The sequence below is a fragment of the Enterovibrio qingdaonensis genome, assembly GCF_028683135.1.
GTDB lineage: Bacteria > Pseudomonadota > Gammaproteobacteria > Enterobacterales > Vibrionaceae > Enterovibrio > Enterovibrio qingdaonensis.
The window spans coordinates 1-57,671 of sequence record NZ_JAJUBB010000025.1 but is presented as its reverse complement, the minus strand read 5'-3'; the positions used below and the strand labels follow the sequence as shown (position 1 = coordinate 57,671).

At 47.7% G+C, this 57,671-nt stretch carries 53 protein-coding genes and 2 tRNA genes (1 of these 55 running past the window's edge); 13 read left to right on the top strand and 42 right to left on the bottom strand.

Annotated features, from left to right (window positions below; genetic code table 11):
• Nucleotides 1–1,048, top strand: the 3' portion of a protein-coding gene (locus tag LRP49_RS22350; protein WP_274145162.1) for an EAL domain-containing protein. Its footprint begins 884 nt before the window's first position; 1,048 of the gene's 1,932 nt are visible here — the last part of the coding sequence; its start codon lies off the left edge, out of view; its stop codon occupies nucleotides 1,046–1,048.
• Nucleotides 1,049–1,097: 49 nt separating this feature from the next.
• Here the strand turns inward: LRP49_RS22350 and rimI are convergent, their stop codons facing one another.
• The 4 genes from rimI to ubiT form a co-directional block, all read right to left on the bottom strand.
• The gene (gene rimI, locus LRP49_RS22345) at nucleotides 1,098–1,544 is read right to left on the bottom strand and encodes a ribosomal protein S18-alanine N-acetyltransferase (RefSeq protein WP_274145160.1); all 447 of its coding nucleotides are present in this window, start codon (nucleotides 1,542–1,544) and stop codon (nucleotides 1,098–1,100) included.
• Nucleotides 1,541–1,930: a DNA polymerase III subunit psi gene (locus tag LRP49_RS22340; RefSeq protein ID WP_274145158.1), complete on the bottom strand. Its 390-nt coding sequence runs from the start codon at nucleotides 1,928–1,930 to the stop codon at nucleotides 1,541–1,543. Before LRP49_RS22340 ends, rimI begins: the two co-directional genes overlap by 4 nt.
• Before the next feature lie 146 nt (nucleotides 1,931–2,076).
• Complete coding sequence (locus LRP49_RS22335) at nucleotides 2,077–2,580, bottom strand: GNAT family N-acetyltransferase (protein ID WP_274145155.1); 504 nt, start codon at nucleotides 2,578–2,580, stop codon at nucleotides 2,077–2,079.
• Nucleotides 2,564–3,091, bottom strand: coding sequence for a ubiquinone anaerobic biosynthesis accessory factor UbiT (gene ubiT, locus LRP49_RS22330; protein WP_274145153.1), 528 nt, complete (start codon nucleotides 3,089–3,091; stop codon nucleotides 2,564–2,566). The genes LRP49_RS22335 and ubiT overlap by 17 nt, the downstream gene beginning before the upstream one ends.
• A 202-nt stretch (nucleotides 3,092–3,293) precedes the next feature.
• On the opposite strand from ubiT, the gene LRP49_RS22325 reads away from it, so the two are divergent.
• The 3 genes from LRP49_RS22325 to LRP49_RS22315 all read left to right on the top strand — a co-directional run bounded on the left by LRP49_RS22325 (nucleotide 3,294) and on the right by LRP49_RS22315 (nucleotide 7,406).
• Nucleotides 3,294–5,351, top strand: a complete 2,058-nt coding sequence (locus LRP49_RS22325; RefSeq protein ID WP_274145151.1) for a sensor domain-containing protein — start codon at nucleotides 3,294–3,296, stop codon at nucleotides 5,349–5,351.
• Nucleotides 5,352–5,532: 181 nt separating this feature from the next.
• Complete coding sequence (gene ubiU / locus LRP49_RS22320; protein ID WP_274145149.1) at nucleotides 5,533–6,528, top strand: ubiquinone anaerobic biosynthesis protein UbiU; 996 nt, start codon at nucleotides 5,533–5,535, stop codon at nucleotides 6,526–6,528.
• Between the two features lie 11 nt (nucleotides 6,529–6,539).
• Nucleotides 6,540–7,406, top strand: a complete 867-nt coding sequence (locus LRP49_RS22315; protein WP_274145147.1) for a U32 family peptidase — start codon at nucleotides 6,540–6,542, stop codon at nucleotides 7,404–7,406.
• A gap of 77 nt (nucleotides 7,407–7,483) precedes the next feature.
• Here the strand turns inward: LRP49_RS22315 and nlpI are convergent, their stop codons facing one another.
• From nlpI to rlmE, 15 genes are all read right to left on the bottom strand, one after another.
• Entirely contained in the window at nucleotides 7,484–8,395 is a 912-nt protein-coding gene (nlpI, locus tag LRP49_RS22310; protein WP_274145145.1) for a lipoprotein NlpI, read from the bottom strand.
• Nucleotides 8,396–8,474: 79 nt separating this feature from the next.
• Nucleotides 8,475–10,604: a polyribonucleotide nucleotidyltransferase gene (pnp, locus tag LRP49_RS22305; RefSeq protein WP_274145144.1), complete on the bottom strand. Its 2,130-nt coding sequence runs from the start codon at nucleotides 10,602–10,604 to the stop codon at nucleotides 8,475–8,477.
• A 394-nt stretch (nucleotides 10,605–10,998) separates the two neighbouring features.
• Nucleotides 10,999–11,268 carry a 30S ribosomal protein S15 gene (rpsO, locus tag LRP49_RS22300; RefSeq protein ID WP_274145142.1) on the bottom strand — a complete coding sequence of 90 codons (270 nt, stop codon included), beginning with the start codon at nucleotides 11,266–11,268 and terminating at the stop codon, nucleotides 10,999–11,001.
• A 131-nt stretch (nucleotides 11,269–11,399) separates the two neighbouring features.
• A complete protein-coding gene (truB, locus tag LRP49_RS22295; protein ID WP_274145141.1) occupies nucleotides 11,400–12,350 on the bottom strand; it encodes a tRNA pseudouridine(55) synthase TruB in 951 nt (316 codons plus the stop codon).
• Nucleotides 12,350–12,742, bottom strand: a complete 393-nt coding sequence (rbfA, locus tag LRP49_RS22290; protein ID WP_274145139.1) for a 30S ribosome-binding factor RbfA — start codon at nucleotides 12,740–12,742, stop codon at nucleotides 12,350–12,352. The genes truB and rbfA overlap by 1 nt, the downstream gene beginning before the upstream one ends.
• 85 nt (nucleotides 12,743–12,827) lie before the next feature.
• A complete protein-coding gene (gene infB / locus LRP49_RS22285; RefSeq protein WP_274145137.1) occupies nucleotides 12,828–15,524 on the bottom strand; it encodes a translation initiation factor IF-2 in 2,697 nt (898 codons plus the stop codon).
• A gap of 21 nt (nucleotides 15,525–15,545) precedes the next feature.
• Entirely contained in the window at nucleotides 15,546–17,033 is a 1,488-nt protein-coding gene (gene nusA / locus LRP49_RS22280; RefSeq protein ID WP_274145136.1) for a transcription termination factor NusA, read from the bottom strand.
• A gap of 21 nt (nucleotides 17,034–17,054) precedes the next feature.
• Nucleotides 17,055–17,510: a ribosome maturation factor RimP gene (gene rimP / locus LRP49_RS22275; RefSeq protein ID WP_274145134.1), complete on the bottom strand. Its 456-nt coding sequence runs from the start codon at nucleotides 17,508–17,510 to the stop codon at nucleotides 17,055–17,057.
• A 169-nt stretch (nucleotides 17,511–17,679) separates the two neighbouring features.
• Nucleotides 17,680–17,756 (bottom strand) — tRNA-Met (locus LRP49_RS22270).
• 74 nt (nucleotides 17,757–17,830) lie between these two features.
• Nucleotides 17,831–17,917 (bottom strand) — tRNA-Leu (locus LRP49_RS22265).
• 9 nt (nucleotides 17,918–17,926) lie between these two features.
• A complete protein-coding gene (gene secG / locus LRP49_RS22260; protein WP_274145132.1) occupies nucleotides 17,927–18,256 on the bottom strand; it encodes a preprotein translocase subunit SecG in 330 nt (109 codons plus the stop codon).
• Between the two features lie 210 nt (nucleotides 18,257–18,466).
• Nucleotides 18,467–19,804 (bottom strand): phosphoglucosamine mutase, encoded by a 1,338-nt coding sequence (gene glmM, locus LRP49_RS22255; RefSeq protein WP_274145130.1) that lies wholly within the window; start codon nucleotides 19,802–19,804, stop codon nucleotides 18,467–18,469.
• Entirely contained in the window at nucleotides 19,804–20,652 is an 849-nt protein-coding gene (folP, locus tag LRP49_RS22250; RefSeq protein WP_274145127.1) for a dihydropteroate synthase, read from the bottom strand. The genes glmM and folP overlap by 1 nt, the downstream gene beginning before the upstream one ends.
• Before the next feature lie 86 nt (nucleotides 20,653–20,738).
• Complete coding sequence (gene ftsH, locus LRP49_RS22245; protein ID WP_274145125.1) at nucleotides 20,739–22,691, bottom strand: ATP-dependent zinc metalloprotease FtsH; 1,953 nt, start codon at nucleotides 22,689–22,691, stop codon at nucleotides 20,739–20,741.
• A 50-nt stretch (nucleotides 22,692–22,741) separates the two neighbouring features.
• On the bottom strand, nucleotides 22,742–23,371 hold the full coding sequence (gene rlmE, locus LRP49_RS22240; RefSeq protein ID WP_274145123.1) for a 23S rRNA (uridine(2552)-2'-O)-methyltransferase RlmE: 630 nt from the start codon (nucleotides 23,369–23,371) through the stop codon (nucleotides 22,742–22,744).
• Between the two features lie 131 nt (nucleotides 23,372–23,502).
• On the opposite strand from rlmE, the gene yhbY reads away from it, so the two are divergent.
• Nucleotides 23,503–23,799, top strand: a complete 297-nt coding sequence (gene yhbY / locus LRP49_RS22235; protein ID WP_067420166.1) for a ribosome assembly RNA-binding protein YhbY — start codon at nucleotides 23,503–23,505, stop codon at nucleotides 23,797–23,799.
• 64 nt (nucleotides 23,800–23,863) lie between these two features.
• On the opposite strand, the gene greA is transcribed toward yhbY, so the two are convergent.
• A complete protein-coding gene (gene greA, locus LRP49_RS22230) occupies nucleotides 23,864–24,337 on the bottom strand; it encodes a transcription elongation factor GreA (protein WP_274145121.1) in 474 nt (157 codons plus the stop codon).
• A 491-nt stretch (nucleotides 24,338–24,828) separates the two neighbouring features.
• Here greA and LRP49_RS22225 point away from each other — a divergent pair, with 491 nt between their 5' ends.
• Entirely contained in the window at nucleotides 24,829–25,725 is an 897-nt protein-coding gene (locus LRP49_RS22225) for a porin (protein WP_274145119.1), read from the top strand.
• A gap of 100 nt (nucleotides 25,726–25,825) precedes the next feature.
• Complete coding sequence (dacB, locus tag LRP49_RS22220) at nucleotides 25,826–27,241, top strand: serine-type D-Ala-D-Ala carboxypeptidase (RefSeq protein ID WP_274145116.1); 1,416 nt, start codon at nucleotides 25,826–25,828, stop codon at nucleotides 27,239–27,241.
• Here dacB and LRP49_RS22215 read toward each other — a convergent pair.
• The 11 genes from LRP49_RS22215 to murJ form a co-directional block, all read right to left on the bottom strand.
• Nucleotides 27,216–28,067 carry a magnesium transporter gene (locus tag LRP49_RS22215; protein ID WP_274145114.1) on the bottom strand — a complete coding sequence of 284 codons (852 nt, stop codon included), beginning with the start codon at nucleotides 28,065–28,067 and terminating at the stop codon, nucleotides 27,216–27,218. The two genes, dacB and LRP49_RS22215, sit on opposite strands and share 26 nt — an antisense overlap.
• 399 nt (nucleotides 28,068–28,466) lie before the next feature.
• Nucleotides 28,467–28,637: a hypothetical protein gene (locus LRP49_RS22210; protein ID WP_274145112.1), complete on the bottom strand. Its 171-nt coding sequence runs from the start codon at nucleotides 28,635–28,637 to the stop codon at nucleotides 28,467–28,469.
• Between the two features lie 135 nt (nucleotides 28,638–28,772).
• Nucleotides 28,773–32,006 carry a carbamoyl-phosphate synthase large subunit gene (carB, locus tag LRP49_RS22205; RefSeq protein WP_274145110.1) on the bottom strand — a complete coding sequence of 1,078 codons (3,234 nt, stop codon included), beginning with the start codon at nucleotides 32,004–32,006 and terminating at the stop codon, nucleotides 28,773–28,775.
• A 15-nt stretch (nucleotides 32,007–32,021) separates the two neighbouring features.
• Nucleotides 32,022–33,161, bottom strand: a complete 1,140-nt coding sequence (gene carA / locus LRP49_RS22200; RefSeq protein ID WP_274145109.1) for a glutamine-hydrolyzing carbamoyl-phosphate synthase small subunit — start codon at nucleotides 33,159–33,161, stop codon at nucleotides 32,022–32,024.
• A 485-nt stretch (nucleotides 33,162–33,646) separates the two neighbouring features.
• Nucleotides 33,647–34,453: a 4-hydroxy-tetrahydrodipicolinate reductase gene (gene dapB / locus LRP49_RS22195; protein WP_274145107.1), complete on the bottom strand. Its 807-nt coding sequence runs from the start codon at nucleotides 34,451–34,453 to the stop codon at nucleotides 33,647–33,649.
• A gap of 152 nt (nucleotides 34,454–34,605) precedes the next feature.
• A complete protein-coding gene (gene ispH / locus LRP49_RS22190; RefSeq protein WP_274145105.1) occupies nucleotides 34,606–35,550 on the bottom strand; it encodes a 4-hydroxy-3-methylbut-2-enyl diphosphate reductase in 945 nt (314 codons plus the stop codon).
• 25 nt (nucleotides 35,551–35,575) lie between these two features.
• Entirely contained in the window at nucleotides 35,576–36,007 is a 432-nt protein-coding gene (gene fkpB / locus LRP49_RS22185; protein ID WP_274145104.1) for an FKBP-type peptidyl-prolyl cis-trans isomerase, read from the bottom strand.
• Nucleotides 36,008–36,191: 184 nt separating this feature from the next.
• The gene (gene lspA / locus LRP49_RS22180; protein WP_274145102.1) at nucleotides 36,192–36,704 is read right to left on the bottom strand and encodes a signal peptidase II; all 513 of its coding nucleotides are present in this window, start codon (nucleotides 36,702–36,704) and stop codon (nucleotides 36,192–36,194) included.
• A 27-nt stretch (nucleotides 36,705–36,731) separates the two neighbouring features.
• Nucleotides 36,732–39,560 (bottom strand): isoleucine--tRNA ligase, encoded by a 2,829-nt coding sequence (gene ileS / locus LRP49_RS22175; protein WP_274145100.1) that lies wholly within the window; start codon nucleotides 39,558–39,560, stop codon nucleotides 36,732–36,734.
• A 25-nt stretch (nucleotides 39,561–39,585) separates the two neighbouring features.
• Nucleotides 39,586–40,527 (bottom strand): bifunctional riboflavin kinase/FAD synthetase, encoded by a 942-nt coding sequence (gene ribF / locus LRP49_RS22170; protein WP_274145098.1) that lies wholly within the window; start codon nucleotides 40,525–40,527, stop codon nucleotides 39,586–39,588.
• A gap of 62 nt (nucleotides 40,528–40,589) precedes the next feature.
• Nucleotides 40,590–42,149 carry a murein biosynthesis integral membrane protein MurJ gene (murJ, locus tag LRP49_RS22165; protein ID WP_274145096.1) on the bottom strand — a complete coding sequence of 520 codons (1,560 nt, stop codon included), beginning with the start codon at nucleotides 42,147–42,149 and terminating at the stop codon, nucleotides 40,590–40,592.
• 297 nt (nucleotides 42,150–42,446) lie between these two features.
• On the opposite strand from murJ, the gene rpsT reads away from it, so the two are divergent.
• The gene (gene rpsT, locus LRP49_RS22160) at nucleotides 42,447–42,707 is read left to right on the top strand and encodes a 30S ribosomal protein S20 (RefSeq protein ID WP_274145094.1); all 261 of its coding nucleotides are present in this window, start codon (nucleotides 42,447–42,449) and stop codon (nucleotides 42,705–42,707) included.
• A 63-nt stretch (nucleotides 42,708–42,770) separates the two neighbouring features.
• Here the strand turns inward: rpsT and LRP49_RS22155 are convergent, their stop codons facing one another.
• The 4 genes from LRP49_RS22155 to nhaA all read right to left on the bottom strand — a co-directional run bounded on the left by LRP49_RS22155 (nucleotide 42,771) and on the right by nhaA (nucleotide 45,567).
• Complete coding sequence (locus tag LRP49_RS22155; RefSeq protein ID WP_274145093.1) at nucleotides 42,771–43,064, bottom strand: ArsR/SmtB family transcription factor; 294 nt, start codon at nucleotides 43,062–43,064, stop codon at nucleotides 42,771–42,773.
• Between the two features lie 115 nt (nucleotides 43,065–43,179).
• On the bottom strand, nucleotides 43,180–44,067 hold the full coding sequence (gene nhaR, locus LRP49_RS22150; protein WP_274145091.1) for a transcriptional activator NhaR: 888 nt from the start codon (nucleotides 44,065–44,067) through the stop codon (nucleotides 43,180–43,182).
• Between the two features lie 65 nt (nucleotides 44,068–44,132).
• Complete coding sequence (locus tag LRP49_RS22145; RefSeq protein WP_274145089.1) at nucleotides 44,133–44,405, bottom strand: hypothetical protein; 273 nt, start codon at nucleotides 44,403–44,405, stop codon at nucleotides 44,133–44,135.
• Nucleotides 44,377–45,567 (bottom strand): Na+/H+ antiporter NhaA, encoded by a 1,191-nt coding sequence (gene nhaA, locus LRP49_RS22140; protein ID WP_274145088.1) that lies wholly within the window; start codon nucleotides 45,565–45,567, stop codon nucleotides 44,377–44,379. Before nhaA ends, LRP49_RS22145 begins: the two co-directional genes overlap by 29 nt.
• 425 nt (nucleotides 45,568–45,992) lie before the next feature.
• On the opposite strand from nhaA, the gene LRP49_RS22135 reads away from it, so the two are divergent.
• Nucleotides 45,993–47,138: a Na/Pi symporter gene (locus tag LRP49_RS22135; RefSeq protein WP_274145087.1), complete on the top strand. Its 1,146-nt coding sequence runs from the start codon at nucleotides 45,993–45,995 to the stop codon at nucleotides 47,136–47,138.
• 277 nt (nucleotides 47,139–47,415) lie between these two features.
• On the opposite strand, the gene LRP49_RS22130 is transcribed toward LRP49_RS22135, so the two are convergent.
• The 5 genes from LRP49_RS22130 to rppH all read right to left on the bottom strand — a co-directional run bounded on the left by LRP49_RS22130 (nucleotide 47,416) and on the right by rppH (nucleotide 52,787).
• Nucleotides 47,416–48,255: a thymidylate synthase gene (locus tag LRP49_RS22130; RefSeq protein WP_274145085.1), complete on the bottom strand. Its 840-nt coding sequence runs from the start codon at nucleotides 48,253–48,255 to the stop codon at nucleotides 47,416–47,418.
• 82 nt (nucleotides 48,256–48,337) lie between these two features.
• Entirely contained in the window at nucleotides 48,338–49,138 is an 801-nt protein-coding gene (gene lgt / locus LRP49_RS22125; protein WP_274145083.1) for a prolipoprotein diacylglyceryl transferase, read from the bottom strand.
• Between the two features lie 16 nt (nucleotides 49,139–49,154).
• Entirely contained in the window at nucleotides 49,155–49,958 is an 804-nt protein-coding gene (locus tag LRP49_RS22120) for a sulfite exporter TauE/SafE family protein (protein ID WP_274145081.1), read from the bottom strand.
• A 10-nt stretch (nucleotides 49,959–49,968) separates the two neighbouring features.
• On the bottom strand, nucleotides 49,969–52,227 hold the full coding sequence (gene ptsP / locus LRP49_RS22115) for a phosphoenolpyruvate--protein phosphotransferase (protein ID WP_274145079.1): 2,259 nt from the start codon (nucleotides 52,225–52,227) through the stop codon (nucleotides 49,969–49,971).
• A gap of 35 nt (nucleotides 52,228–52,262) precedes the next feature.
• Nucleotides 52,263–52,787: an RNA pyrophosphohydrolase gene (rppH, locus tag LRP49_RS22110; RefSeq protein WP_067420147.1), complete on the bottom strand. Its 525-nt coding sequence runs from the start codon at nucleotides 52,785–52,787 to the stop codon at nucleotides 52,263–52,265.
• A gap of 639 nt (nucleotides 52,788–53,426) precedes the next feature.
• Between rppH and mutH the strand changes: the two genes are divergently transcribed.
• The gene (gene mutH, locus LRP49_RS22105) at nucleotides 53,427–54,107 is read left to right on the top strand and encodes a DNA mismatch repair endonuclease MutH (protein ID WP_274145075.1); all 681 of its coding nucleotides are present in this window, start codon (nucleotides 53,427–53,429) and stop codon (nucleotides 54,105–54,107) included.
• Between the two features lie 25 nt (nucleotides 54,108–54,132).
• Here mutH and LRP49_RS22100 read toward each other — a convergent pair whose 3' ends face one another.
• Nucleotides 54,133–54,432, bottom strand: a complete 300-nt coding sequence (locus LRP49_RS22100) for a DUF6482 family protein (protein ID WP_274145074.1) — start codon at nucleotides 54,430–54,432, stop codon at nucleotides 54,133–54,135.
• A 216-nt stretch (nucleotides 54,433–54,648) separates the two neighbouring features.
• On the opposite strand from LRP49_RS22100, the gene LRP49_RS22095 reads away from it, so the two are divergent.
• Nucleotides 54,649–55,683, top strand: a complete 1,035-nt coding sequence (locus tag LRP49_RS22095) for an NADP(H)-dependent aldo-keto reductase (RefSeq protein WP_274145072.1) — start codon at nucleotides 54,649–54,651, stop codon at nucleotides 55,681–55,683.
• Nucleotides 55,684–55,848: 165 nt separating this feature from the next.
• Nucleotides 55,849–56,325: an outer membrane lipoprotein gene (locus LRP49_RS22090; protein WP_274145071.1), complete on the top strand. Its 477-nt coding sequence runs from the start codon at nucleotides 55,849–55,851 to the stop codon at nucleotides 56,323–56,325.
• A gap of 43 nt (nucleotides 56,326–56,368) precedes the next feature.
• Here LRP49_RS22090 and LRP49_RS22085 read toward each other — a convergent pair whose 3' ends face one another.
• Nucleotides 56,369–56,620 (bottom strand): DUF1127 domain-containing protein, encoded by a 252-nt coding sequence (locus LRP49_RS22085; protein WP_274145069.1) that lies wholly within the window; start codon nucleotides 56,618–56,620, stop codon nucleotides 56,369–56,371.
• A 581-nt stretch (nucleotides 56,621–57,201) separates the two neighbouring features.
• Here LRP49_RS22085 and LRP49_RS22080 point away from each other — a divergent pair.
• The gene (locus LRP49_RS22080) at nucleotides 57,202–57,630 is read left to right on the top strand and encodes a PACE efflux transporter (protein WP_274145067.1); all 429 of its coding nucleotides are present in this window, start codon (nucleotides 57,202–57,204) and stop codon (nucleotides 57,628–57,630) included.
• Nucleotides 57,631–57,671: the final 41 nt, after the last annotated feature.

The window sequence follows — 57,671 nt, the reverse complement described above, 5'->3', positions numbered from 1 at the left end:
CTCTTTAATGTCGGCATTTAGTGCAACCCAGAACTGCACAATCGCGCGCATCAATGATAACGAAGTGGCCATATTGCTCCCTGAAGTGAGTGAAGAGCAGTCTCATCAAACGTTGCATACCCTGATCAGTACGTTTAACAATGAAGTTTCTATGGCAGGTGGTGATACCAACACTGGCTTTCATATCGGCATGGTTCATGCCCAAGGCTTGCCTGGCTCACAAATGTTGTCACTGGCAGATAACGCACTGCAAAGAGCCAAGTCTCAAAATGACGTTTTTGTCTTTAATCGCGGCTCTGAAGAACAAATCATCGACAGAGAAACGTGGCGAGAACGACTACAAACAACCATCAAGAAAAGAGAGTTACGCCTTCAATGGCAACCGATTAAGCTTCTCAATGGGGACGCTGTTTTTCATCAAGAGCTATTTACACAAGCACTGATTGAAAACCAATGGCAATCTGCCAAGCGACTGATGCCTTACATCCAGCTGTTCCAAAAAGGCGTGGAATTCGACATGGCAGTCATTGAAACATTGGCTTTACTACACAAAGAAAAAGCACTGACTCAACCTGTCGCGCTGAACCTTACCGATGAAAGTTTATCAACACCTGGCTTTGTGGTCTGGCTAACTAAAAAATTGAAAACGAGTGAACTCCCTGCTGAACATTTGTTTTTTGAAATCAATGAAGCAAGTGCGCGAAACAATCTCAGTGCGTGTATCTACTTCAGCCAAAAAATCAGAAATGCGGGGGCACAGGTAGGTATTGACCACTTTGGAAGGCACTTGCAAAGCGTTGAATACATTTCGCAAATTAAGCCTGCATATGTGAAGTTAGATCAGGCACTCAATCACGGTCACTCAAGTGAAAACCGCGTGTTCACTGAAACGCTGGTTAACATTGTTGAATCTATGGACATCACGATTATTGCAACGGGTATCAACGACAATGAAGGCAAATCTTTACTAGATACCCAGATAATTGATGCCTACCAAGGGTTCGTAAATCCGCCACAGCTTATTGTCGACACCATCAGTGCACAATAACAAACAAAAACCCGCCAGCTGGCGGGTTTTCTTTCATCGGACACTCTCGTCACTCAAACCAATGGCTCATGATCAGTGCATCTTCACGGCCTGAGGCCGTCGGGTAGTAATTTACTCGCCGATCAAATTCGTTAAACTCAAACTTTTCGTAAAGCTTGATCGCCGCTTTGTTACTCTCTCGGACTTCAAGCCACGCTTCTTCTGCACCGGCTTCACGCATACAGGTGAGAAAACCTTTTAGTAGCGTCGCCCCAACACCTTGGCCTTGGAACTCTGGCGATACCGCAATATTGAGCAAGGTCGCCTCTCCCGCCACACATTGCGCAAAGAAGTAGCCTTTTATCGTGCCATCAGTGACTATCACCCTGTGGCAGTCAAATTTATTTTCAGGCTTGCGAAGCATGCTTTCCGCCCACGGATGTGTATGCGCTGCACGCTCGATACGCACAACATCATCAAGCCACTGCGTATCCATAGGTAACAATTCAAAATTCATAATGTTTTTATCTGATGCCAAAGTGCTTTTTTGGCATTTTGGTCATGTTGAAGCAAAGATAACGACGGCGACGTAAGCTTTTTAGTGCCGTGTGGTGCATCACCATCACAGCCCGCAAACCAGCACCATTCCAAATTGTGGTCTGTTATTGCCAAGAGAGCGTCGGCAGGCAATCTCAATGCGTCTTCAGGCGTTAATTTCATGCTGGAGAGAATTTTCCCAAACAACCACGCATCTTGCTCTTCAGGCTGATTGTCACAAATCAGCAGCAATTTACAGCCAACTGGAAGCGTGATTGTCTGCTGCGGTTGATTCGGAAAAACATCGGCGCGCCTTACCTCCCACACAGATATCCCCATTTCTTTGAGGCGTTGTAAGTCATTCATGGTGCTGATGGCCTTAGTTTGGTGAACTTGGTTTGATGAGCTTGGTTTGGTGACGTTAACGTATGGATCCTAACAAAACTTTTTGATTTACAAAAACGAAAGAGAGCAGCGAAAGCTGCTCTCTGATGTTACTCAAAAAGAGAAGGTCACAACGCATCAAACTCAAACGAGTACTCGACCAAACCTTGGCAATCACGAAATGCGTTCTCATACAGTTCTATACCCATAAAGGCCTCCGCTGGTACATCCCACTTACAGTGGAGATTGAATGAAGACGCTGGTTGAAATGCAAAGCGAGAATAATAGTTAGGGTCACCTAGCACGACACACGCGGGGTACCCAAACTCCGCCAAGATCTCAAACCCTTCGCGCACCAATTGAGCCGCAATACCCTGCTGGCGATAATCAGGATGAACGGACACAGGTGCCAACCCTTGCACACCAATGTCCTGCCCACCGACCATAACCGGACTAAACATGGCATGACCAATCAACTTGCCTTCGTCGTTACAGGCCACTAGAGACAGCGTGTTATGCCCATTCTCACGTAGCGTCATGACCAGATTCGCCTCAGCATCTGTCGGAAACGTTTTTTTCAACAAACGGTCAATCGCCAACAAATCAGCGGGTGCTTCAGATCTTATGAGCATGCTCAACCCCTTTTACATCGATTGGCATTTGTAGGCCTTTTTGAACAAAATCCGCCAAAGAGAATAACCCTTGACGAAGAATTGGTGGTAACGAGTCTAGGTCGACACTGTCCATCAAGTTTTTCACTTCCAAACCCAACTCGGTATCACCTTCAATAAGTAAGCGACGTTGGAAAAAGAGTGTGTCTGGGTCTTCTTTACGTGCCGCAATCAGAACAAGATCGTTAAGGTTACCGCTGAAACGCACATCCGCCTCAGCGACATCGCTACTGACTACCAGTTTATCGTCAACAAAACTGATATAGCTTTTGAAATCCACGTCTCTAACATGCACTTCCAGCCAACGATTTTCGAGGAACTCAAACTCCCCATCGTCTAAAGCTTCACGAAACACGCGCTTTAGCGTTTCAAGCATGAGCGTCTGTTGAATCGACGCAGGCATGATTTTTACCGGTAAGCGGAATAGCGATGGCGCTTGGTGAACAAGCGTTGAGTGAAATTTGTTAAGCAAGAGAGCCATCCAAGTTTGATTGATGCGATATTGCGTGACATTGTATGCCAGTGTGTTGCGTCAATATTATGCCTTATGTCAAAAAAACAAAGCTCTTTATCATAAAGGTTTATCCTCCCCCCTCTCCCGTTATATAGTGTTGTCTCAAAAATGGAGTAACTATAGGAACGCGCTCCAAAAAAATAGGATATGTGGTGCCTCAATGCCAATCGAGCAGTTAACGTATTGGTTTTCCCGTCTAACTCTTAACAGCCCTTTTTTATTTGCCGTATTAGATAACGATCATCGCTATCTTTGGGCAAGCCAACGCTATTGCGAAATCAGCGGGTTAGAACAAACAGAGTTAACAGGAAAACACGACAAGGAAATATTAGGTTCAGCTTTCTACGACGCGCTAAAGCCTCATTATGAGCGCGCGATATCCGGTGAAAGCTCTGAAGGGGAAGTCGTGCTTAATGATGGCATTCACGATTCCAGCTTTCATTTCAGCGTGTCGCCTTTCGAGAATCATCAACACGGTGAATGGCCTTCTGAACTCATCATTTTTCATGCCGCTGATACCTCTGAAAGACAAGTACTGACCAGCGCGTTGGAGTCATCTGAAAGCCGTTTTGACAGCTTATGCAAGCTAATTGGTGATGGGTGCTGCGTTCTGGACAACGGCATTGTGATGTCCGCCAATCCCCAAGCTGTGAGCATGCTTGGATTTAACGACCCAAATGAAATCTTGGGCGAAGACATTGAAAAGCTTCTAGCAAGCCCAAAACCGGGCAAGCACCTGTTAGAACTCATAGCCCTGCTTAAACCCGGCCAGCAACTCACCTGCCTGCCTGTTCATACTGAGCATGAGAATGCATCCGTAAACTTGTCTTACAGTCCGATAAGCTTATTGGGCGGCAAGGGTGGCATGTTGACGATGACAAAAGCAGGGGTGGCACTCGAACATAAACAAACGATTGAAAAACTCGCGCAATTTGATGCGCTGACGGGCCTATATAACCGACACGGTTTTTCGAGACGTTTAGAACAGCTTATTGCAGCCAATACACCTCTCGTCATGTTCTACCTTGATGTCGACAACTTTAAAAATATCAACGACTCGCTGGGCCATCACATTGGCGACCGCGTATTACAAGATATTGCCCAACGTCTTCGTCGACAACTACCGTCAGAAACGATTCTCGGCCACTTAGGCGGAGATGAATTCGCGGTACTGCTGCCCGAGCAAAGCAGTGAAGAGGTTGCGGAGGAATTGGCGAAACGCATTGTCGATGTGATCAGTCAACCTTTCGACCTTTACCATTTCAGTAAGTTTTTGGCATGTTCAATCGGGTTAGTGAAATTCCCTGGCGACGGTAAAGACGCGCGAAGCCTGCTGCAAAATGCGGATACCGCCATGTACGAAGCCAAAGAGCAAGGCAGAAACCGTGTTGTTTCGTATAGCCAGCACATGAACAAAGAAGCACGCATGCGACTTTGGCTGGAGATCGAACTTCAAAAAGCCCTGCAGAACAACGGGCTAGAAGTGTGGTACCAACCAAAAGTAAACGCGAAAGATCACACCATTAACGGTGCAGAAGCATTGGTTCGTTGGAAACATCCCGTTGAAGGCTATATCAGTCCTGCGCGTTTTATACCCGTTGCAGAGCGCTCAGGCATGATTGAGTTGCTGGGTCGAAACGTCATGCGCGAAGTCTTCCAAGCAGTGCGCCGCTGGCAAAGCATGAAAGTGCTTCCTGGGCGTGTTGCTATTAACCTGTCGCCGCAGCAATTTCGTAATCCCAATTTAACGTCCCACATGAAGAAGCTGCAGGTAGCAACGCAAACCGATCCATCGCTCATCACCTTCGAGCTGACGGAAAGTGCGGTCATGAACGACGGTGAACATGCCATTCAAATGCTGAATGCGATTAAAGACTTGGGCTTTGCACTCTCGATTGATGATTTTGGAACGGGGTACTCTTCATTGTCTTACCTCGCCAAATTCCCGCTCGACGAGCTTAAGATTGACCGCGCTTTTATCATGGACATGGAAACCGTGCCCAAGCAGGTTACCTTGATAGAAAACATCATCAATTTGGGACGTTCATTGAACATGTCTGTCGTTGCCGAAGGCGTCGAGTCAGGGAAACAAGCAAGCGTACTCGCAAACTTGAAATGTGACACGATTCAGGGCTTTCATTTCTACAAACCTATGCCTCGTGCAGAGTTTGAAGCTCTCTTGGTTGGACATTACAAAGCCCGTAAAGCCGCGTCTTAATTCATTGATGCAAAAACAATCAAAGCCACAACAAACCGCAATTGTTGTGGCTTTTTGTTACCCTTGCGCCGCAATTTATTAACCAAACCTGCCTTACATCAAAACCTGCCTCTTGCAGGCTGCATAAAATCTCACGTTTAGATTCACAATCTACAGCCAGATACTACGGCGTGGGATATTTATGGAATTGCTTTGCCCTGCAGGTAACCTTCCTGCTCTGAAAACAGCCATTGATAATGGCGCAGATGCCGTATATATCGGCTTTAAAGATGGTACCAACGCTCGCCACTTCGCAGGTCTGAACTTTGACGGTAAAAAGCTCGAGAAAGCCGTTCAGTATGTCCACGACAAGAACAAACACATCCATGTTGCGCTAAATACCTTCGCACACCCTGACGGATTCAACCGCTGGACAGATGCAGTAGATGCAGCCGTTGACCTGGGTGTTGATGCACTCATCATTGCTGACCTTGCGGTGCTTGATTACGCGGCCAGCAAACATCCTGATATGGAAATACACTTGTCCGTTCAGGCGTCCGCGACAAACAGTGCCGCCATCCAGTTTTATAAAGACCACTTCAACGTCAAACGCGTTGTGTTGCCTCGCGTGCTATCTATGCATCAAGTAAAGCAGCTGGCGAGAACAACCGATGTTGATCTTGAGGTCTTTGCGTTTGGTAGCCTTTGTATCATGTCAGAAGGCCGTTGTTACCTTTCGTCTTACCTAACAGGTGAATCGCCCAATACGGTAGGTGCATGTTCGCCAGCAAAATACGTTCGCTGGCAGGAAACACCACAAGGGCTCGAGTCCCGCCTGAACGACATCCTTATCGACCGTTATAAAGCGGGAGAAAACGCAGGCTACCCAACGCTATGTAAAGGCCGTTTTGTCACTGATGGTCCTGCATTCCATGCCTTGGAAGAACCAACGAGCCTGAATACCCTTTCTATTTTGCCTGAGCTGTTTGAAGCCAACATAGCGTCGGTGAAAATTGAAGGTCGCCAACGCAGCCCAGCTTACGTCGAGCAAGTGACGCGCACTTGGCGTCAAGCCATCGACAGCTATAAAGCCAATCCAGAAGGTTACCAAGTCCTTCCACAATGGAATCAGTGTCTGGATAGCGTTTCTGAAGGGGCACAAACAACACTCGGTGCATACCACCGCAAATGGCAGTAATGGAGCAAACCATGAAATACTCTCTCGGCCCCCTACTCTATTTCTGGCCCAAAAACGACGTCGAAACGTTTTATCAACGTGCCGTAAACAGCGATGCTGACATTGTATACCTTGGTGAGACAGTCTGTTCCAAGCGCAGGGAGATGCGCAGTAGCGATTGGCTGGAACTGGGCAGAGCACTAGCCGCCAGTGGCAAACAGGTCGTGATCTCGACCATGGCATTGCTTGAAGCCCCAAGTGAAGTCAATGTAATGCAACGCTACATCGACAATGGTGAATTTACCGTCGAAGCGAACGATGTATCGGCCATCCAATTGGCGCATGAAAAAGGCGTCCCTTTCGTCGCGGGTCCCGCGCTTAATCTGTATAACGCGCAAGCATTGCAGGTAATGGTGAAAAAAGGGATGACGCGCTGGTGCATGCCAGTTGAATTGTCGCGCGAGTGGCTTCAAAAAGTGCTGGCTCAGGCTGAGACTCTCGGCATCCGTGATCAGTTTGAAGTAGAAGTGTTCTCTTACGGCCATTTACCACTGGCTTATTCAGCTCGCTGCTTTAGTGCACGAGCGGAAGACCGTCCAAAGGACAAATGCGAAACCTGCTGTATTAACTATCCACAAGGTTTGGAAGTGAAAAGCCAGGAAGGTCAGCCCGTGTTTACGCTAAACGGCATTCAAACTCAGTCTGGCTATTGCTATGACCTAAGTGCTGATTTGGCGTCGATGCAGGGGTTGGTGGATGTCGTGCGTATCAGTCCTCAGCATATCGACACGCTTGACGTGCTTGCCGGCTTTAAACGCGGTGAAGGTGGCTTTGCTCCTAAAAGCCATTTCTGCAACGGCTATTGGCATAATATCGAAGGTATGGCAGTACACCCGTAATTGACTGCTAGCTAAATGTGTAAAAAAAGAAGCCGCTAATGCGGCTTCTTTTTTATGGTTACACATCGCACTACTTGTTAAGACTTAGACAGCGACTGTTGTGCAACTTGCTGAGCTATCCTGCTGAGCTCTAGCATCGCATAACGATGCTCAACATAGTCATACACATTGCCTGACATGGCGAGCTTATACAGTGCCACTGCAGAGCTAATATCACCGAGTGCTTGATAACGCTTGGCTAAATAGAAATACCCCTCGCACAAGCGTTGTGCGAGCTGTGCATTATTCTGACTGGTTAGCATGATGTCGCGGAAGAACTGTTCTTCACTTACTTCATTGATATAAAGTTTTGCAATCTCCCAGCCCCAATCTTGCTTGTCAGAGTTTGCATAGCGAGTAGTAAGTTGTGCCTTGGCAGCTTCTAGCCCGTCTTTTTCCACTTCGACGAGGTAAAGCCACAACGCGCGGTAAGCATCATTTACGTTGTCATTGTAATGCTTGATTAAGTCTCTTTCCGCCAGCATGTAGCGGCCACCATAGTAAAGCGCAATACCACGGTTTCGCTCTGCAAATTGGTGTGACTCATCTAACTCTAGCGTCGAATCAAACGCTTCATACGCCGCATCATAAAGGCCATTTTGCGTGAAATACACGCCTAGGATATTAAACACATCGGGCTGCGCGGGGTTAAATGAGAGAGAACGATTGAAGTCGAGTCGCGCGAGATCTCGCAACCCCAAATTGTCATTCACCAGTCCACGTTCATAATAAATCTGCGCTTTGTCTTGGTCAGTAAGATCATCGCGTAGCAATATCTGATCGATTCTTGCTAATTGCACTTCCTGTTGCGTGGTCGGCTGAAGAGGAACAGCCATCGGAAGCAGATGCCATGGCTGAGTGACTTCGATCGTCTGGGACGTTGTCTGGCAACCTGACAAGAGTAACAGGCTGCAGGCAACCGTCAGCGGAAGCCATCTATTTTTTAGCATTTGCAAACAATCTCCATATAGCAAAAAAGGGGGCAAAGCCCCCTTTTTATACCTTGTTTACACGCTCGGCGTAAACCTATTAAGCGTCAGCGTCTGGCTGTGCAGCATTTTCTTCAGCAGCAGGGGCTTGCTCTACTGCTTCTTTCATGCTCAAACGGATACGACCTTGACGGTCGATTTCCAGAACCTTAACTTTAACTTCTTGGCCTTGCTCAACGTAGTCAGACACTTTCTCGATGCGCTGATCAGCAACTTGAGAAATGTGTACCAGACCTTCTTTGGTGCCGATAACTGACACGAAGCAACCGAAGTCTACGATGCGCGTAACTTTACCTGTGTAGATACGACCAACTTCAACTTCTGCGGTCAACGCTTCAATGCGCGCAATCGCTGCTTTCGCTTTGTCGCCGTCAGTTGCTGCGATCTTCACTGTACCGTCATCTTCGATTTCGATAGTGGTTTCAGTTTCTTCAGTCAGTGCACGGATAACCGCACCGCCTTTACCGATAACATCTTTGATCTTCTCTGGGTTGATCTTGATGGTATGGATACGTGGCGCGAACTGAGAGATATCTTCACGAGCAGAAGAGATTGCTGAATCCATTACGCTCAGGATGTGCAGACGCGCACCTTTTGCTTGGTTCAGAGCAATTTGCATGATCTCTTTGGTGATACCTTCGATCTTGATGTCCATCTGCAGTGCAGTAACACCATCATCAGTACCCGCTACTTTAAAGTCCATGTCGCCCAGGTGGTCTTCGTCACCCAGAATGTCAGACAGAACAACAAACTCTTCGCCTTCTTTCACAAGACCCATCGCGATACCCGCAACAGATTTCTTGATTGGCACGCCTGCATCCATCAGCGCTAGCGATGAACCACACACAGAAGCCATTGAAGAAGAACCGTTAGATTCAGTGATTTCAGATACAACGCGAACGGTGTATGGGAATTCTTCCTGAGATGGCATCACTGATTGGATACCACGCTTCGCCAGTTTACCGTGGCCGATTTCACGACGCTTAGGAGAGCCAACAAAGCCAGTCTCACCTACACAGTATGGAGGGAAGTTGTAGTGGAACAGGAAGTTATCCGTAGACTCACCAGTGATGGAATCGATGATTTGCGCATCACGCTGAGTACCCAGAGTTGCAGTAACCAGTGCCTGAGTTTCACCACGAGTGAACAGTGATGAACCGTGAGTACGTGGCAGAACACCAGTACGAACGTCCAGCGCACGAACCATGTCTTTCTCACGGCCGTCGATACGTGGTTCGCCCGCGATGATGCGGCTACGTACTACGTTCTTCTCAAGGCTGTACAGCATGCCTTGGATTTCACGCGCGTCCAGCGTCTCGTCTTGCTCAAGCAGTTGCTCTTTCACGCTTGACTTGATTTCGCCAACACGGTCGTAACGCGCCATTTTCTCAGTGATTTGGTACGCTTCGGTGAATTGCGCTTCAGCCAGTTCAGCAACACGCGCTTTCAGCTCAGTGTTTACTACTGGCGCAGTCCAATCCCAAGCTGGAGTAGCAACTTCTGCTGCGAACTCTTTGATAGCCTGAATAACCACTTGTTGTTGATCGTGACCGTATACAACCGCTTGCAGCATTTGCTCTTCTGACAGACGGTCAGCTTCTGATTCAACCATCAGAACTGCGCCTTCAGTACCTGCTACAACCAGATCCAGACGGCTGTTTTCTAGCTCAGTGTTGCTTGGGTTCAGTACCAACTCATCGTTGATGAAACCAACGCGCGCAGCACCGATTGGGCCATTGAATGGAATACCAGAGATAGCCAGTGCCGCAGACGTACCAATCATGGTAACGATGTCAGGGCTAACGTTCGGGTTTACCGAAACCACAGTCGCGATAACCTGCACTTCGTTTTTGAAGTTATCTGGGAACAGTGGACGGATTGGGCGGTCGATAAGACGCGCAGTCAGGGTTTCGCCTTCAGAAGGACGACCTTCACGCTTGAAGAAACCACCTGGGATTTTACCCGCTGCGTAAGTACGCTCTTGGTAGTTAACCGTCAGAGGGAAGAAGTCTTGACCTTCAACGGCTTCTTTCTTTCCAACAACACTTACGAATACAGACGTATCGTCCATGCTTACCATTACAGCAGCAGTTGCCTGACGTGCCATTACGCCAGTTTCCAGTGTCACAGTATGGTTACCATACTGGAATGTTTTTACGATTGGATTCACGTGAAATTCCTTGTTGTTTTGCGCTTTTTGCGCCGATTGCAGTTCTTTCAGGGCCTCACCAATCGCGACTAATGACAAAACTTTTAGTCATAAAGCTCTCTCAATAGTCGCGACCTGATGGTCGACTTCGTTGACTGTGAGACCAGTGAAAGCGCCAATATTATACACGCCAGAACCATTAACGGTAACTTACAGAGATAAGTTTCGTGCGTTAATCCCAGATAATTCGTTTGGCCAGTAAGGTTTACACTCAATCCACACAAAGTGATTGAAGAGAAGAGCATCATCGAACGCTAATGCTAGTCGATAGGAGCATTTTTAGGAGAGCAAAAACGAGAAAAGGAGCCACGAATGGCTCCTTTTCGGAATGCGATGCTTAAAAGCCAAAGGCTTATTAGCGACGCAGACCCAGACGCTTGATCAGCTCAAGGTAACGGTCGGCGTTTTTGCCCTTCAGGTAATCCAGAAGTTTACGACGACGAGAAACCATGCGCAGCAGACCGCGACGGCTGTGGTGATCACCTTTGTGCTCAGCGAAGTGGCCTTGCAGGTGGTTGATAGAAGCAGTCAGCAGAGCTACTTGTACTTCTGGAGAACCAGTGTCGTTTGCGCCTTGCGCGTATTCAGCAACGATTGCTGCTTTAGTTTCTGCATTCAGAGACATAGTCTTTTCCTAAATGTAAAAGGTTTTAATTTGTGTCAGCCAATCTCTGATTCAGCCGACACCCGAGGCGGCGAATTCTACAGCGATTCCTTGAATAAGGCAACTGCTGTTCAATGAACTCAGCCTATTAATTATTGATCGTGAGTGCGAACCAGACGGCGTGGTTTCAAACGACCATCCGCATCGGTTTCACCTACGCCAATAAAGGTACGATCTTCACCGACAGTCATGCGCACCACTTCACCTTCTGCTGGCGCATTTGGGATCTGTACTGCCTGACCTTGCAGTGCATAACTTGCTACCGCAGGGATTAAATTCACTTCACGCAAATCTTGAACCGCCGTGTCCAATGGAAGCAAAAGCGGATCCAGCAATTCACGAGGTTGAATATCTTGCTCACGCGCTTGCTCAAGCAAGGCTTCCAGTTGCTCCAGTGTCACCATTCTTTCATAAGGATAACCAGAAACACCTGTACGACGTAGCATGGTTACGTGCGCACCACAGCCTAGCATCTCACCAAGATCGTCAACGATAGTACGAATATACGTACCTTTTGAGCAATGCACTTCCATCTCTACTTCATGGCCTTCAAAGCGCAGAAGCGAAATTTCGTAAACGGTGATCTTGCGAGCTTCACGTGGGATTTCAATGCCCGCACGCGCATATTCGTAAAGTGGCTTACCCTCATACTTCAATGCAGAGAACATTGAAGGTACCTGCATCGTGTCGCCACGGAATGACGCAATACTGCGCTCAAGGTCACCAAGGTTCACTTTCACTTCACGCGTTTCCACCACTTCACCGTCAGAGTCTGACGTATTCGTGCGCTCACCTAACTTGGCAATAACACGGTAACGCTTGTCAGAATCCAGCAGGAACTGAGAAAACTTGGTCGCTTCACCAAAGCAGATTGGCAACATGCCCGTTGCCAGCGGATCCAGTGCACCGGTATGGCCCGCTTTCTCCGCAAAGTAGATATTCTTTACTTTTTGCAGTGCTGCATTAGACGTAATGCCAGTCGGTTTATCCAGAAGGATAATCCCATCAACAGGACGTCCGCGGCGACGTGGACGGCGACCCATTACTCTTCCTCTCCATCTTGGTCAACGCGACGATCTTCATCAGATTTTACCGCTTGAGTAACCAAGTTCGAAATACGCATACCTTCGGTCAGCGACTCATCGAAGAAGAAAGTAATCTCAGGGGTTACGCGAAGACGAATCGCTTTACCCAAAAGGCTACGGATATAACCTGTTGCTTCCTGAAGTGCTTCCAAACCACCTTGAGGTGTTTGATCACCCATGGTCAGGAAGGTCACGAATACTTTTGCATAAGCCAAGTCACGAGACACCTCAACATCCGATACAGTTACCATACCGATGCGTGGGTCTTTGATTTCGCGTTGCAGGATCAGTGCGATTTCTTTTTGCACTTGCTGCGACACGCGTTGTGTGCGGCTATATTCTTTTGCCATAACGCTATTCTCTTATACGAAATGGGGGGAAAGCGCAAAGCACTTCCCCCCATGGTGTTTATAAACAACCTGTTACAGGCAGCTATTAATCGATGGTACGTTTTACTTCGACAATTTCGAATACTTCGATTTGGTCGCCTACACGTACATCGTTGTAGTTCTTAACGCCGATACCACACTCGTAACCTTTCGCCACTTCGTTAACGTCGTCTTTAAAGCGACGCAGTGACTCAAGCTCACCTTCATAGATAACAACGTTATCGCGCAGTACGCGGATTGGGTTGTTACGCTTGATGGTGCCTTCAGAAACGATACAGCCTGCAATTGCACCAATCTTAGGTGATTTGAAGACTTCACGTACTTCAGCAAGACCCATGATTTGTTGTTTGAACTCAGGCGCAAGCATACCGCTCATCGCTTGTTTCACTTCATCAATCAGGGCGTAGATTACTGAGTAGTAACGTAGATCCAGGCTTTCTGCTTCGATAGTCTTACGTGCAGATGCATCAGCACGTACGTTAAAGCCAACCAGAATCGCGTTAGACGCTGCAGCCAGAACCGCATCAGTTTCGGTGATTGCACCAACACCTGAACCAACGATTTTAACTTTAACTTCGTCAGTAGACAGTTTAACCAGTGAGTCTGCAATCGCTTCAACAGAACCTTGTACGTCTGCTTTCAGAACAACGTTCAGTTCAGACACTTCACCTTCAGCCATGTTAGAGAACATGTTTTCCAGTTTAGATTTCTGCTGACGTGCCAGTTTCACATCACGGAACTTGCCTTGACGGTAAAGCGCAACTTCACGAGCTTTACGCTCATCACGCACTACAGTCGCTTCGTCACCCGCTTGAGGAACACCAGACAGACCCAAGATTTCTACTGGGATAGATGGACCAGCAGTCTCTACTTCTTGACCGTTTTCGTCACGCATCGCACGAACACGACCGTACTCCAGACCACATAGAACGATATCGCCTTTTTTCAGCGTACCTTCTTGTACCAGAACGGTTGCTACCGGACCACGACCTTTATCTAGGCGAGATTCGATAACCACACCACTCGCCATACCATCGCGAACAGCTTCCAACTCTAGAACTTCTGATTGCAGCAGGATAGCTTCAAGCAGTGCATCAATGTTGATACCTTGCTTAGCAGAAACATGAACAAACATGTTCTCGCCGCCCCACTCTTCTGGGATTACGTTGTGCTGAGCCAGTTCGTTTTTAACTTGATCTGGGTTAGCCGCTTCTTTATCGATCTTGTTCACAGCAACAATCAGAGGCACTTCTGCCGCTTTTGCGTGCTGGATTGCTTCGATAGTTTGTGGCATTACACCATCATCAGCAGCAACAACAAGAACAACAAGGTCAGTCGCTTTTGCACCACGAGCACGCATAGATGTAAACGCTGCGTGTCCTGGAGTATCCAGGAAGGTGATCATGCCGTTGTCAGTTTCAACGTGGTATGCACCAATGTGCTGGGTAATACCACCCGCTTCGCCTGATGCAACGTGCGCTTTACGGATGTAATCCAGTAGCGACGTTTTACCGTGGTCAACGTGACCCATGATGGTAACAACTGGCGCACGAGGTTCGCGCTTAGAGTTGTCATCACGATCTGACATGATTGCTTCTTCAAGTTCGTTTTCACGACGAAGAACCACTTTATGACCCATCTCTTCAGCGACCAGTTGAGCAGTTTCCTGATCAATCACTTGGTTGATGGTTGCCATCGCACCCATTTTCATCATGGCTTTGATAACTTCAGTGGCTTTAACCGCCATCTTGTTCGCTAGCTCGGCAACCGTTACAGTTTCGCCGATCTCTACATCACGGTTAACTTTCTGCGCAGGTTTTTGGAAACCATGCTGCATAGATGTAGGCTTAGACATGCGACCTTTCAGTTTGCCGCCTTTACCACCGCGAGCACGAGAAGATGTTGCGTCTTCTTTTTCTTGCGCCGATTTTTTCTTCTTACGACGACGAGGTGCTGCTTCTTGGCGGCGATCCGCTTCGTCTTCTGCTTCACGTGCGTACTTTGAGGTCGTGGTGTGGTGATCTGCCTTTTCCATAACCTCTACCGCTGCGTCTTGTTGACTCCAGCGCTCTTCATTCAATTCTGCCATTTTGCGTGCCTCTTCTAGCTGGCGCTGACTTTCTTCTTCAGCTTTACGCTTGGCTTCCTCTTCCTGGCGACGCTTGAGTTCATCAGCTTCTTTCTTTGCTTGCACTTCGGCAGCTTCACGAGCCGCAGTTTCTTCTGCAGTTTCGTTCATCGCTTTAGCTTTCTCTGCAGCAATTCGTGCTTTTTCTTCAGCTTCGCGCTTAGCTTTCTCTTCAGCTTCGCGCTTTGCTTTCTCTTCGGCTTCTCGTTTGGCTGCTTCTTCAGCTTCGCGGCGGGCCTTTTCCTCTGCCTCGCGCTGTACTGCTTCTTCAGCTTCACGTTGTGCAGCTTCCTGCGCTACACGTTGTTCTTCTAGTTCGCTGCGCTTCACGTAGGTGCGCTTTTTGCGCACTTCTACTTGAACATCCTTACTCTTTCCGCCAGCACTTGAAACACTCAAAGTGCTGCGTTTTTTGCGCTGTAACGTCAGTCGAGTTGGAGCGCTACCATCGTCGCCATGCTCACGTTTTAGGTGAGCCAGCAAGGTTTGTTTCTCATCTTGGCTTACGTTGTCGTCTGCCGATTTCTGAATGCCTGCATCTTGTAATTGCTTCAGCAAACGTTCTACCGGCGTATCAATCTCGCTCGCCAGTGCCTTAACTGTAACCTCTGACATTCTGCTCCTCCTTTGCTGCGCTTAAGCTTCGTCGCTGAACCAGCAAATATTGCGTGCTGCCATGATAAGCTCGCCCGCTTTAACTTCATCCATTCCCTCGATATCCAGAAGATCGTCTGTGCCTTGGTCGGCGAGATCTTCCAGAGTACAAATGCCTTTCGCTGCTAGGCGGAACGCAAAATCACGCTCCAAGCCTTCTAGACCAAGAAGGTCTTCAGCTGGCTCAGCACCATCAAGGATTTCTTCTTTTGCCAACGCGATGGTGGTCAGTGCTTCTTTCGCACGGTTGCGCAGCTCTTCAACAGTGTCTTCGTCAAGACCGTTGATTTCCAGAAGCTCAGCTGCTGGAACATAAGCGACTTCTTCCAAAGAAGTGAAGCCTTCTTCTACAAGAACTGCTGCGAAATCTTCATCAATATCCAGGTGCTTGCTGAACAGTTCAATAGACTGGCCTGCTTCTTCCTGGTGTTTCTTCTGAAGGTCTTGAACTGTCATTACGTTCAGTTCCCAACCGGTCAGTTGAGAAGCCAGACGAACGTTCTGACCATTACGGCCGATTGCTTGAGCCAGGTTGTCTGCCTCTACAGCAATGTCCATAGTGTGTGAATCTTCATCTACGATGATCGATGCAACGTCAGCAGGAGCCATTGCATTGATAACGAATTGCGCTGGGTTATCATCCCAAAGCACGATATCAATACGCTCGCCGCCCAGTTCACCGGAAACAGCTTGTACACGTGCACCACGCATACCAACACACGCACCCACAGGGTCGATACGTTTGTCGTTCGTTTTCACTGCGATTTTCGCACGTGAACCTGGATCACGAGCCGCGCCCATCACTTCGATCATCTCTTCGCCAATTTCTGGCACTTCAATGCGGAACAGTTCGATCAGCATTTCAGACTTAGAGCGAGTCATGAACAATTGGAAACCACGCGCTTCAGGACGTACAGCATACAGCAAACCACGTACGCGGTCGCCTGGGCGGAAGTTTTCACGTGGCAATTGGTCGTCACGTTGAATTGCCGCTTCAGCATTGTTACCTAGGTCAACAATAACAACATCGCGGTTAACTTTCTTAACAACACCAGTGATCAGCTCACCTTCGTTGTCCATAAACTGCTCAACCACTTGTGCGCGCTCAGCTTCACGTACTTTCTGTACGATAACTTGCTTCGCAGTTTGCGTGGTGATGCGGTCAAACGTCACAGATTCGATTTCGTCTTCAACAAAACCGCCTAGACCCAGAGACTCATCTTCATATTGCGCTGCTTCCAGCGTAATTTCGCGTGTAGGAAGAGCAACCTCTTCAACAACCAACCAACGGCGGAATGTATCGAATTCACCAGTTTTGCGGTCGATTGCAACACGTACGTCGATGTCTGCTTCGTATTTTTTCTTTGTTGCCGTAGCCAGTGCGGTTTCCAACGCTTCAAAAATACGCTCGCGAGGAACTGCTTTTTCATTGGATACCGCTTCTACGACAGCCAAGATTTCTTTGTTCATGAACTAATGCCTCATTTAGCCTTAAAATGAAGGAACCAGGTTGGCCTTGGCGATATTGCTCAGGGCGAACGCTTCTTCGTTGCCATCGACGCTGATGGTCACGGTCTCGCCTTCAATAGAAAGGATGTCACCTTTCCACTTACGACGGTTTTGCATAGCCATTTTCAGTACAATCGTTACTTCATGGCCGATAAAACGCTGATAATGTTCAGCTTTAAACAGTGGTCGCTCCAAACCTGGAGAAGAAACTTCCAGATTGTAAGCTACAGTGATTGGATCTTCTACGTCCATCACTGCACTAACTTGACGGCTAACTTCAGCACAGTCTTCAACTGTAATACCGTTTTCGTGATCAATGAAGATACGAAGGGTCGAGTGCTGGCCAGCGCGAACGAACTCGAGCCCAACAAGCTCGTAGTCCAAAGCCTCTACAGGTGCTTCAAGCAAGGCGTGAAGCTGTTTTTCTAGTCCTGTCATACAAACCCCAGAAATAAAAAAAGGGCCTAAAGCCCAGTATTCATCCGAATGGTCATCTTCAGATAACAAAAAACCCCGAATGTCGGGGTTTTATGCAACTGGACCCTGATGCTATGGTTTCCCATAGCCAGTGACTGTCGTGGTCTCTATATGACAATCACTGATAAAGTGGTTGCGGGGGCCGGATTTGAACCGACGACCTTCGGGTTATGAGCCCGACGAGCTACCAAGCTGCTCCACCCCGCGTCCGAACGGCGCACATTATATCGCCGTACCGCTCACTTTTACAAGTGAAACGAACCTCAATGAGGATTTTTATTTGGTGCTGAGAGCGGGACTTGAACCCGCACGCCTCGAAAGGCACTGCCCCCTCAAGACAGCGTGTCTACCAATTCCACCACCTCAGCAGTATTTCTTTATTGTGGGATGTCGCTATTGTTCTTAGCTGGCACGTCCACTGACTGAGTTTGTTCCACTGGAACACTCAAGTCTTCATACTCACCCACTACTTGGGTCTGCTTAGCAGTCATGTTACCCAAGACAAGGCTGAGAATGAAAAATATTGTCGCGAAAATCGCAGTCATTCGGGTCAGAAAGTTTCCAGAGCCGCTAGAGCCAAACACTGTGTTTGATGCCCCAGCCCCAAATGAGGCTCCCATATCTGCGCCTTTACCTTGTTGAACCAGTACCAGGCCAATTACACCAAGAGCGGCCAACAGATAAATCACAAGTAGAATTTCGTACATGGGTTCCACCTATGTTCCAAATTGTTGAGCCAGCTGACCAAGTCGTTCACTAGCGCAACTCCCTTCAATTGGGAGCGGGAGAATACTATCTAATGCCAGCAGGTGAGACAAGAGAAAAATGCAAAAAAACATGACATTTCATTCTGTTTGCACATCTTGTAACCAAACTGGCGTTCCCGCTCCACCTCTATTCCTGAGACAAACCGCCTTTTAGCAGTTTGCTTTTACTGCATCTGCAATTTCAAGTGCGTATTCTTGCACTTTAACCGCATCTTCGCCTTCAACCATAACGCGGATGAGTGGTTCAGTGCCCGATTTGCGTAATAAAACGCGTCCGGTATCACCCAGTTTCTGTTCTACGGCTGCTTTTGCAGATAAAACAGCGTCTGATTCCAATGGATCGCTGCTCCCCGCAAAACGCACGTTTTCCAGAACTTGTGGGAACATACTCATGCCGTCACACAAGTCTTTTAGGCTCATGCCCGTGCCAATCACACTCGCAAGCACTTGCAGTGCCGCAACGATTGCATCACCCGTGGTCACTTTGTCCAACAAGATGACGTGGCCTGAGTTTTCCGCACCAATACTCCAACCGTTTTCCAACAGTTTTTCCATAACATAGCGATCGCCCACTTTGGCGCGCGTAAATGGAATGCCCAGGTTTTTCAGTGCAACTTCCATCCCCATATTGGTCATCAAGGTACCAACAACACCGCCTTTCAGTTCACCACGACGTAATGATTCACGGGCAATGATATAGGCAATCTGATCGCCATCGACCTTGTTGCCTTCATGGTCAACCATGATGACACGGTCACCGTCACCGTCGAATGCAATGCCCAATGCTGCGCCTTCTTCAACCACACGCTTTTGCAGCGCACGGACGTCAGTTGCACCCACTTCGTCGTTAATGTTTGTGCCGTTTGGCTCAACACCCATGGCGATAACGTCGGCACCCAACTCAGAGAACACAGAAGGTGCGATGTGATACGTTGCGCCGTGTGCACAGTCAATCACCACCTTCAAGCCCTTCAGGCTCATCTCTGACGGGAAAGTACCTTTACAAAACTCGATGTAACGGCCCGCGGCATCAACGATACGCTTCGCTTTACCCAGCTCTGCCGATTCCACACAGGTCAATGGTTTTTCCAGCTCAGCTTCAATCGCCAATTCAATATCATCCGGCAGCTTTGTACCTTCAGAAGAAAAGAATTTGATACCGTTGTCATAGAACGGGTTATGGGAAGCCGAAATTACAATACCCGCTTCAGCACGGAAAGTTTGTGTTAAATACGCAATCGCCGGTGTTGGCATAGGGCCAGTAAAAGCAGCCTGAAGACCCGCTGCTGAAAGACCCGCTTCCAATGCCGATTCCAGCATGTAACCAGAGATACGCGTATCTTTACCAATCAGTACTTTTTTTGTGCCTTGCTGGCTAAGTACTCGTCCTGCTGCCCAGCCGAGCTTCAGGATAAAATCGGGCGTAATAGGAAATTGACCCACTTTACCGCGTACACCATCAGTGCCGAAGTATTTGCGTTCTGTCATTATGATTCTCCAAGTAGAGCTGCTGCTTCTTTCATCGTGTGAACAACACGAACAACATCAACGGTCTCTTTCACATCGTGAACACGAATGATCTGAGCCCCTTTCATCGCAGCAATGGTGGCGCAAGCTAAACTGCCCCCTAGAATATCTGAAGGGGCTTTATCCAAAAGTTTAAATATCATCGACTTTCTCGACATGCCCGCTAAGACTGGCAAACCGTGACGATGGAAGTGCTCCAAATTGGCAAGGAGCTGGTAATTATGTGTTTGGGTTTTACCAAAGCCAAAACCGGGATCTAATATGAGCTGGCTCTTATGTATTCCCGCGCTTTCGCAAGCCGCAATTCTCTTTTCAAAAAACGTGTCAATATCGGCAAACAAGTCGCTATAAGAGGGATTGGCTTGCATTGTTCTCGGTTGACCTTGCATATGCATTAAGCACACAGGCACTCCAGCTTCTGCAGCCGCGTCTAACGCCCCGTTCTCTTGCAGTGCACGCACATCATTAATGACATCTGCACCCGCTTTGACAGCGTCGCGCATCACACCCGCTTTACTGGTATCAATCGATATCCAGCAATCGAAACGAGAGCGAATAGCTTCAATGGCAGGAATTACACGATCCAACTCATCTTGCTCTGACACATCCGCTGCCCCAGGTCTGGTAGATTCACCACCAATATCTAGAATCGTTGCCCCTGCATTTAGCATAGTTTCCGCATGATGAAGTGCGGCATCTAAGTGGTTGAATTTGCCACCATCAGAGAAGGAATCGGGCGTAACGTTAAGAATACCCATTACTTGAGGCGAGGATAAGTCGAGCACTTTTGTGTTGGCGGTCAGTTTCATTAGAGAACTTTGTTTGAAAAGAAAATTTACTGCAGATAAAAGAAAAACCCCGAGTTCCCTCGGGGTTTTGCGATATCAGAACTCAATTACGCTTCCGATTTATTGTCTGGGTCAACAGGCTTATTGCCTGCTTCCAGCTCATCGGTAGAAGGCGGAACATCAGAGTTTTGCGCTTCTACATCAGGTTTCTTCGGCGTGTTGTTAGAGCTGTCCGAGTCTGTCGTCCACCCTGCTGGCTCGCGCACTGGTCGACGTGCCATCAGGTCGTCAATTTGCGCAGCATCGATCGTTTCGTATTTCATCAATGCATCTTTCATCGCATGCATGATATCCATATTTTCTTCGATGATCTTGCGAGCACGAGAGTAGTTACGGTCAATCAACTCACGGATTTCACCGTCAATCAAACGTGCGGTTTCGTCCGACATGTGCTTACTCTGTGTCACTGAACGGCCAAGGAATACCTCACCCTCATCTTCTGCATACAGAAGTGGACCCAGTTTGTTAGAGAAGCCCCATTGAGTAACCATTTTACGCGCAATATCTGTTGCACGTTCGATATCGTTAGACGCACCCGTAGATACCTTGTCGACACCGTAAATAATTTCCTCTGCCAAACGACCGCCATACAGACTAGAAATCATCGATTCCAAGTGTTGGCGTGACATGCTGACACGGTCTTGCTCTGGCAGGTACATAGTCACACCCAGCGCACGTCCGCGTGGAATGATTGACACTTTGTACACTGGGTCATGTTCAGGCACCAAGCGACCAACAACAGCGTGACCCGCTTCGTGGTATGCCGTCGACTCTTTGATCTCTTCAGACATCACCATCGATTTGCGCTCTGCGCCCATCATGATTTTGTCTTTCGCCAGTTCAAACTCAACCATAGAGACCACACGCTTGTTACCACGCGCTGCAAACAATGCCGCTTCGTTAACAAGGTTTGCTAGGTCTGCACCAGAGAAACCTGGTGTACCACGCGCAATCAGTGATGCTTCAACATCGCTGCCCAGTGGGACTTTGCGCATGTGAACTTTCAGAATTTGTTCACGACCACGTACGTCTGGCAAGCCAACAACCACTTGACGGTCGAAACGGCCAGGACGCAGAAGTGCCGGGTCAAGTACATCTGGACGGTTCGTTGCTGCGATAACGATGATACCTTCGTTACCTTCAAAGCCATCCATCTCTACCAGCATTTGGTTCAGTGTTTGTTCACGTTCGTCGTGACCACCACCAAGACCCGCACCACGCTGACGACCTACCGCATCAATTTCATCGATGAAAATGATACAAGGAGAGGCTTTCTTCGCCTGTTCAAACATGTCACGGACACGTGATGCACCCACACCCACGAACATTTCAACGAAGTCAGAACCAGAAATGGTAAAGAATGGTACTTTTGCTTCGCCAGCAATCGCTTTAGCAAGCAAGGTTTTACCGGTACCCGGAGGACCAACCATCAACACACCTGTTGGGATCTTACCGCCCAGTTTCTGGAAACGGCTAGGATCGCGCAGGTAGTCCACCAATTCTTTTACGTCTTCTTTTGCTTCATCACAGCCAGCAACATCAGCGAATGTCGTTTTAATTTGTTCTTCGCTCATCATACGAGCTTTTGATTTACCAAACGACATGGCACCTTTGCCGCCACCGCCTTGCATCTGACGCATGAAGAAAATCCACACACCGATAAGCAGTAGCATTGGGAACCAAGAAATGAAGATTGAAGCAAGAATGCTTGGCTCTTCCGGTGGTGTACCACGAACCTGAACTTTGTGGTTGATCAGATCATCCAAAAGCTTAGGGTCTTGCAGCACAGGCATGTAGGTGACATAGCTCGTGCCATCACGACGTGTCACCTTCAGTTCGCGATTATCGAACTGTACATCCTGTAATTTGTCTTGTCCTATTTCTTGGACGAACGACGTGTAGTCAACTGAACGGCCCGCGTTGTCGCCTGGTCCAAAGCTCTGGAACACAGACATTAACACAACAGCGATAACCAGCCATAGAATCAGGTTTTTTGCCATGTCACTCAAGGTGTTAGCCCCGCGAAAACTAGTTAGATATAAGTAGATTACTACAGTTTGTAACCTGTAGCCACAATGTAGACTTCTCGTGAGCGCGCACGGGAAGAATCGGGTTTACGAATTTTAACTGCTTTGAACATGTTACGCACTTCTGCCAAGTACTGATCAAAACCTTCGCCTTGAAATACTTTGACAACAAAAGCGCCATTAGGTGCCAATACTTCTCGACACATATCAAGAGCCAGTTCAACAAGATACATTGCTCTTGGCTGATCTGACGCCAAATTACCGCTCATGTTTGGTGCCATGTCAGACATCACCACATCCACCATGTCTGGTTGGATACGATCTAACAATGCATTAAGAACAGCCTCTTCACGAAAATCCCCCTGCAGGAAGCTAACGCCCGGCAGAGAGTCCATTGGAAGAATATCACACGCAATAACTTGTCCTGAGTCACCCACTTGCTCCGCCGCATACTGCGACCAACCGCCAGGGGCTGCACCAAGGTCGACAATTGTCATACCCGGCTTCAGCAACTTGTCTTTGCCTTGGATTTCTTCAATCTTAAAAATTGCGCGAGATCGATAGCCTTTTTTCTGGGCTTCCTGAACATATTTATCATCAAAATGTTCTTTCAACCAGCGACCAGAACTCGCTGAGTGTTTATTTTTACTCATCTTTTACTCAACCCATACAACTGTCACAGTCAACCTGTGAACGATTCAGGGGGGATATTTGTTCAGTTTGGATAGATATGGCGGTAGAATGTCACGTTTTCAACCCCGATAAAACAACAAATCGAGTCAACATGAATCTAAGCACAAAACAAAAACAGTATCTGAAAGGTCTGGCACACAATCTGAAACCAGTTGTTCTGATGGGTGCAAACGGTCTAACAGAAGCTGTGCTTGCTGAGATTGAAATCGCTCTCGATCATCACGAACTGATCAAGGTTAAAGTCGTATCAGAAGACCGCGACACTAAGAACCTGATTGTAGATGCAATTGTTCGTGAAACTAAGGCAGAAAAAGTTCAGGTTATCGGCAAGACCCTGGTGCTTTACCGCCAAAGCCAAGAGCGCAAAATCGAACTACCACGCAAATAAAAGAAGGCCGCAATGCGGCCTTTTTTATATTAACGATAGAAACAATCGCTAACATTTTTTCGACTTAGACGTACTTCACGCTATCGATTTCAAACTCTTTCACGCCGCCCGGTACAGTGATTGATACTTCATCACCTTCTTCTTTACCGATAAGACCACGTGCAATTGGTGAGTTGATAGAAATCAGATTCTTTTTGATATCCGCTTCATCATCACCCACGATTTGATACGTCACTTCATCATCTGTGTTGCAGTCAATCAGTGCGACAGTCGAACCAAAAATGACTTTGCCGTTATTTGGCATTTTTGCAATATCAATAACCTGAGCAACCGATAGCTTGTATTCAATATCGCGAATCTGAGCTTCACAGATACCTTGCTCTTCACGAGCAGCGTGGTATTCCGCATTCTCTTTCAAGTCACCCAGTTCACGTGCCTCTGCAATTGCTTGAGTAATAATAGGGCGACGCTTCATTAGACGCTCAAGCTCTTGGCGCAGCTGTTGTTCGCCGCGCACAGTCATTGGTACTTTATCCATAAATGACATTACCTCTATAGCCAAACCCAACGGGATTTGGCAAAAACAAAGCCACGCCCAAACAAAAGTGTGGGCGCGGCAAACGAATCTTTGTCATTTCAGTGTAAACAAGTTAAACGAAGAGGTCATCAAAGAATTTATTGAGGCCAAATAAGAACCAACCGAATGCGCAAAATCTCAACAGGTTAAACATGTTTTAGATTTGAAATCCAAGATCGAAATCACGTAAACACAAAGAAATACAGAGATTTACATCGCAATAAAATATAAAAAAACATAAATGCGAGACACTTCACGGAACTTTTACTCAACCACCTAACCCACTGTTTTAGAAGCATTTGGTTATTAGATTGCAATGCAAGCCCCTAGATTTACATCAGTTTTTTGAATGTTTTACTAACAGTCCTTTTTAGTGAGCGGTTACAAACAGTTCATCGCGACGTTGGGAGATAACGTCCCGAAAAATAAAAACGTTTTAAAAGGACAACGTAATGAACAAAAAGTTTATCGCTATTGCTGTAGCCGCTCTGGCTTCTACCTCTGTTTCTGCTGCTGAAATTTTCAACGACGGCACTTCTTCAATGGCTATTGGCGGTCGCGCAGAAGCTCGCGCTTCAATCGTTGACGGCGACATGACTGATAAAAGCCGTGTACGTCTGAACGTAGGCGGCACGACTGAAATCGCTGAAGGCGTGTACGGTTTTGGTTTCTTCGAGCGTGAGTTTACTTCTAACGAAGCTACCGACGAAAACCGTTACGTTAACGCAGGTATCAGCACTCAGTACGGCGCAATCGCTTACGGTCTGACCGACGGTTCTCTGGGCATGATCACTGACTTCACTGATATCATGTCTTACGCTGGCGCAGTAGCTAGTGGCAAAATCAAAGCTGCTGACCGTACTAGCAACAACATCCTATACGTAGGTGAGTTCGGCGGCCTGACCGTTAAAGCTAACTACGTTGGCACTAACGACGAAATCGACAGCGGTTACTCTGCAGCAGCGACTTACGCGCTGGAAAACGGCCTGTCTATGGGTCTGGGTTACGCAGCTCAAGACAACCTGAACAAGACTGATTCAGAGCAACTGGAAGCAGCTGTTTCTTACGCATTCGGTGATTTCTACGTAGCAGCTCTTTACAACACTGGTGAAGTAGCTAAAGCAGACGTTGACGGTTACGAGTTCGCAGCAGCTTACACCATGGGTCAAACCAAGTTCACTACTACTTACGGCAACAAAGAAGTAGCGGACAAAGAAGCAGCAGATGCGCTGTCTATCGACGCAACTCACTTCTTCAACGACAACTTCCGCGCATACGCGTCTTACACTTTCGACATGATGAAAGATGCTCAAGACGAAATCGCACTGGGTCTGCGTTACGATTTCTAATCTGAGTTAAGTTAATTACTTACTTCAGATGACAAAACGCCTACCTCACGGTAGGCGTTTTTTGTACCATACTGGTTCTACGCTTTCAGTCGGAGCCATCATGGTGCGAAATTGCCTTCTTTTTATCGTTATTTTCCTCTCTTTCAACGTTCGTGCTGTACCCGTCGATGCCGTAGAAGCCATGTTGCCACCCGGTAGCCAATTGGCGTTGTTGGCCATTGATGCAAAAACCCAAAAACAAGTTATCAATATTGATAGCGATACCCTACTTCCTCCTGCGAGCACTCAGAAAGTCGTTACTGCACTGGCATCATCACTCTATTTACCTGAAGACTTCCGGTTTGAGACGACAGTTTTACGATCAGGGAAAGACATCGTTTTTCGATTTGGTGGTGACCCAACGCTCAAACGCAAAGATCTCCAATTGCTGATCAGTGCGCTAAAAGCGAGAGGTATTAGACAGATCACAGGGGATGTCTGGTTAGATGATTCAATATTTACCGGATACCAACGAGCGATTGGGTGGCCGTGGGATATTCTTGGTGTGTGTTACAGCGCGCCATCATCGGCGATTACCCTCGAGAGAAACTGTGTTCAAGGCTCAATATACAGCGAAGAAGGTAAGCGACTAACGCGCGTCTTTGTCCCTGAACACCAGCCGGTCTCAGTCAGCACTGATGCCCTTGCAGTGAACAAAGAAACGCAAAAGAGTCTACATTGCGATTTGGAGCTTCATTATGACAATAACAACCACTACCAACTTAGCGGTTGCTTGCCCTATAGAAAAAATCCGCTCCCATTAAAGTTTGCCGTTCAGAACCCGGAATTGTACGTTGCGGATGTATTGGAAGAAGAGCTAAAACGTGCAGCAATTGTCGTTAAAGGAAAGATTCGCATTGGTTCGCCAGCGGGCACTGAAGTTTTCATTGCCAAACATACGTCTGCACCTAGAGATGACTTACTGAAGATCATGCTAAAACGTTCAGACAACCTTATCGCTGATAACCTTTTAAAGACTATCGGCCACCGTTACTACCAGCAACCAGGGTCGTTTTCTAATGGTGCGGCAGCGATAAAAAGCATTTTGAAAGAGAATGCAGGCATCAACTTACATAATGCAGTGCTTGTTGATGGCTCTGGTCTTTCGAGAAATAACCGAATGACTGCACAACAAATCATGGATGTTATCGCGTATGTGTATCAACACCCGGCATCAGGAATACAGGCCATGTTGCCCATCTCTGGCATTGATGGCACGTTGAAGTACCGTAACAGCGTACGCTATTCACCGCTCAAAACACGTCTGGCCGCAAAAACTGGCTCACTGTATGGCAGTTACAATCTGGCGGGTATTTTGAAGAACCAACAGGGCAAAGACGTACTGGTTGTACAGTTAGTGACTAACTATCACATTGCAGAATCAGAGGACCGGCCCAGCAAGGTTGCCAGCCCGATCACTCAGTTTGAAAGAGAGCTTTATCAAGCCCTCTTTACATCAAGCCTAACCATGCATTGATCGTGATAAAGTAAATTGTCATCCCGCTGATATCGACGACAGACGCCAAGACTGGGCTGACAAGTACAGCGGGATCTAATTTCATTTTTCGGGCGATCAAAGGTAACAGGCCGCCTAACGTCGTTGAGAGCGTTACTTGAATCGCCAAGGCTAACCCGATTGCCATCGCAACATCATAAACACTGATCCCCGCAGGCAGAATAGCGGCGTCACTGAACAGCACTACCCTCGCCATCACCACGCAAGCCAATGCGAGAGCAATGATCGCGGCAATGCGCATCTCTTTCCACATAACAGCGAGCCACTGTTTGGGTCGGATTTCATTCATTGCCAATGCCCGCACGACCAGCGTTGCAGCTTGCGATCCAGCATTACCACCAGCGGCAGCAACCACGGGCAAGTAAATTGCCAGCAAGACTAGCTGGGCGATAGCATCTTCGTAGTGTGAAATGATCATACCCGACACGATGCCCAACAATGCGAGCCCAACAATCCACCCTATCCGCTGGCGGACATGCGTAAATACCGAATTTGTCAGATAATTCCCGTCAGGCTCTACTTCTGAACTGATCAACCCTAATCCGGTTGCCAAATGACGACTGCGTACCGTTTCGCCAGCTTCTGACAACGCATCAAGCAACGTTCTGACCAAGGCTAACGGACATGCATTTAGAACAGCGGTCGCTTCATGGATTGGCATTACCGAAAGTAAGCGAATACGGTCTGTCTCGTCATGAAGTAAAAACGCACTCTTCGCTGCTTGGATTTCTTTAGTTTCGAATTTTTGAGTCTGGTTTCCCAGCGCAATGGTATTCATTACCGTCATAGCGAACCTCCCGATTGGCTAGTGCCAGAAAAACTGGCGGGTAACGACCGAGCAATACAACGGATAAGCGCAGAGATAATGCGCCCTATAGCCATTTAAAACAGGCTAACAAGACAAAAATGATCGATGCTAATCCACACTTTATCGACTAAAGCGTGTGTATGTATTGCAACTCAAAGTGTCGGGAAGCACAGGGAAAAGCATTGAGAAATGGCATTCCAACCGGACGGTTGGAACGTGGATAAAACACGAACACGACCGTCGGGACTACAGGCTTCCCTTACAACTCGGAGGATGGTCGATAGTGTTCATATTAAGCTCCAAAAAGTCGCGATGTCGCGACGGGGGTAAGTGTACGCTTCTTATTAGGAATAACAAGACCAGCATCTTGCTATCACATTAAGCTTTTATGACATCAGACTGACGAACTGGCGATTCGATTTCGAATGCATACTCCTGATAAATAATGCGTCTTAAATCTATCTCAACCCTTGAATAATAGAGACAAAAAAGCCCGCCAATCTGGCGGGCAAGGAGGTTATCTAAACGGCCGGCTTCCTGCCGACTCATTAGTTTTTCTCTTTCTCATTGAAGTCGCTGCTTCGTTGGCTGTATTCGTTCACTCCAATCACATAGCTGACTATGCTCATGGGGATTTACTCACTTACCACTTGGCTGCGACTCCAACTCGTTTGAAGAGTGTTTCTATTTACTGTATTTCTCAGCAACACGAGCATGCAGCTCTTGAACTGACGTTACTTTAGACATATCAACCGCTGCATGCGCCATACAGGTCGCAAATGCCGCATTAAGCGTAGTGGTGTAGTTCACTTTTTCTGCCAATGCACCGCGACGCAACACTTTAGAATCTTCAATCGCTTGACGACCTTCAGTGGTGTTGATGATGTAGCTGTACTCGCCGTTCTTGATGCGGTCAAGAATGTGAGGGCGACCTTCGTGTACTTTATTGACCAGACGAGGGTTAATACCCGCTTCGCCCAGAACAACCGCTGTACCGTGTGTCGCATCTAGCTCAAATCCAAGCTTGATCAGTTTCGCCGCCAAATCAACAACACGTTGTTTGTCGTTATTACGAACAGACAGCAGAGCACGACCTTTTTCGGTGTACGTCTTACCACAGCCAAGGTCTGCTTTTGCAAACGCTTCTGCGAAGGTATCGCCAACACCCATCACTTCACCCGTAGAGCGCATTTCAGGGCCCAACAGTGGGTCAACACCTGGGAACTTGTTGAATGGCAGTACCACTTCTTTCACAGAGTAGTAAGGTGGAATGATTTCTTGCGTAAAGCCTTGAGACTCAAGAGACTGGCCAGCCATCACACGTGCAGCGATTTTCGCCAGTGGTGCGCCTGTCGCTTTAGAAACAAACGGTACCGTACGTGCCGCACGTGGGTTCACTTCAATCAGATACACTTCGCCGTCTTTTACTGCAAACTGGGTGTTCATCAGGCCGCGAACGCCCAATTCAAATGCCAGTTTCTCTACTTGGCGACGCATCTCATCTTGAATGTCTTGGCTCAGCGTATAAGCAGGCAGTGAACATGCAGAGTCACCTGAGTGAACGCCCGCTTGCTCAATGTGCTCCATGATGCCACCGATAACGACACGCTCGCCGTCACAAATTGCATCTACGTCCACTTCGGTTGCGTCGTCAAGGAAACGGTCCAGCAGAACTGGAGATTCATTTGACACGCTCACTGCTTCATTGAAGTAGCGGCGAAGGTCGCTTTCGTCGTAAACGATTTCCATCGCACGGCCGCCCAGAACATAAGAAGGACGAACCACCAGCGGATAACCAATATCACGCGCTTTTTCTACGGCTTGCTCAAGGGCAGTTACTGTTGCGTTTTCTGGCTGTTTCAAACCTAGACGCTCTACTGCCGCTTGGAAACGTTCGCGGTCTTCTGCACGGTCAATTGCATCTGGGCTAGTACCAATAATTGGCACACCCGCAGCTTCCAGTGCGCGCGCCAATTTCAGTGGTGTTTGACCACCGTATTGAACGATAACGCCTTTTGGTTTTTCAACACGTGCGATAGCCAGTACGTCTTCCAGAGTGACAGGCTCAAAGTACAGGCGGTCAGACGTATCGTAGTCTGTAGAAACCGTTTCAGGGTTACAGTTAACCATGATGGTTTCGTAACCGTCTTCACGCAGTGCCAGTGATGCATGTACACAACAGTAGTCGAACTCGATACCTTGACCGATACGGTTTGGACCACCGCCCAACACCATGATTTTGTCTTTGTCGGTTGGATTCGCTTCACACTCTTCATCGTATGATGAGTACATGTATGCTGTATCAGACGAGAACTCAGCCGCACAGGTATCTACACGCTTGTAGACAGGGTGAATATCGAACTGGTCGCGAAGTTTACGAATTTCGCCTTCGCCCACACCCAACAGTTTGCTCAGACGCGCATCAGCAAAACCTTTACGTTTCAGCTTACGAAGAACATCTTGGTTCAGACCTGCAAAGCCGTTCTCTTTCACTTCTGCTTCAAGTTTCACGATTTCTTCAATCTGAACCAGGAACCAGCGGTCAACGTTAGTCAACTTGAACACACCGTCAACTGACATGCCTGCACGGAATGCGTCAGCGATGTACCAAATACGCTCCGCGCCTGCATCTTTCAGTTCATGGCGGATTTTGGTCAATGCGTCTGGCGCATCCAAATCAACCATTTCGTCAAAGCCCATCGCGCCGACTTCCAGGCCACGCAGTGCTTTTTGTAGCGATTCTTGTTGGTTACGGCCTATTGCCATTACTTCCCCCACAGACTTCATCTGTGTGGTCAGACGGTCATTCGCGCCTGCAAATTTTTCGAAGTTGAAGCGAGGAATTTTAGTAACAACGTAGTCGATGGTTGGTTCAAACGATGCTGGGGTTGCGCCGCCAGTGATATCGTTCATCAACTCATCCAGCGTGAAGCCAACAGCCAGTTTCGCTGCCACTTTGGCAATTGGGAAGCCAGTTGCTTTTGATGCCAGTGCAGAAGAGCGAGATACACGCGGGTTCATCTCAATGATAACCATACGGCCATCTTTCGGGTTGATACCAAACTGTACGTTTGAACCGCCCGTTTCAACGCCGATTTCGCGCAGAACAGCCAATGATGCATTACGCATCAATTGATACTCTTTATCTGTCAGCGTTTGCGCAGGTGCCACGGTGATCGAGTCACCCGTGTGGATGCCCATCGCATCGAAGTTTTCAATTGAACACACGATGATACAGTTGTCCGCTTTGTCGCGAACCACTTCCATCTCGTATTCTTTCCAGCCAATCAATGATTCGTCAATTAGCAGCTCGTTGGTCGGAGAGAGATCCAAACCACGGCGACAAATTTCTTCGAATTCTTCTTTGTTATAAGCGATACCACCACCGGTACCACCCATGGTGAAAGAAGGACGAATGATACAAGGGAAGCCAACCATATCCAGAACGCCGTAAGCTTCTTCCATGGTTTTTGCCGTATCCGCACGCGGACACTCAAGGCCAATTGACTTCATCGCTTTGTCGAAGCGTGAACGGTCTTCTGCTTTATCAATCGCATCGGCCGTTGCACCAATCATTTCCACGCCAAATTCAGCTAGAACGCCATGCTTTTCAAGCTCTAACGCACAGTTAAGTGCTGTTTGGCCACCCATGGTCGGCAGAACTGCATCTGGGCGCTCTTTGGCAATGATGTTACGAACAACTTCCCACTGAATCGGCTCGATGTAAGTCGCATCCGCCATTTCAGGGTCAGTCATGATGGTCGCTGGGTTAGAATTCACCAGAATGACACGGTAGCCTTCTTCGCGCAGTGCTTTACACGCCTGTGCACCTGAATAGTCGAACTCACACGCCTGACCGATAACAATCGGACCTGCGCCTAGAATAAGAATACTTTGAATATCTGTACGTTTTGGCATTCTCTGCTACTCCGGTTACGCGCTGTGTTGCTTGATCAGTTCAATAAAGTGGTCGAATAGTGGTGCCGCATCATGCGGACCTGGGCTCGCTTCAGGGTGACCTTGGAAGCTGAATGCAGGCTTATCCGTGCGGTGGATGCCTTGTAGTGAGCCGTCGAACAGAGATTTATGTGTTGCGCGCAGGTTTTCTGGCAGCGTTTCTTCATCCGCAGCAAAACCGTGGTTCTGGCTAGTGATCATGACGACGTTGCGATCTAGGTCTTTAACCGGGTGGTTAGCACCGTGGTGACCAAACTTCATTTTCACTGTTTGTGCGCCGCTTGCCAGCGCCAGAATTTGGTGACCAAGACAGATACCGAAAATTGGCAAGCCTTTGTCCAAGAATACTTTGGTCGCTTCAATCGCGTAAGTACATGGAGCTGGGTCGCCAGGGCCGTTTGACAGGAAGACACCGTCTGGGTTCATCGCCAGAACCTCTTCAGCTGATGTCTGTGCAGGAACAACCGTTAAACGACAACCGCGGTCAACCAGCATACGCAGGATGTTGCGTTTTGCGCCGAAGTCGTAAGCCACAACGTGGTAAGGCAGTTCGCTGTCATCTTTCGCTTCTGGCAGGCCACCTTCCAATGTCCATGAACCTTGCTTCCACTGATACGCTTCTGCAGTTGTCACTTCTTTTGCGAGATCCATGCCCTTCAAACCCGGGAAGTCTTTCGCTTTAGCAAGAGCCAGAGCTTCATCGAGGTTGTCACCGGCTACGATACAGCCATTTTGTGCACCTTTTTCACGAAGCAGACGGGTCAATTTGCGCGTATCGATATCAGCGATGCCGACGATGTTTTGAGATTTCAAGTAATCAGAAAGCGTTTGTTGATTACGGAAATTAGAAGCAATAAGAGGGAGGTCGCGAATTACCAAGCCTTGAGCGTGGATTTTTGAGGATTCTTCGTCTTCGGTATTAGTACCGGTGTTGCCAATGTGAGGATAAGTAAGAGTAACAATTTGCTGGGAATAGGAAGGGTCGGTGAGAATTTCTTGGTACCCCGTCATCGAGGTATTAAAAACAACTTCACCAACGGCAGTTCCATCAGCACCAATGGATTCACCGCGGAATACAGTCCCATCTTCCAGGACTAAGAGCGCAGACTTGCTCAAGACAACCTCCAAATCAATAAAAATGCAAAAAAAGTAAATAAATTCGCATTAAGTCATTCCATATAAATGCCTAAACCGTCAAAAGGCGATTTTAGACAAATTGCGCGCATTCTAGAGATCGAACCAAAATCTGTCAACTAGTCTACCAAAAAAGAATGCAACTTATAGCCTGCAATGTCATCTTTACCAATCAAACACATAAAAGTCAGGGTTATCTTGCATTGTCAGCAGGTTTTTCGTGGGAACACGTAGCAGTTTCGATGGAAGGAGAAGAAATGGAGACAAAAAACAATAAGCTCATCACGCAACCGTTTCGCTAATCACAGTTTGATCATGGTTTTGGCGCGATTTATAGAATAGAGCAACCAAAGGGCCATTTAAACAACTTAAGTTACTTAAACGCCCCCTTTAGGCACGACATGAGTTTTGCGTTTACTCGATGAAAACACCATGCATACAGCCGAAGCTCAATGCATAGTTAGGCATTAGAGCGTATCGAGTTCAAGCACATCTTGCATCGTGTAGAAGCCGGCTTCCTTACCCGCTAACCAGATAGCAGCGCGCACTGCACCATTGGCAAACGTCATACGATTGGACGCTTTGTGAGTAATTTCCACGCGCTCACCGATATCAACAAACATCGCAGTATGCTCTCCAACAATGTCTCCTGCACGGATGGTCGCAAAACCAATTTCGTCACGCGTCCTTTCGCCAGTAATACCTTCGCGTGCATATACCGCGACGTCGCTAAGTTTGTTACCCATGGCACCCGCAATAGCTTCTCCCATACCGATAGCTGTACCTGAGGGTGCATCTACCTTATGGCGGTGGTGTGCCTCGACGATTTCAATATCACAATAGTCGCCCATCACTTTCGCCGCTTTTTCAAGCAGTTTAAATACCAGGTTAACACCAACACTATAGTTGGGTGCCATCACAATACCGACATCTATTGCCGCATCGATTTGGGCGCGCTGCTCGTCCGTGAAGCCCGTTGTGCCGATGATCAGCTTTTTGCCATATTCACGGCACAATTCGAGATTCTTAAGTGTTGGGACAGGAGCCGTAAAGTCGATAATGACATCAAAGTCATCCGCCACTTTCGCCAAATCATCGACGATGGTGACATCTCGCTTGCCAATGCCCGCAAGCTCGCCGGCATCTGTCCCTATAAGGCTGGACTCTGGGCGCTCACTCGCTGCCGCCACTACCGCGCCATCCATTGCATCAGTAGCTTGAATCAGCTGTCGACCCATACGGCCAGCAGCTCCCGCAATTGCTATGCGAACCATGTTTACCTCTTTTAACTTCCTGTTTCAGTGCCTTAATCTCACACTGTTTCATTAACTATCGTTCAACTCTACTCTTTTCGTAGGGTGATGTATATCACCTACCTGGGCGTAAAAAAGGGAGCAACAAGCTCCCTTTTTTCATTCGATGAAGATCACTGAATCTGTTTTACTTGCAGCTCACGAGGCACTTCAAAGAACATATTTTCTTCTCGCCCTTTCAGCTCTTCAACCGCCAATCCGCCAAAGGCTTCTATTTGCGAGATAATGAGATTTACCAACTCTTCAGGCGCAGAAGCTCCTGCGGTAACACCCACTTTCTTTTTACCGTCAAACCATTGTAATTGAACATCTTCCGCACAATCGGTCAGATAAGCGGGTGTGCCAAGTTTCTCACTTAGCTCTCGAAGTCGATTTGAATTAGAGCTATTTTTAGAGCCCACCACGATCATCACATCACATTGGGCTGCTAAATCACGCACAGCATCTTGGCGATTCTGGGTGGCATAGCAAATATCATCTTTGCGTGGTCCCTGAATGTCAGGAAACACCTTGCGAAGGGTATCGATCACGTCTGCCGTTTCGTCCACTGATAACGTGGTCTGACTCACGTAGTGAAGATTCGATGGGTCTTTCACATTGAGCGTGTACACATCGTCTGGTGTTTCAACCAGGTACATACCACCGTCTTCGCTCGCATATTGTCCCATTGTGCCGACGACCTCAGGGTGTCCAGCATGACCGATCAAGACCACTTCCATATCACGACGACTCGCGCGAGCCACCTCCATATGCACTTTGGTCACCAAGGGGCAAGTGGCATCAAATACCGTCAACTGACGTGACTTTGCCTCATTGCGAACAGCTTGGGAGACGCCATGTGCAGAAAAGATAACGATGCTGTCATCGGGCACTTCATTCAGTTCTTCAACGAACACAGCACCTCGCGCTTTCAGACCTTCAACCACAAAACGGTTGTGCACCACTTCATGACGCACGTAAATTGGTGGCTGATAAAGTTCCAATGCGCGTTCAACGATGCTGATAGCACGATCAACACCGGCACAAAACCCACGCGGGTTAGCTAGCATGACTTTCATTTGCTTGCCTTTTTGTTCTCTGGTCTTAACTGACCTTTACGATTTCCACGTCAAAGATAACGCGATGTCCGGCGAGTGGGTGATTAAAATCCACCGTGACAGACTCTCCCGCAACTTCCGTAATCACGCCGGGGATTTCCTGTCCACCTGGACCCGCAAAAGCGATGATCGTTCCCTCTTCGGCAGGTGCATCACCGACAAACAGCGTTCGATCCATATGCTGGATATTATCTGGATTTGGCTGACCAAACGCGTCATCGGGCTCAAGGGTAAAACTTGCCGCTTCTCCCTCTGACAAACCAACTAAGCACTTTTCGAAGTTCTCAGTCAGACTACCGTCACCCATTACCAGTTTGGCTGGCTTTCCACTGGTTTTGGTGCTGTCTGCCACCGAGCCATCTTCCAGTTTGATCGTAAAGTGCATCAGCACTTCGCTATTCGCGCTAATTTTTGTCATTGACTCATCCTTGGTGCCATTCCCAATGCCACAATGAACCAGCATTGGTTAACGTAAAAAGGCCTAGGGGCCATTCCTGACAAATCCTTAAGATCTGACGGGTTATCATTGTTTTAATACGATTTGGCGCCGACTACAGATGCAGCCAGCGCCAATATTTTTACTCGTTGCGAACCGAACCCACTTACTTGGCTTCGGCCTGCGGCTTCTTGGAAGCGAGGAAGCTATCTAAAATGATCAATCCGGCACCGATACAAATGGCGGTGTCAGCAAGATTGAAGGCTGGCCAGTGGCTATTTCCGACATAAAAATCGAGGAAGTCGACCACAAAACCATGCACCAATCGATCAAACAGATTACCAATCGCGCCACCAATGACCAGCGCATACGCAATGTTTAAAATCTTATTGCTGCTTGGCGTACAACGCATCCAGTATGCAAGCATACCCGACACACCCAAAGCAATGGCGGCAAAGAACCAACGTTGCCAACCACCAGCATCACTTAGAAAACTAAATGCTGCGCCATAGTTGTGAACATAGAGCAGGTTAAAAAATGGCAGGATCTCAATGCGATTCGACCAACCATACCCCATCGTATTCATCACCAGTAGCTTGCTACCGATATCCAGCACGAAGACCAGAAGCGCTAGCCATAGCCAGCGCAGTCCTGATTGTTTCGCTGTCAGATCTTTCATCCAGCTATCCTATCGTTACAGGCTAGGTTACGCGAACTGGCGCGTTTCGCCTTCACCGTCGATGTTGCTCACACAGCGGCCACAAATCGTTTCGTGAGTCGCAATGGTGCCAACATCTGCAACATGGTGCCAGCAACGCTCACACTTCTCTGCTTCAGACTTCGCAACCGCAACAGCCAGACCTTCAATTTCAGTAGCCACAGCTGATTCAGGTGCCGTTTCCGCTGCAACAACGTCTGCTTTTGATGTCAGTAATACAAAACGCAGTTCGTCACCCATTGCTTGCAGTTTCGCTGCAAATTCTGGCTTCGCGTACAAAGTAATCTCTGCTTCCAAAGAACCGCCGAGCACTTTCTCGCTACGCGCTTGTTCTAGCACTTTGTTCACAGCACCACGTACACGCAGAAGCTCTGCCCAGAACGCGTTATTTAGTTGCTCGTCATCACCCAGACCGAACAGGCCGTCGTACCACACTTCAGTGAATACGAACTTGGTACGGTTGCCTGGCATTTCGTTCCAAATTTCATCAGCAGTGAACGACATGATTGGTGCCATCCAGCGAACTAACGCTTCCACGATGTGGAACAGTGCCGTTTGACAACTACGGTGCGCATGACCACCTGCTTTCGCGGTGTACTGACGGTCTTTGATGATGTCTAGGTAGAATGAACCCATTTCTACAGAACAGAACTGCATCAGACGTTGAGTCACTGCGTGGAAGTTACATTCTTCAAATGCTTTCAGGATTTCTTCCTGAGCTTCCAACGCTTTGCCAACCGCCCAACGGTCCGCAACTACCATGTCTTCTGGTGCAACCATGTCAGTTTCTGGGTTGAAACCATTCAGGTTAGCCAGCAAGAAACGCGCGGTGTTACGAATACGGCGATACGCATCAGCACTGCGGTTCAAGATTTGATCTGACACCGTCATTTCGCCAGTGTAGTCAGTCGATGCAACCCACAGACGCAGGATGTCACCACCTAGCTTGTTCATCACTTCTTGAGGCGATACAACGTTACCGATAGATTTAGACATCTTACGGCCTTGACCATCAACGGTGAAACCGTGCGTCAGAACTTGCTTGTAAGGTGCTGCATTTTTAATGGCAACAGATGTCATCAGCGATGACTGGAACCAACCACGGTGTTGGTCAGAGCCTTCCAAGTACATGTCTGCTTCGTGGCCATTGAACTCTTCGCGCTGATTCACAACCGCGTAGTGCGTCGCACCAGAGTCAAACCATACGTCCAGCGTATCCAGCACTTTCTCGTAGTTTGCAGCATCTGCACCCAGAATCTCTTCTGCGTCCAGATCCCACCACGCTTGAATGCCAGTTTGCTCAACTTTTTGAGCCACTTTTTCAATTAGCTCAACGGTATTCGGGTGCAATTCTGCTGTTTCTTTATGAACAAACAGTGCGATTGGCACGCCCCACGTACGTTGACGTGAGATACACCAGTCTGGACGACCTTCAACCATCGCTTCGATGCGGTTTTGGCCCCACTCAGGGATCCACTGAACGTTTTTGATCTCTTCCAGTGCTTTTGCACGCAGACCGGCTTTCTCCATAGAGATAAACCACTGCGGAGTCGCGCGGAAGATAATCGGTGTTTTGTGACGCCAGCAATGCGGGTAGCTATGCTCGTATGCGTGGTGATGCAAAAGCGCACCATGCTCTTTCAGCACGTCCAATACACTGTTGTTCGCTTTCAGCACGTGTTGGCCGGCAAACAACTCAGTATCTGGCAGGTAAACGCCGTTGCTACCAACAGGGTTTGCCACTTCCAGACCATATTTCTGGCCTACCACGAAGTCTTCTTGACCGTGACCTGGTGCGGTGTGAACAACACCCGTACCAGATTCAGTCGTCACGTGGTCACCACAGATTACTGGTACGTCAAAGCTATAGAATGGGTGGTTGAAGCGCAGCAGCTCCAGCTCGTCACCTTTACAGAAGCCCAGATTATGGAAGTGCTCGATACCGGCACGATCCATCACGTCTTTCGCCAGCTCAGATGCAACGATCAAGCGACGCGGTGTATCACCTTCCACTTGAACCAGCACATATTCCAGTTTGTCTGAAACAGCGACTGCACGGTTAGCAGGCAACGTCCAAGGCGTGGTAGTCCAGATAACGATAGACACGTCACCTTGACCTTCATGGCCTTCGGTCATCTTAAACTTAGACAGCACAGCTGCTTCGTCTACAGCACGGAACATAACGTCGATAGACGGAGAAACCTTGTTCTCGTATTCCACTTCCGCTTCTGCTAGCGCAGAACCACAGTCTGTACACCAGTGAACAGGTTTGAAACCTTTGTGAAGGTGACCATTGCCTGCGATTTTACCCAGTGCACGAATGATGTTTGCTTCTGTACCAAAGTCCATTGTCAGGTAGGGTTTGTCCCACTCACCCAACACACCCAGACGTTTGAAGTCCGCTTTTTGGCCTTCAACTTGCTGAGCAGCATACTCACGACATTTTTGACGAAACTCAGCCGCAGACACTTTTTGGCCTGGCTTACCGACTTTCTTTTCTACCATCAGTTCGATTGGCAGACCGTGACAGTCCCAACCAGGTACGTACGGTGCGTCAAAGTCCGACAATGTTTTGGACTTAATAATAATGTCTTTAAGGATCTTGTTTACTGAGTGACCAATATGAATATTGCCGTTTGCATACGGAGGGCCGTCATGCAGGATGAAAGATTTTTTGCCTTTCTTCGCTTTACGGATTTCGCCGTAAAGATCTTCGTCATACCAGCGCTTAAGCATCTGTGGCTCGCGCTGAGCAAGATTACCTCGCATCGGAAACGCGGTTTCCGGCAGGTTTAAGGTATCTTTAAAGTCACTCATTGATTGTTCATTCCGTATATGGACATTATTCTTCGGTCAACGCAGACAGCCACGCACGCGCTGTCTGAGCATCAAGTTCAATTTGGGCTTTCAATTCATCAATTGAGCCGAATTTCATCTCGTCGCGCAGCTTATGAAGAAGCTGGACTTCGATGTGTCGACCATAAAGATCTTCTTTAAGGTCGAAAAGGTGCACTTCCAATTGTTGGCGTACACCGTTGACGGTAGGTCGTGTGCCAACGTTCGCAACACCCCCTAACCATTGTTCTTCTCTTATGCCGCCAACTTTAACAACATAAACGCCAGAAACCGGCGAAACACGTCGTTTAAGGGGGACATTGGCAGTCGGGAATCCGATCGTTCTACCCAGTTTCTTGCCGTGAGAAACACGACCACTGATACTGTATGGGCGACCTAACATCTCTTCTGCCGCGTCCTGATGCCCAGCGGCGAGTTCATCTCGAATGGCCGTACTGCTGACACGCTGCTCAGAGAGCGTGAAGCTTTGTGTACTCACCACGTCAAAACCGGCATCAGTGGCCTGTTGTTGCAGATAACAAAAATCGCCCTGACGCTGAGCACCAAAGCGAAAATCATCACCAACAACGAGAAACTTAACACCCAATTGTTCAACCAACAAGCGATGAACGAAGTCATAAGGCGTCATCGCCGCGAATTTGGCGTTGAAATTGACCACAATCAGTCTATCCACACCTAGCTCGGTCAATTGCACGTACTTATCACGTAAACGCGTCAGTCGCGCAGGCGCACTTTCTGACGTGAAAAGCTCTCGAGGCTGAGGTTCAAACAGCATTACCATTGCAGGCAAACCCAATTCACGCGCTTTCTCCACCACACGGCGAAGCACTTTCTGATGCCCTAAATGCACACCATCAAAGTTGCCAATGGTCAAAACGCACCCGTGATGTTTTTCACGAATGTTATGGATACCTCGGATCAATTCCATACTGGTAAAACTGCTGTCCCCATAAAAAAACCGACGGATTATATACTATTCAAAGGCCGCAATCAGCTTTCTGCTCGAAGATGACGTGGTCTCAGGCCTAAAATCACCAAAGTCACAAGGTAAGCCCCTGCTCCCGCAACAATTAGCCCGCTTAAATTATATGTTCTTTCCCAAAGGTTCATCGCCAGCCATTGCGCATTTTCAGGCATCAACGCCACGATTAGGCTTCCCATTATCACTACGCCAACCACCAAACGTAGCGCAAACAACGCGGTTTCTTTGCTGATGCGATACACGCCTTGCTTGTGAAGGCCGCGATAAAGAAGACCCGCATTCACGAATGCCGATAGCGCGGTCGCCATTGCCAAACCGACATAACCATAGAAATACGCAAAAATCAGGTTAAACACCATATTGCTCACCATGGCGACAATCCCGTAACGCACTGGCGTTTTCGTGTCTTGACGTGCGAAATACCCTGGGGCAAGCACTTTGATCAGCATGAAATTCAGTAAGCCTGATGAATAGGCGACCAATGATAACGAGGCGGCATCCACATCTGATGCACCAAATTCGCCGCGCATAAACAAAACCATCAGCATAGGTTTGGCGAGTACAATCATGCCAATCATGGCTGGTGCACCCAGAAGAAGAACCATGCGCACGCCCCAATCCATGGTGCTGGCAAACTGACCTGAAGACTGCTCAACGTGTTTTTTAGACAACGCAGGCAAAATCACCGTTGCGATAGCAATACCAAAAAGCCCTAATGGGAACTCTAACAAACGGTCGGAGTAATACAGCCAGCTGATTGATCCTGTCGCAAGGAAACTCGCAATAAACGTATCAAGAAGCAAATTGATTTGGCTGACCGAAACACCAAACAAAGCAGGTATCATCAGGGTTCGGATTTTCGTTACGCCAGGGTGAGACCATCCCCACTTAGGACGAACCAGCATCCCTTCACGGTATAGAAATGGTATTTGAAATGCGAATTGAATCAATCCACCAAGGAACACCCCGATACCTAAACCGATCTCTGGCTGTTCCATCCCCGGCGCGATGAAAAGCGCAGCCGATATCATCGCAATGTTTAAAAATACGGGCGTGAAAGAGGAGACAGCAAATCGCCCCAATGTATTGAGAACAGATCCTGCTAACGCGACAAAGGTAATGAACCAGAGGTACGGGAACGTGATTTTCAGGATCACTGACGCCAATTCAAATTTATGAGCGGATGGCCCATCATTTAGCCAGTCTACAAACCAGCCCATACCAAACAAGGCTGTGATAACGGGCGATGCGATAACACCCACCAAGGTTACAATGGTGACCAATACACCTAACGTGCCAGAGGTGTAAGCAATCAACTCACGGGTTTTCGATTTATCGTCACTGGCCTGGTATTCAGCCAACACAGGCACAAAGGCTTGAGAGAAAGCCCCTTCAGCGAATAAGCGTCGCAGAAAGTTAGGGATCTTGTTTGCAAAAAAGAACACATCAGCGGCGGCTCCTGCCCCCATCAAATTCGCAATCACCACATCACGAACAAGCCCCATGACACGAGATACCATGGTCATAAAGCTCACGATCAGTCCTGAGCGAAGTAATCGCTTTGACACTTATAAACCCCTTAAAAAAGATATGAAGTAATTACATTAATTCTTATTAACGCTCCCAAGCTCATTACAAATGAACCAAAAGCGGGTCAGACACAGCGAAAAGCACAGATAAAAGGCTTACTTCATACAAAGAATGCTGGTAGAATCTGCCGCCATATTAACCGCGATGTCCACCACATGCCATTCCTATGGTTTATGCGGCGGATATTTGCACAAATGAATTGACAACTCGGGTAAAACGAGGCATATTCCTCGGCCTTAAATTGTCACCGAATATAAGATTTGGGAGTTAGACCCTTGGCGAATATCAAATCTGCTAAGAAGCGTGCAATCCAGTCTGAGAAGCGTCGCCAGCACAACGCAAGCCGTCGCTCAATGATGCGCACTTACCTGAAAAAAACTATCGCAGCTATTGCAGCAGGCGATAAAGAAGCAGCAACCAAAGCATTTGGTGAAGCTCAGCCTATTCTTGACCGTATGGCTACTAAAGGCCTGATCCACAAGAACAAAGCTGCTCGTCATAAAGCTGCTCTGGCTGCTCAAATCAAAGCTCTGTAATAGCGCTCCGATTTGAAATAAAAAAACCGGCTTCTGGCCGGTTTTTTTATTGGTGTCGAATTTTCATTTGCAATAAAGCTGGTGTAACGTCGACATCACCGTCTGCACTTCCACGCTTTTCAGCGAGTAGTAGACCGTCTGCGCCTCTTTTCGCGTCGCCACTAAGCCATCGCGACGAAGCCATGCCAAGTGCTGAGACAGGGCTGACTGGCTAAGCTGTAGCTTCTCGCTGAGCGTTCCCACTGACATTTCACCCTCTAGCAAATAGCAGAGTATGAAGAGCCTGCGCTCGTTCGCCATTGCTTTTAGCAACTGCACAGCCTTAGGCCCATTTTCTTGCATCTGTTTTAAGTCCATACTTACTGCCTAACGTTACTCACCTAACAGACTGTTTGCTTTAATTTTAAGTGTAACACTGATCAAAAAGGTGACAATGCCCAGCGTTTAAGAATGGAATTGCAAAAGTTTCAGACTAGTGAAAAAGCTTCCCAAAGTCCGCTTCACAGATCCGCTTAACCGCAGGGTGTTGAATCATCCTTTCAGCAAATATCACATAGTACTCTTCCTTTAGCTCTTTCACCTTTGCGATTTCTCGTATATTAGGAAGGTCTAGAACATCTGCTGAATAGAATGTTGGAGCCACAAACATCGCTTGATGATTGGCACCAAACGCTTTCATCAATGCCGCATCGTCAAATTCACCGAGGATATTTGGCGTTATCCCTTGGCTATCAAACCAATGCATCAGCTTTCTTCCCATCGCCGTGCGGCTTCCAGGAATGAGGAGTTTGTAATCTTCGATGATGGCGGGAAAGGACGTTTTTGCCGTGCTGCCTGAACAAAAAAAGCTCATGACACTCTCGCCAATTTTCACGCTGAATAGTCCAGGGCTTTGCGCCGAGTCGACGGGGCAATCCGACAAGATCATATCCAGTTTGTGTTGACTGAGTTGTTCAAGCAGCAGCTCGTGGGTGGATTCAAAACAACGCAAGTGAATACCGTCATCTTCAGGTATCGCTTTAAGCAACACTCGGCTTACCAAGTTCTTTGACAATGCATCGGCAACGCCAACATCAAAGAGTTGATTCTCTCGCTGGCTGTAATTGACGATATCAAGCATTTCATAGCTCAAGCCAAACATCTTATCTGCGTACTTAAAAACAAGCTGTCCAAGCTCTGTGGGCTCGACATTACGACCCGCGCGCTTAGTCAGCCTGCCATTCAGGCGTTCCTCTAAGGTGCGTATCTGCCCTGTCACGGTTTGTGGCGTAAGAAACAATGCTTCCGCCGCTTTAGTGACAGAGCCTTGCTTGCAGACCATCCAGAAGTAATAAAGGTGGTTGTAATTTAGGTGTGACATATTAATCCAACAAAAAAGCGTCAGAATCACGCAAAGGTAATTCTGACGCTTTTCGTTTTGTAGTACTAGCCTTTCGTTGACAGAACAGAGGTTCTCACCCGTTCTCCTGCTCTTTGCTCCAGAGCGCGACCTAAAAGGCTGTCTTTATCAAAGCTGGTTGATGACAGACTCGCTTTTTCTGTCACAAACTCACCAGACTTTTCTACTTCCATTCCTGCCATAAAGGCCTTACAGATTTCAGTAGAGTTATCGTCGAAGCAATGCGCGTATTTGTCCATTGCCATGACTGGAGCGGCCAGTACAACACCGCTAATAATCAATGCTAACGTTCTTCTCATCGCTATCTTCCTCCACCTCACTCGATTTCGGCAATACAGCATTTAGCAGGGCATAACCTGCCAGAGCCGAGACTGTTGAACCAATCAAGATACCCAGTCGTGATAACGTAATATAGCTTTGATCGACGCCTACAAACGCCAGTGACGAAATAAAGATAGACATCGTAAAGCCAATCCCGCACAACAGGGACACAGCAAAGATTTGCTTAAAGTTTACGCTTTCAGGTAGGCGCGCAACGCCCATTTTCACAGCAACCCAGCTGAAGGTAAAAATACCCAGCGGCTTACCAATCAACAGACCCAGTGCAATACCCATAGGCAGCACATTGGTCAAACTATCAAACGACACGCCATCCAACGACACACCTGCATTTGCAAACGCAAAGATAGGCAGAATCAAGAACGCGGCGTAAGGGTGAATTGCATGCTCAAGTTCTTTGAGCGGCGACTTTCCATCTTTACCGCCATCGAGCGGAATCACGAAACCAAGCACAACGCCCGCTAGCGTCGCATGAACGCCAGATTTAAGTACACTAAACCACAGTACCGCACCCACAAGGAGATACCATCGCGTTGCTGTTACGTTCTTCACGTTCATGAGGAACAGCACCGCCGTTGAAATAAAGGCGACTGTCAATGCCATCACGGACAGATCACTGCTGTAGAACAACGCAATGATGACGATAACACCCAGATCATCAATAATCGCCAATGCCAACAAGAACACTTTAAGTGCTAGCGGAACACGCTTACCCAGCAGTGCCATGACGCCGAGTGCAAAGGCAATATCCGTTGCAGCTGGAATCGCCCAACCATTCGCCGTTACTGGATCGTTAGCATTGAATGCTAAATAAACCAACGCAGGTGCCAGCATACCGCCGACTGCTGCGATAGCAGGAAAAATCGCTTTTTCTTTCGTGTTGAGAGCACCTTCAATAAGCTCTCGCTTTACTTCAAGTCCGATCAGTAGAAAGAAGATGGCCATCAGGCCGTCATTAATCCAGTGGCTAACAGACAAGCCAGCGATGTATGTATGAAGCGCACTGTCGTACAGTGGCTGCAATGGCGAATTAGCGATAATGATCGCCAAAATTGCAGCAACAATCAGCACCAAACCACCGGCTGATTCCATCTTCATAAACTGACGAATTGCATCAGTCATTTAAAGCACTCCATATATAAATAGTTATCCATAATAGTCTAGCCACCGATGCTAACTTATTAAAAATCGGTTGTTCTGAGATTAAACCTCGGAATATCCGAATAATACAACCATAAACATCACTTTTTTCGCAATGTGAATTTTTTGTTTGTCATCAATCAGTCCATGATTTTACGCCTATTTCTACTTAATTGGTGCGATCGGACAAATATTAACCACAAAAACATCACTACAAATATAGCCTATAAATTTATGAATTATTTGATAAAAACATGAGAATCCACACTCACTTTAGCCACCTCCCCCTCATTGGATATCACCTCAACGCGAAACTGTAATATTAGTGAAATATTTCATGCCTAATATCCGCGCCAGATTCATTCATTGACACAAATCTGACATATAACTGTCACGGAGATTTCTTTATGACATCCCAAGCTTCTACTGCTGCACCGATTAACAGCTCTAAGAATTGGGTACGTTGGGCCAACCTGGCGCTGATGCTTTATGTACTGCTTCTTGCGGTATCAATGGTTGGTAGTGGTTTTAAATGGGCGGCTGGCGACGAAGCAAAAACACTCTTCGAATTCGCATCTCACCCTGTAGCAGGTCTGATGATCGGTATCGTTGCAACTGCACTGATCCAATCTTCTAGTACTGTTACTTCTATTATTGTTGGTCTGGTAGCCGGTGGCTTGCCAGTAGAAACAGCGATTCCTATGGTTATGGGTGCCAACATCGGTACTACTGTAACTAACACTTTGGTTAGCTTAGGCCACGCGCGCTGTAAAGAAGAATTCCGCCGCGCATTTACCTGTGCAACCGTACACGACTTTTTTAACCTGATTGCTGTTGCTATCTTCCTACCTCTGGAAATGATGTTCGGTCTGCTGGACAAAATCTCGAGCTGGTTAGTTGCTCCGTTGATGTTTGACGGTAGCCTGAGCATGAAAGGTCTGGACTTCATGGGTCCAATCACCAAACCTCTTGTAAGTGGCACCAAAGACATGCTGTCTGGCCTGCCAGGTAGCTGGGGTGGCGTAGCACTGGCAGTGATTGGTATTGCTCTGATTTTTGCCTCTATCACAATGATGGGCAAACTGATGCGCTCTTTGATGGTTGGCCGTGCAAAAGACATGCTGCACAGCGCAATCGGTCGCGGTCCAATCCACGGTATTGTATCTGGTACCCTAGTAACTATCTTGGTTCAGTCTTCGTCTACAACGACAAGCCTGATGGTTCCATTGGTAGGTACAAACGTACTGAAAGTGCGTGATGTATACCCGTTCACTTTGGGTGCGAACATCGGTACGTGTATCACTGCACTACTTGCAGCAACAGCGGTTACTGGCCCTAACGCGGTATTCGCACTGCAAATCGCATTGGTACACCTCGTGTTCAACGTCATGGCAACACTGCTAATCTTCGGTACGCCGTTCCTGCGTGAGATTCCACTGAAGTGCGCAGAGATGCTGGGTGATGCTGCAGCGAAGAGCAAACTGGCTGTTGTGGCATACCTGGGCCTAGTCTTCATCGCAATCCCTTCAATTGTGATGCTGGCAACGCAATAAGCATCTCGCCGACGCGAATTTAAAAAACGCCCGCATTCTGCGGGCGTTTTTGTTTCTATCACTTGCACTCACTCTTAACTGTCTCTAAACCCCTCTTAAAACGCCCTCAAACTCTCCTAACGCGACGTGGCGTGTATTTTAGAATCCATACACAGAACAACCTCAACTCTTTATACCGGCCTTTCTAGGTGCAAATTCATGCCTATCGTGAACGATAGGTACAAAAAAACCGGGCATGACCCGGTTTGTACAGCTTCTTCGCACGAACTCTAAAACGTTAGATTGCGATAGGTGCTTTAATCGAAGGTTGCGCTTCATACCCTTCAATCACGAAGTCTTCCAACGTGTAGTCAAAGATCGACGCTGGCTTACGCGTAATTTTTAAGGTTGGTCGCGGTCCCGGCTCACGTTTAAGCTGCTCATAGACAATATCGTCAGTCAGATGGTTGTGATACAAGTGCACATCACCAAAGGTATGTACGAAATCACCTACGTCTAAATCACATTGCTGCGCAATCATATGTGTCAACAACGCGTAGCTCGCAATGTTAAACGGTACACCCAAGAAGTAGTCAGCACTGCGCTGATACAGCTGACAAGAAAGTTTGCCGTCAGCCACATAGAATTGGAACAAACAATGACAAGGTGCCAGTGCCATTTTTCCTTCATCCACGTTTGCTTGAGGGCTGATGCTTTCATTTGGCAAATCAGCTGGGTTCCAAGCCGTAATAATGTGACGACGTGAATTTGGCTTCGCTTTAATTTGTTCGACTAGCTCAGCAATCTGATCAACCGTCGAACCGTCAGGACATGCCCAAGAACGCCATTGCGCACCATAAACTGGGCCTAAGTCGCCTGCTTCTGTCGCCCATTCATCCCAAATACTGACGTTGTTATCTTGCAAGTATTTGATGTTGGTATCGCCATTTAGAAACCAAAGCAACTCGTGAATAATTGCACGCGTATAAAGTTTCTTCGTGGTCAGCATCGGGAAACCTTCGCTGAGGTCAAAACGCAATTGACGACCAAATACAGAGCGAGTACCCACGCCTGTACGATCGCCACGGTCACTACCGTTGTCGATGATATCCTGCATCAAATCAAGATATTGCTTCATGATTTTTCCTTACTTAGCCCTGACGGGAAACCGAGGGGTTACTCAAAACAAAAGCCGCAGAAGACTGCGGCTAAATAGAAACTTATGCAGGACGGGCTGCGCTTTGGTCTTTCTTATATGCCCAAACCATCATCAGAACACCGACAATAATCATTGGCGTCGACAAAATCTGGCCCATACTGATCCAATTACCAAACAATCCTAGATGCGCATCCGGCTCACGGAAAAACTCCACGATAAATCGGAACGTACCGTAACCGATGAGGAATAGGCCTGACACCGTGCCTGCTGGTCTTGGCTTGCGAATAAACCAGTTAAGGATAAGAAATAGCACGACGCCTTCCAATGCGAACTCATAAAGCTGCGAAGGATGGCGCGCGATAGGCCCGCCTGTTGGGAAAATCATTCCCCAAGAGACATCGGTCGCTCGTCCCCAAAGTTCACCGTTGATGAAGTTCCCTAAGCGCCCCGCACCAAGACCAAAAGGAACCAATGGCGCAATAAAGTCAGACACGGCAAAAAAGGTACGATTCGTTTTGCGAGCAAACCATGCCATGGCAGTGATCACACCGAGCAACCCTCCATGGAAGGACATGCCGCCGGTCCAGACTTTAAACAAAAACAACGGGTCGGCGAGGAACGCATCGAACTGATAAAACAGCACATAGCCAATTCGCCCACCGAGAACAACCCCCAAGAAGCCAGCGAATAATAGGTCACTGACCTCGTCGCGTGTCCAGCCACTTCCTGGCTTATCCGCTCGTCTGTTAGCCAACCACAGCGCGAAAGCAAAGCCTGCCAGATACATCAGTCCATACCAACGAACTGCGACTGGTCCTATTTCGATAAGAATCGGATCAATTTGTGGAAATGTCAGAGACATCGATTGTCATCCTTTATTAAAAAAACATACTCGCCCCAACCACGAGTAAAAATAGAGCAAAAACACGTTTAATAATGTGTGTTGGCAATTTCGACGCCAAGCGTGCACCAAAGCGCGTTGTGTTCACTGAGGTCACTACAATACCAAGCAGTGCGGGTATGTAAACATAGCCAATACTATACGAGGGTAAAGTGACCGATTGTTTGAGACCAAAAAAGATAAAACCACTCATGCCAGCCACCGCAAGAAAGACACCACATAACGAAGCACTTCCAATGGCTTTTCGCATTTCAACACCGTGATAGTTGAGATACGGCACGGTCAACGAGCCACCGCCGATACCGGCGAGGCTAGAAACCATACCAATCAACCCACCACTCATTACTCCGACTATCGGAGCGGGAAAAGGTTTCGCTGCTTTGATGCGCATTGACAACGCCATTTGCAACGCAAGAAACAAAACGATGGAACCAAACACCTTTGGAAGGTATTCCGTCGGTAAGTAATCGGCGACGCCACTTCCGATCAGCCCGCCCATCAAGATGCCCGGCAGTAGGGTTTTAATCACCGCAGGTTGCACATTTCCTAATCGAAAATGCGTATACGCGGAGGAAGAGGAAGTCACAACAATACTGGCGAGAGATGTCGCCAAAGCCATTGGCATCACTAACGACGGAGGAATGTCAGCCCAAGGCAGAAGGACAGAAAGTGCCGGCACAATCAATAAGCCGCCACCGATCCCCAAAAGGCCCGCCAACAAACCGACTAAGCTCCCCAGCACTAAGCAGGCAGCAAAAAGCCACAAGGTGGCGTCTATCATGAAAGTATTCCTATTTGCCGACTCGGATGAGCCCGCCAAGATTGTAATGTTCGAGAAAGTCTTCGGAGGCTTTTCTTATGTCACCCGCTATTGCAAAGGATTGCATCTTTTCTACGTGTGTTTTAAGCGCATCAGAAGGAATATGGCGCAGCACATACTTAATTTTGGCAACACTACGGGTGTTCATACTCAAATGTCGATATCCCATCCCCACCAGCAGCAAAGCACCAATAGGATCACCCGCGAACTCACCACAGACACTGACGGGAAGCTTTAACCGCTGACTGGCTGCCAAAATCATCTGTAAAACTGCGAGTACAGACGGGTGAAATGTATCATAGACATCTGCAACGCGGGCGTTGTTTCGATCGACCGCCAGCAAATACTGAGTAAGATCGTTGGTTCCGACGGAAAGAAAATCGATGTGCGGTGCAATCGCATCAAACTGATATAACACAGATGGGACTTCAACCATGATCCCAATACGTGGCATTTTTAGCGTTTGATTGCTTTGTTCTGCCAACTCTGAGACCTCTTCAAAGGCTCTGTCTATCAAGCTCTTCGCATCTAAAAGCTCTGAAACGCCAGAAATCATAGGCAGTAAAATAGACAAGTTCTCTCTGCCGATACTCGCACGCAGCATGGCACGGACTTGAATAAGGAAAATGTCGGGATGATCCAGCGTAAAGCGAATGCCTCGCCACCCTAAAAACGGATTGTCTTCCTCTATCTTCAGATAAGGCAGTGGCTTATCGCCGCCAATGTCCAAGGTACGCATCACAACGGGTTGCTTCGGATAGCTATCCAGTATCGACCTGTATTGATTGACTTGCTCTTCTTCGGACGGAAAACTGCGCTGCATTAAAAATGGAACTTCAGTGCGATACAGACCGACGCCATCGACGCCACGGTTGATGGCAATACTGGTATCCGCACTTAAACCTGCATTGAGATGAATTTCAATACGCACCCCATCAGCGGTTTTCGTGTGCTTGGTAAACGCACTTTCAACTTCCTGTTGAAGCTCAAGCTCTTCATCTCTTAGCCGTTCATACTCGGCACGAACATGATCGGCAGGTTCAACTAATACCTTCCCTTTGAAGCCATCAAGAATAAGCGGCTTGCGATGAACAAGTTGTGGGCTGAACTCTACCCCCATGACTGCTGGGATACCCAACGCACGAGCAAGAATTGCAGCATGCGCATTCACTGCCCCTTCCTCTGCAACAACCCCGGCAAGCAGATCTCTAGGGATTGCCGCCAACATCGCCGCGGTGAGTTCACGCGCAAACAAAATAATGGGTTTATCAAACTGCCACTGTTTGATTTCCTGATTTTCAAGGAAATAGAGAAGACGCTGCCCTAACTCTTTCACATCGCTCGAACGCTCACGAAGGTAAGGGTCCGACATTTTTTGAAAACGTTCCGCAAATGAATCGATTGTCTGCCTAACTGCCCATTCCGCCAGATCGCCACTTTCGATGCATTTATTCATCGACTTACGCAACATAGGATCATTGAGAAGGTGGATAAACAGATCGAAGATCGCCAACGTTTCCTGATTCAGCTCGGAATCAAACCGTTTCCTAAGGCGGCGAAAATCTGAAATGGCTGCACTCATGGCACCGTCAAGACGGTCACGCTCTTTTTCCACATCCAAACAGGATGCCGGAGAAACAAGATCTAAGCGTGGTTGAGAAACATCACACCATGCCTGCGCAATCGCCACACCCGGTGACGCGGCAGCCCCTTGTAATAACAATGCGCCTTTTGCATTGTTGGGCCAAAAGCCTTGGGCTTTCGCATGCGCAAAGACCACCGCAAGTTGCGCAGCGAGCGTGACAAGGAAGGACTCTTCACTTTCATCAAATTGGCGAGATTCATGTTGCTGTACAACGAGTACACCCAACACTTTACGCCGATAAATAATGGGGGTGCCAAGAAAGGAGTGAAAGATATCTTCGCCGATACCGGGAAAATGTTTGAAGTCTGCGTGAGTACTGGCATGCGCCAAGTTGATGGGTTCAGCACGACGCCCAACTAACCCAACCAAACCTTCGTTGAATTTAAGAGAGATGCGTCGGGCCCGTTTGTTCAGCCCTTGCGTGGCCATAAGATCGTACATCTCACGATCGTGGTCGGCGATATAGACAGAGCAGCACTCTGTTTCCATCGCCATACAGGTCTCACGCACCAGAGTATTGAGAGCCTGCTTCACATCGCTTGAAGAAGCAACGTTATGAACGATGTCTCGCAGTTTCGTCAGCATCAGTACCCTCGATACACTCTGTTATTGCTATTTCGCTATGTTTTTGCGGTCCCTCGTTTACCTTTGCGCTTTGCCTTCCTCTCTCGAAAGGGCATAGCCATCGGCGCGAACTCCTTCATCGCACGTCGGTAAACATCGCGTTTAAATGAAACCACTTGCCGCACAGGATACCAATAGCTGACCCAACGCCAGCCATCAAATTCGGGAGTACCTCCGCGCTGCATGTTCACTTTCGACTCGTCACACTCAAGCTTCAGCAAAAACCATTTTTGCTTCTGCCCGATGCATACAGGCTTGGAGTCCCAACGAACCAAACGCTTCGGCAACTTATAACGCAGCCAATGGCGGCTTGTTGCCAGAATTTTTACGTCTTTTTTCGTGAGACCAACTTCCTCATACAATTCACGGAACATCGCTTGTTCAGGGGTCTCCCCTTCATCAATGCCGCCTTGAGGAAATTGCCAAGAATGTTGTCCATATCGACGAGCCCAGAGAACCTGACCGTGGCTATTACATATCACTATCCCTACATTGGGACGGTAGCCATCGCCATCTATCACTGGACGACCTCAAAAAATTCTCTATTAACAGTGATTTTTTCACACTATGTGCACAGTGGTAAACAAAGATTGCATTTGAAACGCATTTTTTGGGGGCTTCAACCGCCTTCTGGGATAATAGACCCTCTCTTCAGGAGTTATAAACAGACCAGTGAGACAAAGCGCACATTTATTCACGCTTTCTGTGGATAGATTTGTGCAGAACCACTTCCTAATCGTCTCCGCGCGAAAAATAATAGTATTAACGCGACTAGCCAACTTAAATGGCAACAAAAAAAAGATCTTTTAATTCATGGCATTAAATTGATAAGCATGCATTGTTATTGTAAAAAAGAAAGAGACAAATGTTTCGGATCTTAAATTGGTCAAAGATCCACCAAAGAATGAGTTACCCACAGAATCAGGTTAAAAAACAAGCTTAACAGGTAAACCATAAGCAAATTATTGGATTACAATGCCTGTATATACACACAGTGACGTATTTTGCGCTGTATTTCCATTTTGCCTTGTGGATAACTAGCCGGATCATCGTACTCTTCCGATCATCTAAGCCAAAAATTGACCTCAAAGCGAACTGCTGGCGTTTTCACTCAGGTGCTGGTAGCGTGCACTGCGTGACTACTACTTACCGGAAACCCCATGATCCCATCCCCAAAAACAGAGAATGAATTACTGGAGCGAGCATACAGCCTTGCTGGATATTCGTTGGGGGAGCTTGCCGCTCAACATGGGTTGCACTGCCCTGCCGATCTTCGTCGCGAGAAAGGATGGGTGGGCATGCTGTTAGAGACCTGTCTCGGTGCAACAGCGGGCAGCAAACCCGAACAAGATTTCCAAGAGCTGGGGATAGAGCTCAAGTCTATTCCTATCAGCCATTTGGGAAAGCCTCTTGAGACGACGTTCGTTTGTGTTGCACCACTCACAGGCGTACAAGGTCTGACTTGGGAAACCAGTCATATCCGCAACAAGCTATCCAAGGTGCTCTGGATCCCCGTTGAAGGTGAACGCGAAATTCCCGTTTGTGAACGACGTGTCGGCATGCCGATGCTTTGGCAAGCCAATGAAGAGGAAGAGGCACAACTCAAAGCAGATTGGGAAGAATTGATGGAGTTTATTGTGCTGGGTAAAGTCCACGAGATCTCGGCAAAACATGGCGAGTATCTCCAACTTCGCCCCAAGGCAGCCAACAGCAAAGTTAAAACAGAAGCATACGGCGCAAAAGGCCAGCCGATTAAAACCCTACCTCGTGGTTTCTATTTGCGTACCCAGTTTACAGCCAAGCTCCTTGCTAGGCATTTTATGCTGCCTGAAGAAGGGTAATTCGCGCTTCGGCTCTATTTCCGCTTTATAGCGTTATCACCATGTCTTCTTTGCAAGAAGGATCGGCAGGACCAAATTCGTCATACGGATCCAGCAACCTTAATGTGGCCTTTTTCACCCCTACACCACGCAATTTATCGCTAACCTGTTCTACGCTATCGAAATGCATCACTTCATTCGTTTTATCATCTTTCAACGGCTCAAGCTGATGTCGCACTTCCACTTCAACGACATATTGCGCCCCTCCCGCATGTGCCATGACAAAACAGTGGGGCACGTTGTCAGGGTGAGATTGGATCCAGTTCTTCAATTGCTTTAATTTCATCTGTCACGCCATTGATGTTAAATGTTTGTTAACTCAAGTATAGGTCTGAAAATATGGTATGCGGTGAAAAACTGTTCTGCGAGATTGGAACAAAGCCCTTATCCATTTCTTGCTTGTACCCGAACACAAATCTTTTAAGATGGAAAGCGAGAGTACATGTCATGAATGAGACAATTTGCTGCGACAGATTTAGATAAGCGCAAGCGAGGAGATAGGATGCAATACCATACTCTGCCCCATACCAGCCTTGACGTCAGTAAGATTTGTTTGGGCACGATGACTTATGGCCAGCAAAACACAGAAGCAGATGCCCATGAGCAACTCTCCTGTGCGCTCGATTTGGGTGTGAATTTTATAGATACTGCTGAAATGTATGCAGTACCACCAACCCCTGAGACGCAAGGTCTGACAGAGAAGTATATCGGTAGTTGGCTCAATAAGTCAGGCAAACGGGATAAGGTGATCATTGCAACTAAAGTTGCAGGTCCGCGCGGTGTTCCTTATATCCGAGAGAACATGTCGCTTGATCGCAGAAACGTCCGTCAAGCGGTGGAAGACAGTTTGATCCGCCTTCAGACCGACTATATCGACCTGTATCAGGTGCATTGGCCGCAACGCCACGTAAACAGTTTTGGTCAACTGAATTACAGCCACCAAGATGAGAATTCGGGTGTGTCGATTCTTGACACCCTCGACGCACTGACTGAGCTGGTGCGTGAAGGTAAGATTCGTTATATCGGCGTGTCCAACGAGACCCCTTGGGGTGTAATGGAATACCTGCGACTCGCCGAAAAACATAGCCTGAGCCGCATCGTTTCCATTCAAAACCCCTACAACCTGCTCAACCGGAGTTTCGAGGTCGGCTTGTCAGAGATTAGCCATCAGGAAGGTATCGAATTACTTGCCTATTCGCCGCTAGCCTTTGGTGTACTGTCCGGAAAGTATCTTGATGGTGTGCGTCCTGAAGGGGCGCGCTGCACTCGTTGGGAGCGCTTTAGTCGTTATTTCACCCCACAAGGGCAAGCCGCGACAAAAGCTTATGTTCAACTTGCTAAAGACTTTGCCATTGACCCCGCTCAGATGGCCTTGGCATATGTAAATACTCGCCCTTTCCTTGCAAGCAACATCATTGGTGCCACGACGTTGGGACAGCTCAAATCCAACATTGAATCGATCAATGTGGAGCTACCTGACGAGTTGCTCAAACGTATCGAAGAAATTGGCGCGACATACTCAAATCCGTGTCCGTAACGTTTTTTGGGGTCAGTGTAAGTCATCACACCAGACCATTTACTCACCCAAAATGTCTTCATCTTAAGAAAAAGCACCAACAGGTGCTTTTTTGTTTTCTCTCACCAATCCGAACACATTGCCCAACCCTATACTTCCTGAGTTGTTAGATAACTAGGAGGTCGTATGACATTGACAACGCATTTGGGTATCGCGTCTTTACTCTCATTCTCCCTGCTTGTTGGGTGCACCTCCCCAAACCCCTATGGCGACGCATATGGTTCAGCTGAAACGCGGACGATACAAGAGGTCTACTACGGTACCGTGGTAAAAGCGGAGCCCGTCACCATCGATGCATCCGATCAAACAAACCTGATAGGTACCATTGCAGGGGCTGCGATTGGCGGAATTCTTGGGTCTAAAGTAGGCGGCGGCACAGGCTCTGATATTGCCGCGATTGGTGGTGGACTACTTGGCGGGTATGCAGGTAGCGCAGCAGCCGGTGAAGTCGGCGGGCGCAATGGCGTAAACTTGACGATTCGACTGGAAGACGGGCAAGTTATTTCTATCGTTCAAGAAGCAAACCCAGAGATGATTTTTCAAGTCGGCCAACAAGTTCAAGTGAATGTTGACGGTGATACAGCGAGGGTCGTCCCTCGCTGATAGTTTCTTGATTGGGAGCTTCTGACGAGAAGCTCCCGTCTGTCTACGTCGTGAGTTTCAACCGCAACCGACGACGAATACGTGCCACTTCTCGCTGTGCCTTATATTCCGGTGCCACTGTGTGGCCCATTGAGAAACCATCCCTCTCAAAACCGATATCTTTTAGCAGATGCTCGGAAAGCGGCTCACCTAAGTAACGAACACGTCGATGTGCTTTTCTCCAAGCGGCTTCTTCTCGCTTGATATCTAGTCGAACAAAAAAAGTAGCAAGGCGTAGGTAAATTGATTGGTTCATGATGCACTCCATTTAGAGATAACTGGAGGCCAGGAAATGTTGCGGGGTAACATTACGGGATCACCGTGACTGAAACATGCCGCGAACATTTCCGCGGCCCGTTTTTCACGGAAGCGGAAACTACTGTACTGGTTTTCGACACGCCATCATTGGCGCAAAGGTGCATAGCATCGATGAAGTAATACGCTGAAATGTCATCACTGCTCCCCTTTCGTCTGAAAACCTAAGCAAAACCGCTCTTGTAAATTCATTGTTAATATTAATGACCTAGATCATTATATCAACAGGTTATTTGACAGATCTCTAAGTTTGGAGTCATCTACTTTCTTAGTCATTTTGAATAAAATTTCACCACCCAATGCTGGTGTTTTGCACAATAAAATATTGCATCAGCTCACACAAACATCACTTAACATCATGTTTTTCATTTGGTTTTCACTATCTTTTCGACAAGATTCTCAAGTATTCCGAGCACATAAAATCCATGCATATCGGTCAACTATCCGAATATCGGATTGTTCCTAACTTAAACCAATCTCAATTTTGAATATCATGGGCATATCTTTTGGAGGATATGAACAATGAGAACCGTAAAAGACAGGATCAGACACGCGATTGCCTTCGAGGTAATAGGTCTTATCTTCATCGTGAGCATTCTGTCCCTGTTTGGATTCAACCCAACTCATACTGGCGTTTTGGGTATCGCTTTTTCACTGCTCGCAACAGGTTGGAACTACATCTACAACGTGTGGTTTGACAGAGGTATGGTGAAATGGACGGGTACAACAGAGAAAAAACAAAAACACCGTATTTTGCATGCCGTTTTGTTTGAGTTAGGCCTGCTTTGGGTAACCTTGCCTGCAATCGCTTGGTGGCTGAATATCAGCCTATGGCAAGCACTGGTGATGGATATTGGCTTAGTGGCATTTTATCTGGTTTATGCGTACATCTATAACTTAGCGTACGACAAGCTGTTCCCTATCCAGCAGACAACAGTGGCATCTCATTGATACCTTTTCGGTTAGCAATCAAAAAAGCCGCCCAACGAGGG

Coding starts and splice junctions, on each gene's coding strand:
- lgt (WP_274145083.1), bottom strand. CDS start 49,138: ATGTCTCTGACATTTCCACAAATTGATCCGATTCTTATCGAAATAGGA.
- rlmE (WP_274145123.1), bottom strand. CDS start 23,371: ATGAGTAAAAATAAACACTCAGCGAGTTCTGGTCGCTGGTTGAAAGAA.
- folP (WP_274145127.1), bottom strand. CDS start 20,652: ATGAAACTGACCGCCAACACAAAAGTGCTCGACTTATCCTCGCCTCAA.
- nhaR (WP_274145091.1), bottom strand. CDS start 44,067: ATGTCACACCTAAATTACAACCACCTTTATTACTTCTGGATGGTCTGC.
- LRP49_RS22210 (WP_274145112.1), bottom strand. CDS start 28,637: ATGAGTCGGCAGGAAGCCGGCCGTTTAGATAACCTCCTTGCCCGCCAG.
- nusA (WP_274145136.1), bottom strand. CDS start 17,033: ATGAACAAAGAAATCTTGGCTGTCGTAGAAGCGGTATCCAATGAAAAA.
- mutH (WP_274145075.1), top strand. CDS start 53,427: ATGATCCCATCCCCAAAAACAGAGAATGAATTACTGGAGCGAGCATAC.
- LRP49_RS22130 (WP_274145085.1), bottom strand. CDS start 48,255: ATGAAGCAATATCTTGATTTGATGCAGGATATCATCGACAACGGTAGT.
- ribF (WP_274145098.1), bottom strand. CDS start 40,527: ATGGAATTGATCCGAGGTATCCATAACATTCGTGAAAAACATCACGGG.
- rbfA (WP_274145139.1), bottom strand. CDS start 12,742: ATGGCAAAAGAATATAGCCGCACACAACGCGTGTCGCAGCAAGTGCAA.
- LRP49_RS22225 (WP_274145119.1), top strand. CDS start 24,829: ATGAACAAAAAGTTTATCGCTATTGCTGTAGCCGCTCTGGCTTCTACC.
- rimP (WP_274145134.1), bottom strand. CDS start 17,510: ATGACAGGACTAGAAAAACAGCTTCACGCCTTGCTTGAAGCACCTGTA.
- LRP49_RS22145 (WP_274145089.1), bottom strand. CDS start 44,405: ATGAGAAGAACGTTAGCATTGATTATTAGCGGTGTTGTACTGGCCGCT.
- carB (WP_274145110.1), bottom strand. CDS start 32,006: ATGCCAAAACGTACAGATATTCAAAGTATTCTTATTCTAGGCGCAGGT.
- ptsP (WP_274145079.1), bottom strand. CDS start 52,227: ATGCTGACGAAACTGCGAGACATCGTTCATAACGTTGCTTCTTCAAGC.
- LRP49_RS22325 (WP_274145151.1), top strand. CDS start 3,294: ATGCCAATCGAGCAGTTAACGTATTGGTTTTCCCGTCTAACTCTTAAC.
- rpsO (WP_274145142.1), bottom strand. CDS start 11,268: ATGTCTCTGAATGCAGAAACTAAAGCAGCAATCGTTGCTGAATACGCG.
- LRP49_RS22315 (WP_274145147.1), top strand. CDS start 6,540: ATGAAATACTCTCTCGGCCCCCTACTCTATTTCTGGCCCAAAAACGAC.
- lspA (WP_274145102.1), bottom strand. CDS start 36,704: ATGAAAGATCTGACAGCGAAACAATCAGGACTGCGCTGGCTATGGCTA.
- nhaA (WP_274145088.1), bottom strand. CDS start 45,567: ATGACTGATGCAATTCGTCAGTTTATGAAGATGGAATCAGCCGGTGGT.
- yhbY (WP_067420166.1), top strand. CDS start 23,503: ATGAATCTAAGCACAAAACAAAAACAGTATCTGAAAGGTCTGGCACAC.
- greA (WP_274145121.1), bottom strand. CDS start 24,337: ATGGATAAAGTACCAATGACTGTGCGCGGCGAACAACAGCTGCGCCAA.
- fkpB (WP_274145104.1), bottom strand. CDS start 36,007: ATGACAAAAATTAGCGCGAATAGCGAAGTGCTGATGCACTTTACGATC.
- dapB (WP_274145107.1), bottom strand. CDS start 34,453: ATGGTTCGCATAGCAATTGCGGGAGCTGCTGGCCGTATGGGTCGACAG.
- ileS (WP_274145100.1), bottom strand. CDS start 39,560: ATGAGTGACTTTAAAGATACCTTAAACCTGCCGGAAACCGCGTTTCCG.
- LRP49_RS22335 (WP_274145155.1), bottom strand. CDS start 2,580: ATGCTCATAAGATCTGAAGCACCCGCTGATTTGTTGGCGATTGACCGT.
- infB (WP_274145137.1), bottom strand. CDS start 15,524: ATGTCAGAGGTTACAGTTAAGGCACTGGCGAGCGAGATTGATACGCCG.
- LRP49_RS22135 (WP_274145087.1), top strand. CDS start 45,993: ATGACATCCCAAGCTTCTACTGCTGCACCGATTAACAGCTCTAAGAAT.
- LRP49_RS22215 (WP_274145114.1), bottom strand. CDS start 28,067: ATGACGGTAATGAATACCATTGCGCTGGGAAACCAGACTCAAAAATTC.
- LRP49_RS22090 (WP_274145071.1), top strand. CDS start 55,849: ATGACATTGACAACGCATTTGGGTATCGCGTCTTTACTCTCATTCTCC.
- LRP49_RS22155 (WP_274145093.1), bottom strand. CDS start 43,064: ATGGACTTAAAACAGATGCAAGAAAATGGGCCTAAGGCTGTGCAGTTG.
- LRP49_RS22340 (WP_274145158.1), bottom strand. CDS start 1,930: ATGAATGACTTACAACGCCTCAAAGAAATGGGGATATCTGTGTGGGAG.
- LRP49_RS22120 (WP_274145081.1), bottom strand. CDS start 49,958: ATGATAGACGCCACCTTGTGGCTTTTTGCTGCCTGCTTAGTGCTGGGG.
- LRP49_RS22085 (WP_274145069.1), bottom strand. CDS start 56,620: ATGAACCAATCAATTTACCTACGCCTTGCTACTTTTTTTGTTCGACTA.
- LRP49_RS22095 (WP_274145072.1), top strand. CDS start 54,649: ATGCAATACCATACTCTGCCCCATACCAGCCTTGACGTCAGTAAGATT.
- ubiU (WP_274145149.1), top strand. CDS start 5,533: ATGGAATTGCTTTGCCCTGCAGGTAACCTTCCTGCTCTGAAAACAGCC.
- glmM (WP_274145130.1), bottom strand. CDS start 19,804: ATGACAGAACGCAAATACTTCGGCACTGATGGTGTACGCGGTAAAGTG.
- rimI (WP_274145160.1), bottom strand. CDS start 1,544: ATGAATTTTGAATTGTTACCTATGGATACGCAGTGGCTTGATGATGTT.
- ftsH (WP_274145125.1), bottom strand. CDS start 22,691: ATGGCAAAAAACCTGATTCTATGGCTGGTTATCGCTGTTGTGTTAATG.
- truB (WP_274145141.1), bottom strand. CDS start 12,350: ATGGGTCGCCGTCCACGTCGCCGCGGACGTCCTGTTGATGGGATTATC.
- ispH (WP_274145105.1), bottom strand. CDS start 35,550: ATGAAAGTCATGCTAGCTAACCCGCGTGGGTTTTGTGCCGGTGTTGAT.
- dacB (WP_274145116.1), top strand. CDS start 25,826: ATGGTGCGAAATTGCCTTCTTTTTATCGTTATTTTCCTCTCTTTCAAC.
- secG (WP_274145132.1), bottom strand. CDS start 18,256: ATGTACGAAATTCTACTTGTGATTTATCTGTTGGCCGCTCTTGGTGTA.
- LRP49_RS22080 (WP_274145067.1), top strand. CDS start 57,202: ATGAGAACCGTAAAAGACAGGATCAGACACGCGATTGCCTTCGAGGTA.
- nlpI (WP_274145145.1), bottom strand. CDS start 8,395: ATGCTAAAAAATAGATGGCTTCCGCTGACGGTTGCCTGCAGCCTGTTA.
- LRP49_RS22100 (WP_274145074.1), bottom strand. CDS start 54,432: ATGAAATTAAAGCAATTGAAGAACTGGATCCAATCTCACCCTGACAAC.